The sequence below is a fragment of the Thermobacillus sp. ZCTH02-B1 genome, from assembly GCF_002159085.1.
Taxonomy (GTDB): Bacteria; Bacillota; Bacilli; order Paenibacillales; family Paenibacillaceae; genus Thermobacillus.
The window spans coordinates 1-57671 of sequence record NZ_LZRU01000012.1; the positions used below are offsets into that span (position 1 = coordinate 1).

The following is a 57671-nucleotide window of genomic DNA, read 5'->3' on the forward strand; positions in this document are numbered from 1 at the left end:
GCGGGACGCAACCCGCCTTCCAGCAGAATGCGGCGGACCGAAGAGACGCTTAAATGGATGTTTTCGTGTTCGGCCAACAGCTCGGCAAAGTGGGTGGCATTGCTTCCGAAGTAGCGCTCCTGATACAGGAGCATAACGCGTTGTTTAAGCGAATCGGCCAAGGTATGAGCGGGCTTACGGCCCCGATTCCCATGAGCGATGGCTTGTGCACCTCCGAGGCGATATTTGGCCTTAAGCCGATACGCTTGCCGAATACTGATGCCAAGAATGCGCGCGACATCCTGTTCCGCGAGATGGCCATCGATCCATTTTTCAAGAACCATAGCGCGTTTCAGTTCGCTCTTCGTCAAGGTGATCTGCTCCTTACCCATACTGACATTTTCTCGGATCAGTTACACCCTGACAATATCACAGAACAACGACAAATTTTTTTCGAATGGGGTTGACTCGCGGTGTAAAACCTGATATATTGTAGATCGTCACTGCGATGCAAACGAATCGATGACAACGTGATCTGTTAGCTCAGCTGGGAGAGCACCATCTTGACAGGGTGGGGGTCAGTGGTTCGAATCCACTACAGATCACCATTATCGAATGACCGGGAGCCCTTGGGAAATCAAGGGCTCTTTTTCTTTTTCATTGCGTTTCTTGATGGAAGTCCGGATGCGCCACGCCCGTGGCTCACCCTCCGTCGCATCGGCTTGCCGTCCTTCGGCACATCGTGACGGATGCACGCAGCCGGAATGCGGGTTCAGGCCCCGTGGGTCGGACGCGGGCGACATCGCCGTTTCGCCCGATCCGTCCTCCGTTCGAAACTTTTCGACGGGATCGGGCGTCCAATGGTTAGCGATGTTGTCAGATCGCATCAATTGTTTCGGAGGTGATCGGCATGAGCGGGACGCGCAGGCGCCCGGCCGGACGGATCACGGCGGCGCTGCTGGCGGTGTGGCTGGCGTTCGTTGCCGCCGGAACGGCCGCGGCGTTTCCGGATATCGCGGGCGATCCGAACGAGGAACGCATCCTGAAGCTCAAGGAAGAAGGCATTCTGAAGGGTGACGCGCAGGGACGTTTCCGGCCGGGGGACAAGCTGACCTATGCGGAAGGCATCACGATGATCGTCACGGGGCTCGGGCTGGATCGAAAATCGCTCGCGCTCGTAAAGGAACCGAAGGCAAGCGATTTCTACGATTTCGTTACGGAAGGCAGATGGTACACCGACGCCTTTCTTACCGCAGGATTCCATCTGGACCTGCCCCGCAGCGTGAAACCGGATCTGTCGATGACGCGCGAGCGCTTCGCCCATCACCTCTATCGGGGGCTTGTCTCGAAAGCCGGATTCGCGCTTCCCGCGCCGACTCCGGCAATGGAAGACCTGGACGCCGTCGCGCCGGAATTTCGGGGAAGCGTGCAATCGCTGATCTACGCCGGGATCGCGGAGACGGACGCAAGCGGCCGCTTCGAACCGAAGCGGGCCGTAACGCGCGGTGAAGCGGCCGGCATGTTGTACGAGGCCATCAGGTTCCTCCGCCGCCTGGAGGCGGCGGACAAGCCCGTCCAAGCGGCCGATCCTTCGCCGCTGGCGAATCTGCGGCTGGAATCCGAGCCGCTCACCGGTGAAGTGAACGCGGTGACCGTGCGGGCGACCGTGCCGCATGCCGGCTACGGCATCCGGGTCAAGTCCGTCGTCTTCGACGAAGACAAGGCGTTCATCCATGTCGAACCGGTGCGACCCGATCCCGATCGCGTCCATTTGCCGGTGCTGACCGAGGTATCGGCGACGGTGTACATCGGATCGGCCTACACGCCGGTGCTGGCGCTTCCGAAATGATCCGGCGCGTCCCGGCCTTTCACGGCGGCAGAAACCCTTCCCGGCTCCACAGCACGGTGCTGCCGTGCGGTTCGGCGCGGAGGCGCAGCTCGCGGAAAAACCGGCGCGCGGTCTCCGGATGGTACAGCTCCCCTTCGCCGGCCTGCTCGTACATCGCGCGGATGCCCAACGCTTCCGTCCGCTTGCCGCACGCGCCGTCGCCGTGGAAAAAATCGTCCACGACGATGCGGGGCGCCGCCCGCACCAGCTCGACGGCGAACGATTCGCTGTGCGGCAGAAGCGGCGATACGGCGATCTGCACGTCGATGCCGGCATCAAGCAACGTCCGCAGCGCCCGCCATCTCGCCGCAACGGGCGGCGCCTTCGGCGTGAATCGCCTGCGCACGGACTCCAGGTCCGTCTCGATCGTCAGGCTGACGCGCAATCGGCCGCCGAAGCGCCGCAGCAGTTCCCTGTCCCTCACGACCAGCGGACTTCTGGTCTGCAGCAGCAGGAAATCCGGCGGCATCTCCGCCATCGCCTCCAGCAGCGCGCGCGTGATGCCGTACCGTGCTTCGACCGGCTGGTAGGGATCGGTCGCGGAGCCCATGAAGACGGTCATGACGGTCCGTTCCCTGCTCCGCCGCCATTCCTTGCGGAACGCCTCCAGGTTCACCCGCTTTACGTCGATCCATTCTCCCCAATTCCTGCCGCGGAACAACCCGACGGGCATTCGGCGGACGTAGCAATAGGAACAGCCGAACGCGCAGCCCGCATACGGATTGAGCGTATGGGTGTAGCCTTCGAGAAAACCGCCGGCCGGATTCAGCAGCCGGCCGGGCGTGACAAACCGGATTTCCGTGCCTGACATGGTCGGAGCGGCGCCTCCCGTTCGTTCAGGTCGAAGGCCGGCCGATCGATTCGGCCGGCCTTTCGCATTCATCCCCGCCCGCGGTTTTACGAAGCATCCTTGCAGTCCTTTCTCAGCAGCTCGTACAGGAGGACGGGCAGCGTGACGAAAAACACGAAGTATGAGACGACGAAATAACTGCCGAATCTGTCGCGGAACAGACAGGCCGCGATGGCGGCAAGCGAGACGCACAGCACGATGGCCGACAGCAGAACCGCGTTCGCGCCGCCGAACCGAACATCCGCGCGGCGCGACGTCGGGACGAAGTCGAAGTTCCAGTTCATGACATGGAGCAGCCGGCACAGGGCGATTTCAAGGACGGCCGTCAGAACTTGAACGGACAGCGCCTTCCAGGGGTTGTCCCGGATATCGGCCCAGGTCAGATCCGGCAGAAACATCAAGCCGGCTATGATGATTCCCTGGAGCACAAACCCCGCCAGAAAACTCGAGAAATTCATGATGACCGAATAGGACGGCGGCACCCTGAACAGCAGGCAGCACCAGACGACGAGCAGCGCAAGCTGGATATAGGACGACAGTTCGTTCAAGTCCTCCTCAAGCCGCGTGACGTAGGAGATCTGGCTCATCAGGAGCGCGACGAGCAGCGTCATCGCGATCATTCCGGGCTTGATGCGGAAACGAAACAGCGTGAACATGAAGATGAAGTACGCGAAATACTCGAACAGGGATCCGATTACGAAAAGCAAGTATGCCATTTTCGGCCGTGCTCCTTCAATTTCCGGGGTTGTCCGGCAACATTTGGATAATTTGATTATATTGCCTTTATCCCGGTGCATCAATCATGGCCGTTCCGCAGGCCGAAATGTCCGGCCAAATCAAAAACGCCGGATGCATCGATCCGGCGTTTCGGACGATCACGGATTCCGTGTGGCGGCACCAACCGGCTGCAAATCAAAAATCCCTTGTGGATCAAGGGATCACGGACATTCGATGGTGCCGAGGACGGGAATCGAACCCGTACGGGTGTTACCACCCGCAGGATTTTAAGTCCTGTGCGTCTGCCAGTTCCGCCACCCCGGCGCGATTCCGACCCATCAAGGTGGGCCCTGAGGGACTCGAACCCCCGACCAATCGGTTATGAGCCGACCGCTCTAACCAACTGAGCTAAGGGCCCCGATGGTGCTTCCGCAAAGGTGAGACTGGTTGCGGGGGCAGGATTTGAACCTGCGGCCTTCGGGTTATGAGCCCGACGAGCTACCGGACTGCTCCACCCCGCGACAATCCGTAAACATGAAATGCCATACACGGGTGACGAACTTAACTATACAATAGCCGATCCGCGCACGTCAAGTATCAGGGCGGGCGGATCCCGGACCGCCGCGGGCGGCGGTTCCGGGATCCTACGGCAGGTAGCGGACGCCGTAACGGCCTTTGCGCGAGCGGAACACTTCGATTTCGCGCGGCAGCCGGCAACCGTAAAGCCACCAGTCGTTCTCCATCCGCTTCACCAGACAACCCGCCTGAAATTTCGTATCATACAGCCGGCTCCAGTAGACCCAGCCCATGCCGATCCTCCCCGCAAATGAAGATTCGCTTCTTAGAATGCCCGCATCCGCGGCAAACCAAGCGCATGCGGACGCGGGGAATAGGTGCACGGGCCGGAGGGCCGCCGCCCGGCGCACGGCGCGCTTTTCGGCGGGTGCGGCGGCCTGTTCGGCGTCAATCGACGACAATCACTTCGCTTTCCAGACGGCCCCCGTACGGAATGACCGGTCCGATGCCGATCTCGCCGCCCGATTCGCCCTTGTTCTGCAGCACGGCGTTGCCTTCGGTCTCCCATTCGGCGAGCGCTTCCTTGACCGACTTCTTGTTCTCGATCACTTCCTGGAACTTGTTCCGCCCGATGTTTTCCACTTGCCAGAGGTTCGGATGTTCCCGATACAGCTTCTCGTAGTCGACGTTCGCGGGCGGAACCGGTCTGAGCAGCGTGAACGCGCCGATGTTGAAATCGAGGCCGGCCGGCGGCTTCAGGAATTCCTTGCGGGCCGACAGTTCGTGCATCGAGCGCGATTTCAGCTTCGCCCAATCCCGGCCGTTGATGAACTTGACGTACCTCCAGGCGTCGTCCGGGTTCTGCGCCTTGGCGTTGATCGTCGTGATCGAGTTCAGGTACGTGTTGCTGCCGATGCCGGGCGCTTCCTCATGCTGCGGCAGCGTGACGACATCCCAATCCGGGGCCTCGAAATCGGAACGCGTGCTCGCGTATTCCGCCGCGGCCTGCAGTTCGTTGATGTAGCCGTAATCGGCGGTCATCATGGCCACCCTGCCCATGATGAACAGATCGCCGGCAAACGGATTCGGCGTCTCCCCTTCCTTCACTTCCCAGACGTTGCCGACATCCTCGTAGGTCGGCACGATATCGTTCATGTAGAGATCCGCCATCGTCGTCCAGACGCGCTCCCACACCGGCGTGTTGACCGTCATGTGCTCGCCGTTGTTGTCGTACATCCGCAGCTGGAGCGGCGGGGTATAGGTAGATTGCATTTCGTAGTACGGATCGCCGAACCAGCGGTTGAACTGGATGCCGAATACCCGCTCGGAACCTTCACCGCGCGCGATGAGCTTCGCAAGGTTGAGGACATCGCTCCAGTACATGTTGTCGGTCGGCGGCGTCACGCCGTATTGCTCGAACAGCCGCTTGTTGTAGAAGAGCGCGTTCGAGCTGAACGTCGGCGCCAGCGCGTACAGGTTGTTGTCTCCGAGCGCGCGGATGCCTTCCAGCACCGCCGGGACAAAATCTTCAAGATCGAAATTGTCCTTCTGGATGAGGGGATCGAGCTGTTGCAGCAGATTGTCCTCGATCAGACGGCGAAGATAGGCGTAATCGATGATCAGCACGTCGACCGGATTGTCACCGGTCAGCATTTTCTTGAGCTCTTCGTACGGATCGGGTTGCTGCTGCTCCTCCCCCGTGGCGAACCGTTGCTTGTTCCAGTCAATGGCCGACACGATCTGGATCTCGATGTCCGGGTTCAGCAGCTCGAACGAATCGGTGTACTGCTGGCGGAACCAGGATTCATCGCTCGCCGAACCGTACAGCGTGCCGATGCGGAGCACCCGGTTCCGCGGTTCCCCGTTGCCGTCGGAGCCGCCGGAGCCGCCGCTGCTGCACGCCGCCAGCAGCGAAGCCATCATCAGCGCCGCCAGCGCAGCCGGCAGCCATCTTCTCCATCCGCCGGCTTGGCCGGCCCGTGTTCCCTGTCGATTCATGTTCCTCATCCCTCCAATGATTTCGGCGCCGTGATGATAATCCGCTCGCCGTCAAATTCCATCGAGGCCTTGTCGCGGATGCCGAGGGCGGCCAGATATTCCTTCGGTACCTGGAGCCTTCCCGCGCGATCGATCACGACGTACTCCTCGTGCGCCTCCCGGAGTCCGCCGAATCCGCCTTCCGCCCGGTCGAGATTCTCGTTGCGCTTTACGAATTCGGTGCTGGTCAGCCCGTCGCGGATCGCGACGACCCGGTCCACCTTGCCCGCCAGCGCCAGATCGTGCGTGACGATGACGATCGTGACGCCGAACTCCCGGTTCATCCGCCGGAAAATGTCCATGATCATGTCGGACGTCTTCGTGTCGACCGACCCGGTCGGCTCATCCGCCAGAAGCAGCTGCGGACGGTTCGCAAGCGCGATCGCGATCGCGACCCGCTGCTGCTCGCCGCCGGAGAGCTGGTGCAGCTTGCTCTTCATCCGGTCCTTGAGGCCGACCATTTCGAGAAGCTGTTTCGCGTAGGCGCGGTCCAGCTTGCCGGACAGCATCATCGGCATTTCGACGTTCTCTAGCGCGGACAGGTAGGGCAACAGGTTGCGCGCGTTGTTCTGCCAGATGAATCCCACCGTGTCCCGCTTGTACTCGACGAGCTGCTCGTCCGTGATCTTGAGCAGATCCCATTGGCCGACCCTCACCCGTCCGGCCGACGGACGGTCCAGTCCGCCGAGGATATTGAGCAGCGTCGACTTGCCGCTGCCGCTGTTGCCGATGATCGCCATCATTTCGCCCTTGCGGACCGTCAGATTGAGCCCCTGCAGCGCGACGACCTCCAGATCGTCGGTCTTGTAAATCTTGACCAGACCTTCGCATTCGATCATCGTCTCCGACGTGGACTCCATCGGTTACCGCTCCTCTCCCATCTTCACGGCCTGATGCACGCGCAGCCTGCGGATGTGCAGGAACAGGAACGCGGCGCCGGTCAGCATCATGACGCCGACGACGACGTACAGTTGAACCGTATCCTGCTGTTCGAACACGACGCGGAACGGCGGAACGGCGCTCGTGACGTTCTCCGCCGTCTGCAGGAACGGCAGGAACAGCCGGCTCGCGATCTTGCCGATCACGAATCCGAGGCCGATCGCGAGGCCCCCCGTGAAGAGCTGCTCGAGCAGCAGCATGCCGGTCAGCTGCTTCCGCGACAGCCCCATCGCGCGCAGCACGCCGAACTGGACGATCCGTCCGGTCAGGTTGAAGAACCAGTACAGCAGGTAGCCCGCCAGCGATATGATGACCGACACGAGGAAGCCGAGGCTGAGGATGCCGAAGACGCCGCCGCGGGTCGGATGCTTCGACTGGGTGATCAGCTCGGAGCGGACGTCCGTGACCGAAGCCAGCTCGATGCCGCGGTCCATGAGCGTCGTCATGATCGGCGCCACCTTCGCTTCGGGCTCCATCTTGAGCCAGACCTCGTACGGTATGAGCGGCACCTGGTCGTAAATGTAATCGATGTTGGCGATCACGAACGGCGACTGATCGGGATAGAGCGACGGCCAGTACGGCAAAATGCCGACGATCACGAATTCGATCATGCCGTCCGTCAGCCCCACCGAGATCAGATCGCCCGGCTTCAGTTGATACCGCTCCGCCACGTTGGACGGGATGATCGCCGCCTGCTCGTACTCGCCCATGAAGCTCAGATAATAATACGGATGGACCGGGAACAGGTCGTTCCGGAACCAGGCCACCTTGGCGAATTTGTCGTTCTCGATGCCCATCAGGATGCCCTGGCCGATCGAACGGCCGGAGACGACGATGTTGCCCTTCGTCTTGAGCACGCGCGAAGCCTCTTCCACGCCTTCCAGCGTGCGGAAGATTTCGAACGGCGGCTCGATATAGTTGATGCGGGTCGGCGTGCCCGCTCCGCCTCCCGGTCCGCCACCGGGGCCGCCGCCCGGATCGCCCGGACCCCCGCCCGGATTGCCGCCGGTTTCCCCGCCCGATCCGCCGCCGGATCCGCCGCTCTGCGGCGTCCGGAATTCGGCGCGGCCTTCCCACACGGTCTGGATGACGACGTCCGTTCCGTGGCGGTACAGGATGCGTTCGGTCGAATTGAGATCGATCGTGCGCGCCGCGGCGGCGTTGTAGACGCCGAGCCCGAGCGTCAGGATAAGCAGGATCATGAGCGGATAATAGGCGGTTGACGACCGCGACAATTGCGTAAGCGTCAGGTACAGCGGCAGCGGCATGATCTTCCGCCCGAGCCATCCGACCAGCTTCAGAAGCAGCGGGAACAGCCGCAGGCAGAAGAGGCCGATCGAGAAGATCGCGATGGCCGGAACGAAGAACAGGAACGGGTTGACGTTGAGCTGATCCGTCGTCATGCCGGTCCGGAACGTCAGCATCTGCCGCTGGTCGAACAGGTACCAGCCGTAGGCGGAGATGCCGATCAGCGCCGCGTCGAGGAACCATCGCTGCCAGAGCGGCTTGCGGTCGCTGCGGGCCTGCCGCCGCTTGTAGTCGACGATCGAAGAGCGCGCGTACAGGATGGCCGGGATCACCATCGACAGGATGGCGAGCACGACCGCCGCGGCGCCCGCGATCATCGCCTCGGTCGAGAACCCGACGGGAATCGATTTGCGCTCGACGAACGTCAGGAATCCGTTCGCCGAGCCGATGCTCTTCGCCATGAACCAGCCGATGAACGGCCCGACCGCCAGGGCAACCGCGCCGAGCAGCAGGCCCTCGAGCAGGTAGATCCCGATGATCTGCCGGGTCCCGGCGCCGCGGCTGCGCAGCACCGCGATGTCGGCCTTCTGCTTCTCGAGCGATTGCCTTGCGTTCATCGCGATGAAATAGAAGACCATCGCGATCATCGGCGCGGCAAGGGTGAAGAGCAGCGTCTGCAGCTGCAATCCCTGGCGGCGGAATTCGCTCAGCGTGTCGGCGAACGAAATCTCCACCCGCGTGTCCTTCAGGATCTGGTACAGCTCGATGTCGAGCCGGTCCAGCGTCCGCCGGAGCGGCGCAAGCTGGCTCGTCTTGATCTCGCGCAGGTCGAACGCGTAATACCAGTAGGCGTTGTGAATCGGCACGCCCCTGGCCCGGAGCTCCCGCTCGAAGGCGTCTTCGCCGACGAGCAGATAGTTCATGATCGACTCGAACCCCTGGAACCAGTAGGGGTCGGTCTGGTCGAGCGGCATGTAGGCGCCGACGATCTTCACCTTCAGGACCCGGTTCTGTCCGCCGGGCACCGGATAATACAGTTCGTCGCCGACGTGCAGATCGTTGCGGTACAGCGCTTCTTCCATCATGACGGCTTCGATGACGCCGTCTTCCGCCGCCCCGTCCCCGAACATGCGTCCCTGCGTAATCTCCGCATTCTCTCCGAGGCCGGTCATCACGGCGATCGTCAATTGCCGGACGCGGCTGGCGTCGACCTTCGTCGGGTCGACCGGCGCCGTTTCCGCGCCGCGGATCGTCCGCACGGACACGAACGTGTCGTACGGAAATCCGATCCGCCCGGGAATCTTGTCGCGGATGAAGGCGTCCACCTCCGGAAAGCCGGCCTGTTCGGACGCCGGCGTCCCGCCGCTCGCCTGATAGCGGATGAGGAGCGAGCCGGCCGGCATGCCGGTGCTCGCCTCGCGCAGCGAATCGGCGACGACCCGCTTCAGCGCGCCGTCCGCGTACATCGGAATGCTGACGGTGAACGCGACGGCCGCGATGAGCCCTGCCGCCGTGCTGAGCGTGAGCCACCGGGTATTCCACATTTTGCGGAACAGAAACCGCAGCATCGGAACGCCCATCGCCTATCGACCTACGACTTTCTGTCCCGGTTCGAGACCTTCGAGAATTTCCACCATCGTCGACGTCTGCAGACCGACCGCGACGTCGACCTCGCGCTTGCTGCCGTCCGGCTCGACGACCTGGACGTAGGTCCGGGAACCGATCGTCCGGAGCGCGGACGGCGGAATGACGACCGCGTTCTCGATCCGCTTGATGATGACGCTGGCCGACAGCGGCGTTCCGCGGACCGCGCCCTCCGGCATCTCGCCGATGTCGATCTGCACGTAATCCTCCGGACGCTCGGACCGCCGCTGCTGCGGATTGCCGCTCTCGTCATCCCGTGGCACCGGCAGCATCGATACCTTGCCCTCGAACTTGCCCACCCCGTTGATGTCGACGATCGCCGGCATCCCGACCGCGATTTTCTCGCGGTCCGTCTTCGAGAAGTCGGCCGTGACCACGAGATTGCCCGTGTCGGCGATCGTGACGATCGGGTCGTACGCCTTGACGAGCTCCCCCTTCTCGACGTGCACCTGGACGACGGTGCCCGAGATCGGCGCGCGGAGCACCGCCTTCGCGATCTCGTTCTCGAGATCGACGATCGCCTGGCGCTGCTCCTCGAAGGTGAGGACCATCTGTTCGTAATCGACCGGGTCCATTTCGTCGCGGTTGCGAATCGCATCCTTCATGTTGCGTTCAACGGAGCGGAATTGCAGCTTCCGCTGGCGCAGATCCCGCTCCATGTCGTCGACGTCCAGCACGGCGATGACCTGGCCGGCCTCCACCCGGTCGCCGACCTTCACGTCGAGCGTCCGGAGCCGCTTGCCGTCCAGTTCGAAGAACAGCGTCTCTTCCCGGCTGCTCATGATCTTGCCGATCGCCTGCACCTTCGTCTCGATCGTGGCGGTGGTCACCTCGTACTCGGGCTTTTTCGAAATCGTCGGCGGCTTGATCTCGGGCAGCACCTCTTCCTCCGCTTCGTCCGGAAGCAGCGCGCAACCGCCGGCCGCAAGCGCCACGGCGAGGAAAAGCGAAGCCAGGGCCGAAAGCCTGCGGTGCATGGTACGTCTAGGTGATGAATCTTCCGTCAACCATTTCGTGGACATGGTCCGCAACCTCCAGAATCGTAGGGTCGTGCGTCGTCATGCAGATCGTCACGTGCTCCGTCTCGATGATCGTGCGGAATACCTTCATGATTTGGGCGGCCATCTGGGAATCGAGCTCGGCCGTCGGCTCGTCCGCGAGCAGCAGCCGGGGCCGGTGGGCGATCGCCTTCGCGATGGCGACCCGCTGCTGCTCGCCGCCCGAAAGCTCAAAGGGTCGGTGGTGCATCCGCTTGCCCAATCCGACCAGCTCCAGGCACCGGGTCACCCGATCTTTCCATTCCGCCTTGGGCACGCCGGCCATCCGGAGCGACAGCTCCACATTCTCGTAGGCAGAGAGCAGCGGCAGCAACGCGTAGGCCTGAAAGACGAACCCGATCTCCTTCCGCCTGACGATCGTCCGCTCATCGTCGCTCATCCTGTGAAACGCATGCGGCCCGAACCAGATCTCGCCGCGGGTCGGCGTATCCAGCCCGCCGATCAGATTGAGCAGCGTCGTCTTGCCGGAGCCCGAGCGGCCGCGCAGCATGACAAGCCGACGCGGATGCAGTTCGAGATTGATGCCCTTCAGGACGTGCAACTTCTCGCCCCCGACGTCGAACGTGCGTTCGACGCCCCTGGCCACGAGCAGCGGACCCTCTTCCCGGTCCGGGCCGCGCTCGCCGGCGACCGCGGCGGCTGCGGCATCCCGCCGCGCCCTGTCCCTGAGCCGAAGCATGCCATCCATCCACCCCTTCCGGATACCGTTGGCAGGCGTCGATTACCAACCTAATTTTTAGACGGCCGAACCCGGGAAAAAGTTACGAAAATTTCAAGAGGAAATCAAAAGAAATGTTTGTTTGTACCCGATCATGGCGAAAAAGCAAGGGCGGCACTTGCGTGCCGCCCGCTTTCTTCCGTGACTCCCGAACCGTTCACGGTCTCGCGTCCCCGTCCCTTCCTCCCGTTCTCCGGGAAGCGGATCACGCTTGAGGCCGGCAGCTCGTCCCGCGTCCCGAGCAACCGCCTTCATCCCGTTCCCCGCCTCCCCCGGAACAAATGCAGAGCGGCCCGGACGCGGCCGGAGCCGCGCGCCGGGCCGCGGTCCGGTCATCCGACGATGCCGGTGCGCTCGACGCTCTCGACGAAATAGCGCTGCACGAACAGATAGAGGATGATGAGCGGCGCGATCGACAGCAGGACGCCGGTGTCGACGATCATCGCGACATGGTTCGGATCCGCCCTTACCTCCGTTCCCTCGATGCCGAGCAGCCGCGGCAATTGCTGGTTCACATTCGCCGGCAGGGCGGCGACGGAGTTCGCCATCAGCTCGCTGTTGGTCATGAACAGCGAAGCGTAGAACGTGTCGTTGTATTGCCAGACGAACGCGAACAGCAGAACGGTGATGATCGGCGGAATCGCGTTCGGCAGCATGATCATCAGGAATGTGCGGATGCCGCCCGCCCCGTCGATCAGCGCCGCCTCCTCGATCTCCTTCGGCAGCCCGCGGAAGAACTGCCGGAAGATATAGATGTAGAGACCCGATTTCAGGCCGACGCCGAACGCCGCCATGATGATGGACGGCCAATAGGTGTTCAACAGGTTGAGGCCTTCCCGGCCGGTAAACAACGTGACGAGATTGAAAACGTCGAAATTCCGGAAATGCAGGTACATCGGCACCATGAGCGTGCTCGCCGGAATCAGGATCGTCAGGATGACGCACGCAAACAGGATGTTTCGGCCCGGAAATTCGAATCGCGCGAATCCGTACCCGGCAAGCGCGCACGAGGCCGTCGCCATCAAGGTCGTCGAGACGACGAACAACAGCGTATTCCGGAGCAGCGGCCAATAATTGAGAATGTCCAGCGCGTTCTTGATGTTTTCGAGCGTGAAGTGGACCGGAATCATGTAAATCGTCGGATTGTAGATGTCCTCCGGACTCTTGAACGCCACCGAGATCTGCTGGAGGATCGGACGAATGATGATAAAACCGATGCCGAGGATGAGCACGAACCGGAACAGCGACCAGAGCCAGGACATCGATCGGTTGCGGATGCGCTGGTACCGGATCACGTACCCTTCGTTCTCGAGCCTTTTCCCTCGAACATCGAGCAATTTCGGAGCAGCCACGGACCCGTTCCTCCCTTCCATGTCAGTTGTGATAGAAGACCCTGCGCGAAATCAGGAAGCCCACGATGATCAGCAGCAGGCTGACGGAAAGCGTGTAAAGCCACGCCATGGCTGCGCTGAGACCGAAGTTCTGGGTCTGGAACGCGGTCTGGTAGATCCGCTCCGTCACCGGGCTGTCGCCGAACGAGTCGATGATCGTATAGATGACGTTCGTCAGGATGAGCGGGCTGACCATCGGAAACGTGATCTTCCAGAACATTTCATAGGCCGTCGCGCCGTCGATTTTCGCCACTTCGTACATCGAAGACGGAATCGACTGCAGCGCGGCGAGGAAAATCAGAATCTGCACGCCGGAGCTGCTGATGATCTCGTAGATCCGGGTGATCGCCGACGAAATATAATCGACATACCATTCCGGAATGCCGGCGTTGCCCAGCATCCGGACGACCATCATCGGGTCGAAGCCCGTTTGCTGCTGAGCCAGATCCTCGGCTGCCTGGACGCTGCCGGTCATCTGGATCAGGCCGGATTGCTGCGCCGCTTCCACGGCGCCGGACGCCAGGATGACCGGCAGGAAGAAGATGGCCCGGGCGACCGAGCGGCCGCGGAACTTCTGGTTGAGCAGCGTTGCCATGAACAGGCTGAAGAACAGAATCATCGGCACGTCGTACAACATCTCCAGCACCGACTGCGTCAGCACCCGGTTGAATTCGGGGTCGACCGCCAGTGCCTCCCTGAAGTTCGCGATACCGATGAACTGCAGCGTAAATCCGTCCGGCGCAACGATCAGCTTGCTGAAGCTGAAGCGGATCGACTCGATCAGCGGCGCAAGGAACAGGAAGACGAAACCGATCAACCACGGCAGGATGAAGAAGATTCCGAGGATCGCCCGTCTCTGCGACAAGGTCAGCCGCATCCGGATCATCTGGAATCACCTCCCACCGTGAAATTCCGCGCTTCGATCCTCACGCCGCCCACCGTCACCGTCTCATCGGTATAGTTGACGAAGATGGAAGTTCCGTCCGAATAGCGGACTTCGACGACGCCGTCCAAGTGGCGGACATGCTCTTCGATCGTCTTCGTCCTCAAGCCCGCCAACGCGTCGTTCAGCCTTGCATACAGCTCGGCCGCCTCGTCGATCCAATCGGTGTACCGGGTCGAGAACAGGTAATCGTAACGCGTGAACTTCAGCTCCGATGACGACTCGTAAGACCACAGGAAATGCGGCGCCGCGCCATACTCGAGCAGGCGGAGCAGATGATAACGCATGTCCTGCTCGTCATGCAGATTGATCGGCGAACCGGCGTAGTCGACGGAACCGTGGATGACCATCTGATAGAACGGCACCGTCTCGTCCACGATGTTGAAGCGGCTCGACTCCATCGGCGCATTGACAATCTGGTCCGCATAGGGCAGCGCGTAAGCGTTGCCGCCCGTGATCAGCACATCGGAATAGCGTTCGCTCAGCTTTGCAAGCTGCTCCACCGCGATGTTCTTCGCGTTTTCGCGGAACACGACCCGCCTCACCCGGTAGTCCGCGTGCAGCAGATCGCCGAGATCCCGCAGCGACACCGCGTCGATGCCGTACTTGTCGTATCCTTTCATGAATCGGTCGACGAAGTAGGGCAACTTGGCCGGCGACAGCAGCCAGTAACCGCCCAGAAGGGAATTCATTCGATTCAGGGCGCGGTCGTATTGATGCCTGAGCGACTGTTCCCGCGTTACGAATCGCGCCGAATCGGACGCCGGCTTGAACGTGAAGCTGTCCCGCAGCACATGCTGCAGCGCGACGTCCGGATACAGCCCGCCGCCCATCGCTTCAAGCCGCTCCGCGAGCCGCTTCAGCTCCTTCCGGCTGCCGAGCTTGTTCACCATGTCCACCTTGGACGGCAGCGAATGGCTGTACCCGCCGTTGAACCAGCCGAGATACCGCATCCGGATGTTGCGGATGCCGCGGGATTCGAGCATGTCGACGATCTCGCCGGCCTCCTCCACCGTCGTCATCGCCGTGATGCCCTTGTAGGGCACGCCGAGGAACGACTTGCGCTTGTCAATCGCACCGAGCACGTCGACGTAGAAGGGCAGATCGCTTTCCTTTTCCATCGGTTTCAATTTGCCGGCTGCCCGCAGTCGCTCGCGGTACAGCTTCGCCATGCCGGAATAGGTGGCGTCTTCTCCCGCGAGGAAGCTGAACCGGATCTGCATGTCTCCGGTATAGCGGGCATCCGTCAGCAGCTGGATCTCTTCGACGCCCCGCGAGCCCCGGTACAGCTCGAGCTCGTCTTCACCGCGGATCTGGAAGCTGGCGTAAATGTAGTTGTAGCTGTTCTGACGGCCGCTGATATCCGCGGTGATGCTCGCGATCGCTTCGCCGAGTTCGATTTCCGCAAACCAGGCGTGGTTGCCGGACTTCAAGCCGAACACCGGAAGCCGCGCGGATTCCGCGATCTGTTTCCTCCGGCGCGTGTTGTCGTTCAGATCGTCGCCGTACACGCGCTGGCTGTAGATTTCGGCGTTCTTCTTGCCGTTGTTCAGGTAGATCAAACCGCCGGATCCGTCCGGAACGAACATGTAGCCCTGCTCGTCCGTGCCGGCCGCGCCGAAAAATTTGAGCAGCTCGATGTTCCGGATTTTGAATCCTTCCGATTCTTCGATCTTGCTTCCGGGCACGTACACGACCAGCGTGTCACCCTCGAGCCGGTACTCGACGACCACCGTGAAGCTCGGCTTCTCGGTCAAGGCGCCGCCGATGCCGTTCTCCTCGTTGTCGTACGCGAGGTCCTCCGCGGTGTATCCGGCCTGCTCGAACGCCGCCAGCACACGGGCCAGAACGAGCGGACGCTCGACATACGTATCGAGCCGTTCCAGCACGTCGGGGTTGTCCTTCAGCGCCACATATGCCCTGCGGAGCGTCGCCTGAGCCGATTCGTCGACCTTGCTCATGATTCTTTCTTCGAAGCGCGCCTTGCTGATCCGCTTCGGCAGCGCGTCGATGCCGAGCTCGGTATCGCCCAGCACGTAGGTGATCCGGATGCCGTTCTCGATCGATTCCGCCGTAAATTGGCCGTTCATGATGCTCATCGCGTAGTTCGTGAACGTACCGAGCGTTCCGATGTCATTACGGAAGTTCACCGTCACCTGCGAAGCGAGCGCTTCCTTCTCGTAGGGCGAAGCGATCGGATCGCTCTCGAGATCCTCCGGATTGCTGCGCCATACTTTGCCGCTCCGTTTGTCCAGCACCGCGATCGCGGTCGTCTCTTCGGAATAGTAAAGCGCGAGCGCATCCGTCTCCGCGACCGGCTTCATGCCGGGAACGGCGTTCCGGCCGTCCGCGAGGAACTTCAGTTCGGACGCCGGCAGTTCCTCCGCGGCCGCCGTCGTGTAGCGGGCCGCGTCGACCGCCGGAGCGCCCTTTGTCGCCATGTAGTACGACGCGGCTGCGATGCCGGCGACCAGCAGGAAGGCCAGCACCGCGTACCATTTTCTCCGTCTCATCCCTGGTGCGGCCCCCTTCTAGCGGAAAATGAGTTCGCGATAGATGTCATAGACGAACCAGTACATATCCATGCAGATGACCAGCGCAAGCGCGCCGAGGAAGACGATGATGCCCATCGCGGCGACGGTCAGGAGGAGCGTGACCACCGCCTTCGTGACCGTGTACTGGTGGATCGTCATGTTGCCGACGAACAGCAGCCAGAGGAACCAGAGCGCGCCGAAGCTGTTCAGCATCCAGTAAAACGCGGTTTCCTCGTTCGTCAGGAACCGGCTGATGAACGTCAGCGGGATGTTGATCAAAATCATCGGCAAGAGCGCGTAGGCCGTCGCGATGACGATCTCCCGGAACTTGCCCTCCCCTTCCATCAGCGTCGTCACCGACCAGTTGGCAACACAGAAGAGGAAGAACGGCAGCACCGTAAACATCAGATCGTCCAGCGTGTTCAGATAGCGGGGATCGTAATAGTTGACAAGAAAGCCGGAGAACTGCTTCATCAGCGACGTCGCGACGACCAACAGGAGCAGAATCACCATCGCGACGCGCATTCTGCCCCGGTTCTCGTATTTCAGATCCCAGAACCCGTCAAACGGATGGAACAGGATATGGAACGGGAATTTCCACTCATGCCTCATGTCCCGCACTCCTTCCCGGCCGGACTCTCCTTGCGATGCGGAAGGCGGCGAACGCGGCGATCAGGACGACGACCGTCGTCATGAACGCGCCGAAATGCTCCTGCATCACTTCCCGGCGATACCGTTTGAAAGCGAGGGAATAATACTTGCGCGACATGCCCAGCTTGAAATATTCCATCGCTTCCTTGTTCTTCTTCTCCATGAGCAGCGACTTGCCGATGCCGAGATAGGCGAGGTCGTAGTTCGCGTTGAGGCGCAGCACTTCTTTCCACAGCACGACGGCTTCCGAGGTATTGCCGTTGTATTGGAGCGAAGTCGCCTCGTGGACGAGGCGTCCGAACCGGGTCGGCTTGAAGATGACGATGTTGTTCTTGCCCCGGTCGAGCACAACCAGCTTGCCGTTCTGCCATTCCACCGCCACCGGCGTGTTGAACAGGCCGAGCTGGGTGCCCCGGCCGCCGAACGCGTACAGCAGTTCGCCCTCGTCATTGTAGGCGAAGATGCGCGCCCGGTTCGAGTCCAGCACGACGTACATGCCGTCGCCGATATACTTGATGTCGGTCAGTTTCGACGGACCCGAATCGCTGCCGACGGTTCGGTAGCGGATGTCGCCGACGTTCGGATAGTGGCCGAACCGTTTGATGACGTCCTGGCCGAGCGGATTGATCCGCTTGATCGTCTCCGACGAACCGGTGTCGATGTTCGTCGCGTACACGAATCCCTTGTGGTCGATGTCCACGCTGGAAAACTCGGTCGGAATGAACAGCACCATCTGCGACTTCTGTTCGTCCGTCGCGAGCCAGCGCCATATCCGGTCGGCCAGGCTGGGCTGCACCTTGATCGTGCCGACGTAACCGAGGAATTCGCCGGTGTCGTTGAACTGCATGATGCCTTCGTACACGCCGCGCGCGACGACGAAGATCCGTTCCGCGGGGTCCGCCGTCACCTTGAGCGGCACGAACTCGAAATTGTCGGGCAGCACTTCGGACTGCGGGTTCTCGACGATTTTCACGAGGCTGCCGTCCCCGTCCAGCACGACGACGCGGCGCCGGTCCGTGTCCGCGATGTAGATCTTGCCGTTGTCCGACACGAAAATGCCGTTCGGATTGCCGAAAGCGTCCCGGGTGCCGTTGTTGTCGAACCCTTCGATGATGCGGACGAGATTCCAATTCGCGTCCGTCACGATGATGCGGTTGTTGCCGCCGTCCAGAATGTAAACGGTTCCGTCCTTCGCGATGTAAAGGTCGTTCGGCAGCTTGAAATCGCCGACCCCGAGGCTCGCGCCGTTCACGATCCGCTCCGGCAGGAAAGGCGCGGGCAGTGCCACCGCATCCGCATAATAGTTGTAGGTATACGCCTCGTACGGCGTCGCCGCCTGGGCGGCCGGCGCGGCGGTCAAGACCAGAAGGGACATGATCGCCGCAAGCACAAGCGATTTCTTCGTTCTCACGCGTCGATCCCCCCTCAGTCCTTCATCCCCGAAGTCGCCATCGTCTCGATGATGCGGCTCTGCGAGAAGATGAAGATCGTGATCGGCACGCTCATCAGAATGAGCGCGACCGCGGCCCCGACGCCCGCGCGCGCGATGCCGCCCTGGATGATCTGGTTCGACGCGAAGTGGAGCGTCTTCAGCTGCTCGCTGTAGATGAAGCCGTTTCCGTCCGTTCCCCACAGAATCTGGAAGACGAGGATGATGAGCGTCAGCCAGGCCGGTTTCACGTTCGGCATGACGACCGACCAGAAGATCCGGTATTCGCTCGCGCCGTCGATCTTCGCCGCCTCGAGCAGCGCGTCCGGAATCTGCTCCATGAACTGCTTCATGAGATACAGCCCGAGCGAATAGGCAAACGCCGGCAGGATGACCGCCCAGTACGTGTCGACGAACCCGAGCCACGACATGACCATGTAGTTCGGGATCGAGGTGACCGCGGGCGAGAACATGAGCGACAGGACGACGATCTGGAACAACACGTTCCGCCCCGGGAACTTGTGCTTCGCCAGCGGATAGGCGGCCGCCGACGCGAAGATGACATGACCGACGACGCCCACGCCCGTGATGAACACGGTGTTGAAAATGTACCGCGTGAACGGCACCCACGAGTTGCCGAGCAGTTCGACGAGATCGATGAAGTTGTCCAGCGTCGGATTGCGCACGAACAGCCGCGGCGGGAACAGGAAAATCTCGTCGAGCGGCTTGAACGCCGCGTTGATCGCGAACACCAGCGGCAGCGCCATGAACGCGCCGAATACCGCGAGGAACAGGAACAAAGCGAACGTTCCCAGGAAGGAGCGATTGACGCGTCTTCCGCGGCGCAAGGACAGGATCATGTTCATGCTTACTGCCCCACCTTCCTGAGAAGTCGTTGCACGATCAGGTTGGTGCCGACCATCAGGATGAACAGCACGGTCGCGATCGCGGACGCGTAGCCCATCTCGAACCGGATCGTGCCGAAGTCGATGAGGTGCGTGACGATCGTCTGGGCCGCGTAGTTGACGCTCGGGAACCCGGCCAGGTTGATCGACACGTCGGCGACGGCGAGCGACGTCGTGAGCTGGATGACGGCGCCGAACATGAGCTGCGGACGCATGGACGGCAGCGTGATGTACCACAGCTCCTGCCAGCGGTTCCGGATGCCGTCCACGGCTCCCGCTTCATAGAGCGTCTTGTCGATCGTCTGCAGGCCGGCGATGAACGCGAGGAAGCCCGTGCCGAGGCTGAGCCACAATTGGACGAGAATGATGATCGCGAGGATGTATTTCTCGGTCTTGAGCCAGAGGATCGGCTCCAGAATGATGCCCAACTTGATCAGCCAGGCGTTCGCAAGGCCGTACCGGTCTCCGGAGAAGATGATCTGCCAGATGAAATAGACGTTCCCGGAGATCGACGGCGCGTAGAAGACGAGCGTCATGAACGCCCGGAGCTTCGGTCCGAGCTCGTTGATGATCCAGGCGAAAATGAAGCAGGCCAGGTAGCTGACCGGACCGGTGATCGCGGCGAACAGCAGCGTATTCTTGACCGCGATGAGGAACACGTCGTCCTCGAGGAACATCCGCGCGTAATTCCGCCAGCCGATGAACCGCGGAAACTCGAGCATGTTGAAATAGGTGAAGCTGATCAGCAGCGACATGAAGACCGGCAGCACGGTGAAGGTGAAGAACAGCGTCATGTAGGGCGCCATCAGGATGTACGAATGCTTGTGCAACTTGATTTCCCGCTTCTTGACCGCCCACCATGCGCGCAGGCGCGGCTGCCTGCCGGTGCCTGCCGGCGTTTGCGGTTCAATCGCGATATTCGACACGTTCCGTCCCTCCCTTTACTCCGGCAGGCCGAATTCCTTGCGTTTCGTGCGGATCTCGTCGTTGATGTATTCCACGTATTCGGTGATCGTCTCCCGCGGCTCGTTGTTGCCGTTGACGACGACGCGGTAGAACGCGTTGATCAGGTGGCGTCCGGTGAAATAGCCGCCGGGCACTTCCGGAACGCCCTGCACCCACTCGAATTGCGCTTTCAGGTTCATGTAGTCCTGAACCGGCCACGGCAGGCTGTCGAGCGCCTCGATGTTGGCCGTCGGATACCGCGCCGCGGCGCCCATGAGCGCTTCCATTTCCCGCCCGAACTTCGTCTGCGTGTCGGCGGAGGTCCACCATTTCATGAATTCCCATGCCGCTTCCTTGTCCTTCGCGTTTTTCAGCATGATCGTGCCGACGCCGGTGCTCGTCACGTCGCGCCGCACCGTGCCGTCCTCCTGCACCGTGCCGGGGATCGGCGCGAATCCCCACATGCCCCGGATCTCCGGCGCGAAGACGGTGAGCTGGTTATAGATCGTATAGTCCCAGATGCCGATCGGCATTTCGCCCGTCCGGAACCGGTTCGCAAAGTCGAACTCCCGCTCCAGCCCGTAGTCCGTGTAGAATTCGGTCCACATCTTGAACGTCTCGACGGCGACCGGCGAATCGAGCCCGGACGCCCGGCCCCCGTCGCGGTAGAATTCGCCGCCGTTCTGCATGAGCAGCGCCGAAAACAGCGGGTTCGGCGGCAGGTTCTCGCCGGGATACGACGGCGTGATGACAAGCGGCAGCCCGAACTGCATGTTGTTCTTGTTCAGCACGGCGAGCATATCGGCGACATCTTCCCAGGTTTCGGGAACTTTGAGGCCCAGCTCTTTCAGGACGTCCTTCCGGTAGAACAGCATCGGGAACGTCTGCGTCTCCGGAAGCGCATACACGCCGCCTTCATAGGTATACGGCACGAGCGCGCTGGGGCGGAAGCGCTTCGCCACTTCCCCGAAGTCCGGAAACCGGGTCAGATCGACCGCCGCGTTGCGCATCGCGTAGTTGACCGGAATATCGTTCGCGATCTGCATCGCGACGTCCGGTCCCTGTCCGGCCAGCGTGGCCGGCAGCAGGTTCTGCATCTGCACGAGCTGCAGGTTGACGTTGATGCCCGTCTGCGGCGTGAACGTCTCGTCGATCATCTGCTTCAGCGTGTTCGCCTGGTCGCGGCCGCTGCCGATCCAGACGGTAATGGTCCGCTGCGATTTCTCGTCGACGACGTTGCCGATCGTGTTGTAGTCGATGACGAAGGAATACGCGAACGTCAGAATCTGGTGCTTGAGCTCGTTGAACCATCCCGCGCCCGCCTTCGGGAACTTGACGTCGGGTGAGGCGATATAGATCTCGTCGATTTCAAGCGGCATCTCCCGCGCGGTCAGCAGCCAGGTGCCGAGGCCGCCGGTGTTGACCTTGAAAGCGTTCAGCCGCCGCGGGATCGTGTCGGGATCCTCGATCAGTTCCTCGAGCTGGTGGTACATCGTCTTCAGCATCGCCTCGGCGTTGCCGCTTCCCCCGGACAGCCGGCGCAGCTCGTCGCTGATCCGCTTCAGCCGGTCGCGCTCGAACCGGAAGGTATCGAGCAGGTTCGGAATCTGGATGTGGACCCGGTAATCCCGGAACGGGTCGGGTGACGCGCCGGTGATCATCAGAATTTTCCGGTACATGTTGTTCAGGTTGAACAGGCTCTCCTCGACCTCGCGGATGTGCGTCGCGAACACGCCGAGCGTATTTTCCAGCCGGATCTTGTTCTTGCCCTTGTTCAGCTTGACCAGGTACGCTTCCTCACCGTCGCCGACGACATCGAGACGATAGCCGCTCTTGAATTTGAACGCGAGGCGCTCCGCTTCCTTGAACGGAATCTCGCCGTTCACATAGAGCCGGCGCGTCGAATAGATGCCGCGGACGAAATTCTGCTGCGCCTTGAATGCGATCTTGTATAGCCCGGTCTCGGGCACCTCAACTTCCCATTCGATCCATTGTCCGGGAATGCGCCAGTTGTAACCGCCGATCGTGTTGATCCGGACCTTCGACGGGCTGTACGGCGTGACCGCCGCCGTCGAGCGCTCGGTCTGCGGATAGAGCGTCGGCGACGACTTGGCGACCGCGTCCTCGCCCTGGACGGTCACCAGGATGCCGGAGGTTTCGCGGAGCCCTTCCGCCCGGTATCGCTCGAGCACCTCGGCGTAGGGAGCCGGCTCCTCGTACCGAAACAGCTTCAGGCGGCGGATCACCATCGGTTCGCGCGACGAGACGAGCGAGATCGTGTGCCGCCCGGCCGTGAAGTAGAACTGGAACGGCTGCTCGTAATAGCCCTCGTAATCCCTGAACATCGCCTCGCGCCACTCGGGCTTTTCGGCCTGCTGGGGACGCAGGTCGTTGCCGCGGTTGTCACGCTTCACTTCGTCGTGCTGATTGTCCCAGATCCGGTCGAACTGCAGGTAGGCGGCTTCCCGGAACGGCACTTCGCCGTCGATCAGCAGCATCCGTTCGATGCTGGAGCTCTTCCCCTCGATCGGATAATACAGGATCGAGATATGATAAAGTCCGGTTTCCGGAATGTCGATGGTCCAGTCCACCTGACCCTGCTCGCCGGTTACGAGCGATGCTCCCTCCTGGCCTTCGAAGTCCTCGACCACGAAGAAGCCGTCGCCGTGGACGGCCTCGTATTGCGCGGCTTCGACCACGATCTCCCGCTCCGGATGTGTGGCGCTTTCATATCGGGCCAGATAATCGTCGTACTTGACCCGGCCGTCGACCAGGTCGTACAAATCGTCGACTTCAAGCGCCGACAGCAAGGGCTGCGTGCCGGCATCCGAATCGCTTTCCGCCAGGGCGCGCGGTCCGGCCGGCAAGAGCAATCCGAACGCCGTCACGGCGCACAGAGCGGATATGGCGATGTTTCTGAGCCGTGGAATCCCCTTCAAGGTCAGCCCTCCCGATTCAGTCAAACGGCTTGCGCCGATTCCAGGCCGGCCGCCTCCCGTTTTTCGCCGAAAGATAAACCCGCATGGCCGGACCCTCCATACATGCTGATCTTCCGGGAAAACGGTCACGCATGCCGCGCGGACGGGCGACAGCGAAACGCCAGCCTTCCGACGACGGTTGTTGTACATAACAATCGTATCATTGGACAAAACAACAGTCAATTGCAAATCCGCTTTCACGTTATGTCTTGTTTGGTTTTGTTTTGGTCCGGAAAGAGACCGGAACGGCCCCGGCCGCTTGCCGGATCCGGACCCATGCCATCAACCGGCATCTCCACGGAGGGAACAATCTGTACGGCGGGTTTACCGGCAGGACCATGGGGGCGGGACGCTGCGGATTCCATCGATCATTATCCTAATAACCAAACAACCCCTAACAAGAAAGGGTATGCCGTATGACCCGGCATACCCTTTCCCGTTGAAAGGCCGTTTGTGACCTCAGCTTCTCAGCTTCTCAGGAGCAGCTTCGGCCTGTTGCACGTATTTCTCGATCGTTGCGGACACCGATTGGTTTTGCACGAAGATTTCGTCCATGATCGCGTAGAACGGGAAGTCCTGAATGTATTCTTCGATCGTGATGCGGCCCGTGCCGTTGATGTGGTTGAGCGCGATCTGGATGTCCTTCTCCGTCTTGAAGCGGGACTCCAGCCAGTCTTGACCGAGATATTCGGCCGTCCTCGGGTAGTCGAAGCTTTGTTCAAAGATCGAGTACACGATTTGCGGATCCTTGACTCCCTTCAGCATGAACCAGCCGTTTTGGGTCGCGTTGGCGTACGTGTGCTTGCCGTCGGATTGCGGACCGGGCGGGTTCGGCACGACGCCGACTTCGAAGCTCAGATCGCCCATGTTCCAGTCGTAGTTGATCGACATCAGGACGTCGCCGTCCTTGAACGTGTCGCCTTCGGTCCAGTCTCCCGTCTTGACCTTGACGACGTTCTCGACGTTGTACAGACGGTTGACGAATTCGAGCGCTTCGATCATCCGCGGGTCGTTCATGCCGAGCGTCAGGTCTTCGTTGACGAACATCGCGCCGTTTGCCACGGCGAAATGGCGGGCGGCGTCAGCGTGCCAGCCGGCATAGCCGAACGTGTCGATCACGCCGTCATTGTCCGTGTCGCGGGTTGCCTGCTTTGCGAGATCCAGGAACGATTCCCAGTTCCACTGGCCGGCTTCAAACAGTTCTTGCGGATCCTTCACGCCGAGACGCTTCACGAGGTCACGGTTGTAGAACACGCCGACGACCGAAACCCCGGGCTCGGCGAACGCGTACTCGTCGCCGCCGATGGCCGGCAGTTTCCTGAGCAGACGCTGTTCGTTGTTGATATCGTCCGTCGCGGAGGTGAACTCGCTGATCGGAAGCACGAGGCCCTGCTTGATGAGCGGCAGCACCTGACGGTACTCGATGATCGCGATGTCGGCGAACGGCTCGCCCGCGAGCGTGGACGTCGTCAGTTTGTCCAGGTATTCTTCATAGGGAATGTTGATCCACTCGAACGTGAAGTTGTACTTTTGCTCCAGCTCGGCGATCTTGTCGAGACGAGCCTGCTCGTCGACCGTGTTGCCCGCCGGCTTCGGATCCCACCATGCGGCTACGCGGATCGTGCGGCCGCCGAGGTCGATCGGCGCCGGTTCTTCCGACGGCTCCGAACCGCCGTCTGCGCCGGTGTTGGAGCTGCCGCTGTTTTCGGTCTGTGCTCCGCTGTCGGAGCCGGTGCTGCTGCCGGAGTTGTTGGTGGTTTTGCTGCCGCCGCCGCAGGCTGCCAGCACCAGCATGACCGCAAGGAGCAGCAGCGAAAGCACTTTCAATCTTTTCATCGCCAAACCTCCCATTTCATGATCAACCGTTCCGCATGCGCCGATGGACGGCGTCAAACGGCCGTCAACATCGGCCGATCCCCCAAGGAAACGTTTACAACACCGCCATCAAAAAATACGGTCGTGCATCACCACCGCAATCCCTTTTTCGGATGGTTTGCAAAACAATCATAGCATCGCCTGCAGTTTCCGTCAATCGAATTTTTGGTTTGTTGCGCCGTTTTGTTTTGTTTGTTATTTTATTTGTTTTTTTGTTCACGTCCGCTTGTTATTTACAGAAAATTCAGGCGGACCTCCGGTCGTCGATTGTCCGGAAAAGCCGCCTGATCCCATCCCTGCAACGAGCTATCGGAAAAAGATAACGCCTACGACTGGTGTCCGGCGTAGGCATAGGCATCGCGGATGATCACATCGCCGTAGAGCAGCTTGCGCTCGATGGCCGAATCCGGATTCAGGATGCGCCACAGCATCTGGTCGACGGCTCGCATGCCGAGGAGCTCCTTGTTGACATTCACGGTACCGTAGATCGGATGCGTCGTATTCGTGTTGTCGAAGCCCGTGACCGCGCAGTCGCGCGGCACGTCGAAGCCGCGCTTGCGCAGCTCCTCGATCAGGAACTCCGCGATCCTGTCGTTGACGCAGACGAACACCTCCGGCCATTCGTCGAGCGCGAGCTCGGGAATCAGCTTGTACAGCCGGTCGTTCGCGTCGGGACCGATCAGCGCGGGATCCTGCTTCAGCTCGATGCCGTAGCTTTCGAGCGTCGCGCGGAACGCGATCCAACGCTCGAAGTAGCTCTGCGCGTCGCGGATCGTGCCGACGAACTGGAATTTGCGGTACCCTTTGCCGATCAGCTTGATCGTCAAATCCTTCATGCAGTTGTAGTTGTCCGTAAAAACGGTGTCGCAGTGGAACGCCGGGTCCGCGTGGTCGACCATCACGACGGGAATGTTCAGCCTGCCGATTTCGAGCAGAATCTGCGTCGATATCGTGCCGATCGTGATGATGCCCCGGATCGCCTCCGGCTTGACCAGCGAGAAGATGTTGTCCCGCGACGGTTCGGTCAGCGTCAGGATATCGATGCCCTTCTGGTTGAGGCGGGTCGAGATCCCCTCGAACACCGGGCCCCAGTAGACGGAATCCTTGTTCTGATGCCGGATGTTCGGGAACAGGATGACGATCGTCCCCGTCCATTTGCGTTCGACTTCGTCCCTGAGTTCGCCGGAGAACCGCTTCGGTTCGTTGTTCCGGAAATACCCGAGTTCGCCCGCAGCCTTCAGAATGAGCTCCCGGGTTGCCGCGCTGACGCCGCTCTTGCCCGTCAGCGCCCGGGACACGGCGAATTTCGAAACCCCGGCGTAATCGGCGATCTCCTGGATGGTCACTCTCCGCTTCATGATTCCCTCATCCATTCCGCGCATGTTCTTGTCGAACCAGGACTGCGATTTATCATTATACCAGTTTTCCGCTTCAATGTTCCCTTTTTTCCGCTTTCGCGGGAAGCAGCACGATCCGCCCGTCCTCGAGCCGGAGCAGCACCTTGTCCGCGTCCTTCGCGCCGACCGCTTCGAGGTAATGTTCGGGGATCTGGATGCGCCCCGACCGGTCCATGACGGCGTACTCGATGTGGGTGTCGAAGGCGCCGTCCGGCCCGCCTTCCGCTTCCGTCTCCCCTTCCTCGCGCAGGATCAGCTCGGAAGACGTCCGGCCGTCGCGGATCGAGACGACCCGCTTCACCTGCTTCGCGAGATTCAGGTCGTGGGTGACGATCACGATCGTGACGCCCAGCTCGGCGTTCAACCTTCCGAGCAGCTCCATGATCTGCGCGGACGTCTTCGTGTCCAGCGCGCCGGTCGGCTCGTCCGCGAGCAGCAGCTTCGGACGGTTCGCGAGCGCGATCGCGATCGCGACGCGCTGCTGCTCGCCGCCCGAGAGCTGCTCCAGCCGGCTGTTCACGCGGTGTCCGAGGCCGACGGCTTCGAGCAGCTCGATCGCGCGCATCCGCTTTTTCCTCGGATCGTGCAGCAGCATCGGAATCTCGACATTTTCCCGCGCCGTGAGATAGGGAATCAGGTTGCGCGCCTTGTTCTGCCAGATGAAGCCGACCGTCTCCCTTTTGTATCGGGTCAGCTCCCTGTCCGTCATCTTCAGCAGATCCTTGCCGTCCACGTACAATTTGCCCGCGGACGGGCGGTCCAGGCCGCCGAGCATGTTCAGCAGCGTCGTCTTGCCGCTCCCGGAATTGCCGATGATCGCCATCATCTCGCCCTGTTCGACCTGCAGGTTCAGTCCCTGGAGCGCGACGACCTCGATGTCCGCCGCCTTGTAGATTTTCACGAGATTCTCGCACAGGATCATGCGGATCAATCCTCCCCGAGCTTGACCGCCTGATGGATGTTCATCCGCTTCAGCAGCCACGCGAGGATGACCAGGGCCAGGGCCAGCATGAACCCCGTCGCGGCGGCAAGCCGCACGATGTCCGTATGGTCCGAGACGATCTCGAACGGCGGCACGATTTTGCCCGGATCGAACGACAGCTTGAGCAGCGGCACGAAGATCCGGCCGGCCGCCAGGCCCGTGGCGATTCCGATCAGGAAGCCCGCGCCGGTCGTGAGCAGCTGCTCGACGACCAGCATGCCGAGCAGCTGCCGGAACGAGATGCCCATCGCGCGGTAGATGCCGAGCTGCAGCATCCGTCCCTGCAGCGACAGCAGCCAGAACAGCATGAATCCGATGAAGCTGACGGCCAGCGAGACGAGAAATTCCAGGCTCATGACGCCGTTGACCGCCATCCGGAACGGATCGAGCCGGCTCCGCCCGATCTCGCCGATCGTATCCTCGAATGTCTCGAGGCGGATGTTCCGCTCGGTGATCGCCTCGAGCAGCTTCCCGCGGTCCGCCCCTTCGGCGAGCTTCACCCAGACGTCGTAAGGTTCCAGCCCGATCGATTGCTGGATCGTATCCAGGTGCGCGACGACGAGCATCGGCGGCACGTTCGGGCGGCGGCCCTCCTCGTCGGCCGTCGGATTCGGGTTGAACGACGGGAAATATTCCACGATTCCGTACACCATGAACCGGGTCGGCCGCCGTCCTTCCCAGCCGACGTCGATCTCGTCCCCGGGCTTCAGGCCGAAGTATTCCGCGGTCGTTTTCGAGACGAGCACCGCCCGCGGCTCCGGCGCGATGAGATTGAGATATTCATGGAAATGATGGGGCAGAAGGCCTTCCTTCATCCACGCCGTCATGCCGAACTCGTCCGTCACGATCCCCATCAGCGTCACCTTGCCGCTCTTCGTGCCGAACCAGGCGTCCGCCCCCTCCTTCCGGAACACCGGCGTCGCGAGTTCGACGCCGGGCAGCGTCGCAATCAGTTCGAGCGGCGGCTCGAGCCAGTTGATGCGGGACGAGACGACCCGCGGCGCGGACGGTTCCCCCGGCTGGGAGACGGGCGCGTCATTCGCCCAATGCTGCCGCAGCACGATGTCCGCGCCGCCTGCATACCAGATCTGTTCCTCCATGTTGACGTTGATCGTCCGGGCCGCGTTCGCGTTGTACATCCCCGTACCGATGGTCAGCACAAGAAACAGCATCAGCCCGTGGTACACGCGGTTGCGCCGGCTGACGAGGAGCAGCGTCGAATACAGAGGCGGCGTCCAGATTTTGCGGCCGATCCGGTAAACGAGCGCGACCAGCAGCGGATACACCCGGATCAGCAGCAGCCCGGCGCCGAGCACGAACAGCGTCGGCGTCGTGTACAGCAGCGGGTCGGCCGACAGCGACTTGCCGTCGAGGCCGAGCTTCACGAGATCCTTCATCCGCTGCGTGTACAGCCAATAGCCGTAGAACGACAGGCCGAGCAGGATGAAATCGAGCCCGATCGTCTCCCAGAGCGGCCGCTTGCCGATGCGCGCCCTCGCCCGCTTCTGGTCGACGATCGTCACGCGGGTCGCAAGAACGACCGGCACCAGGTTGACGATCCACGCAAAGACGGCGGCCAGCGCGGCGTACAGCCAGCCCTCGGCGGTCATCTCGACGGGCAGCGCGCCGCGGTCGACGAAGTTCAGGAACGTGCTGGTCGATCCGAGCACCCGCGTGAACAGCACGCCGAGCCACGGGCCGGCTGCCAGCGCGGCGGCGGTCAGCAGCCCGTACTCCATCGCGTAGATCGCGATGATATGGAGCCGCGAAGCACCACGGCTGCGGAGCACCGCGATTTCCGCCTGCTGGCGTTCGATGAGCATGCCGGACACCATGTAGAGATAGAAGCCGATCAGGATCATCATCGGCACGTTCAGCGACCAGAGCAGGTTGCGCAGCGTGAGCTCCCGGTTGGCGTACGCCGTCATCGCGTCGCTCCCCGGAATCCAGACGGACGTGCTGACGGAATAATTGTAGTTGCCCATCATGCGGGCCGCCAGGTTCTCCTTCAGGTTCAGCACGTAGTTCGCGGTGCCGGTGTCGTAGACCGTATAATCGGTGACGGCCATCGCGCCGATTTTGCCGTAGATGAACATGCCCCCCGGCGGGAAATTCGCGCGGAACGCCTCTTCCGGCAGGAACAGCGTGTTGCGCTCCTGCCGGAGATTCCACCGGCTCCAGTACGGATCGCCCAGATTCTCCTCCTCGATCACGGCAACGGGCCGGATCACGAGGTCGTCCCGGCCCACCCGCGGATCCTCGATCCGGAACTCCTGGCCGAGCAGCATATCCAGTTCGGAAAGCGCACCGTCGGTCACCATGACCTCGTAGACGCCGTCAACAGGCTGGTTCCGGGACGGCAGGCGGCCGTCGACGATCCGCACCTTCTCCTCGAGGCCGGTGCGCGCCGCAAATTTCGCCGAGCGTTCCGGCTCCGGATCGACGCGCGTCGGATCAACCGGCGTCAGCTTGAACCGGACGGTCTCCATGACCCGCTGGTCGAGCTGGACGCTCAGGATGCCGCTTGAGACGATGCGCTCTTCCCAGTAGGATGCGTACCGATCGACGATCGCCTTCTGCGTGCCGCGGTTGTCGGTCCGCATGCCGATCTCGATCGAGATGACGCCGGGATGGTTCCCGGTATATTCGTAGCTGCGTTCCAAATCCTGGATCAGCATGTAGCGGAGTACCGCATTCTTGTAGAGCGGCATGCTGGACGTGAGCGCGATGCAGCACAACATCCCCACCAGCAGACTGCCGACCAGCCATCGGTTGCGCGCCATCTTGCGCAGCAGCATGATCAGTACGGACATGTCGGGACTCCCCCGTTTCTTCCTGCAGATCGCGCCATCCGCGCGGCTTTACTGGAGGATGAGCAGCATGCCCGGCTCCACGCCCGACACGATCTCGTATTCCGTCGGATTCTCGAGGCCGATCTCGACGTCGATCTCCCGCCGCCGTTCGCCGTCCAGCACCACCACGAAGGTCCGGCCGAAGTAGGTCCGCACGGCTCCCTTCGGCACGACGACGACGTTCTCGCGCCGCGCGGCGACGATCTTCACATCGGCCGTATTGCCGAACTTCGCGTCTTCCGGCAGTTCGTCCAGTTCGATGTACAGATTGCGCGTGTATTCCTCGCGCAGCCGCGGGTCATCGGTCGGCGGCGCCGAAGCCGGCGTCTGCGTCACGGTGCCCTTGTAGCTTCTGCCCTTGAAGGTGACCTCCGCCTCCATCCCGATGCGGATGTCGTTCAGCACCGGATTGGACTGGACGCCGAGCGCAAGCCGCATGCCGGACGGATCGGCGACCGCCGCGAGCACGCGTCCGCCTTCCACGAAATCGCCGGGCTCGAGATCCGTCGCATAGGAGACGATGCCGTCGCGACCGGCCCGAAGCACCGAATGCTCCGCCGTCTCCTTCGTCCGCTCGAACTGTTTCTTCGCGATCTCGAACTCGATCCGCGCGATGTTCGCAAGGCGCTCGTCGCCGCTTTTCACCGCATCCTCGAATGCCAGCTTCTTCTTCTCGTACTCGAGCTCGCGCTGCAGCAGCTCGATGTCCAGCCCGTCGTTCCGCAAGGTGACGAGGATGTCGCCGCGCTTCACCTCCATTCCCGCCCGGACACGGACGTCGCCGATGACGCCGTCTTCGCTGAAAGCGTAATATTCCACGTCGGTCGGCACGAACGTTCCGGCTCCCTGCACCTGCCGCACGATCGTGCCGAGCTTCGCCTCCACGGTCGCGATCTGGGCCTGCGCCGGCTTGACGAGCGGGGGCTTGAGCGGCTCGGGATCCTTCGGCAGCAGACTGCATCCGGAGAGCGCCGCGCCCGCCGACAGCAGGACCGCGAGCGCCACCGGGCGGAATTTACCCCGCGCTTGAGCGTTCCAATTCAACCTGACCATCCTCCAGTGCGTAGACATCGTCGACCAGTTCCATGATGCCCGGGTCGTGGGTGGTGAGCACGATCGTGACTCCCTCGCTCCTGACCAGCTCGCGGAAGACGCCGATGACCTGCCGGCCCATGCGGGAATCCAGCTCGGCGGTCGGCTCGTCGGCCAGAATCAGCTTCGGCTTGTGCGCGATCGCGCGGGCGATCGCCGTCCGCTGCTGCTCGCCGCCCGAAAGTTCCTGCGGCATGTGGTGCATCCGGCCGGACAGGCCGACGAACTGGAGCGCTTCCTCCGCCCGCTTCCGCCGCTCGGATGCCGGAAACCCCGCGATGCGCAGGCCGAATTCGACGTTCTCGTACGCCGTCATGTACGGCACGAGCGCGAAAGACTGGAAGATGAGGCCGATTTCGCGCCTCCTCAGCTCGTTCTTCTCGCGTTCCGACATGCGGCCGGCGTCTCTTCCGCCGTAGAGCACGGTCCCTTCCGTCGGCGTATCCAGCGCGGCGAGAATGTTGAGCAGCGTCGTCTTGCCCGATCCGGAACGGCCCTTCAGCGCGACGAGCCGGCCTTCCCCCACCGCGAGCGACGCGCCGCGCAGCGCGTACACCCGATGGTCGCCCCTGCCGAACACCCGCGTGACGTTTCGCGCTTCGATGAGCGGCGGCTTCGCTTGCTGCGCTTCCTTCAATCCGATCCACTCCCTCAACCTTCGTCCGCGATGCCGGGTATCCGTCTTCCCCGGTACGGGCACACAAGCCTGCACACGCTTTCAAAATAATCATAACAAATTGCGTTAGGTACGCAAATAAAAACTTCGAAAAACAAAAAAATTGTTATGATCGCGTTATGTTGTTTGCTTGTCATCGCCGCCTTCGGCCCGGCCGTACGCGGCCTTGTTGCCCGGCCGGATGCGGATCCGGCTGCGGAATCATGCGCTCCCGTCCCGTCTGCGGGCAGGGGCCGGATTTCGAAGGCGGCCGGCCGATCGGCGGCCATGCAGCAAAACAAAAAAGCCTGCCGAACCGTCACCGGTTCGGCAGGCTGCCCACGGAATCTCCCGGGACGAGCCGGACGTATATGCGCTCATGCTCCACGCTTTGGCCGTGCAACATTTTGATGAGCTGCTCGGATGCGAGGGCTCCCCATTTCCGCTTCGAATAATCGATGGTCGCGAGCCTCGGACTCACATATTCCGCAAGCTCGATGTTGTCGAATCCGATGATGTGGATGTGTCGTCCGACCACCAAATCCGTCTTGCGGAAAAAATTGTACATCCCGATGGCCATTTCGTCATTGAGGCAAAACACGGCCGCCGTCTCGCCGCATTCCGGAAAAATCCGCTCGGCGGCCAGCTCGCCGGATTCCTTCGTGAACAACCCGTCGACTTGCGTCACTTCCAGGTTGTGCCGCTCGGCGAATTGCCGGACGGCCTTCAAACGCTGGTTCGAGTCGTAGGAATCCGAAGGGCCGGTGACGACGAAGATCCGGCGGTGGCCCATCTCCCACAGATATTCCATCGCGAGCGTCGCACCCGCCTTGTTGTCCAGGAGCACGTGATTGATGTTCGGATGATCCAGCTCCCGGTCCAATACGACAATCTTCTTCCCCATTTCCGCGTATTTCAGCAGCTCTTTGTCCGAAAACGTCGCATCGAGCACGATCGCGCCGTCGATCGTCCGCTCGGGCAGAAACCGGTGGGACCGCTTGCCGCTGCAGACGATCAGATCGTAGCCCTTCTGGTTGAGCACCTCTTTCACGCCCTGGAGCAAATCCCCGTAAAACGCACCGCCGAAATCGGTCAGATAGAGGCCGATCACCTTCGTCTCCCGTTTTTTGAGCGTCCGCGCGGCGGCATTGGGCACATATTTCAGCTCTTCGGCGACGGCGAGAATCCGGCGCCGGGTTTCCTCCGTCACCTTCGGGCTGCCGTTGAGCGCGTAGGATACGGTCGAGATGGATACGCCCGCCTTTTTGGCAATGTCCTTGATGCTTACCAAGACCGATTCCGCTCCTTGTCGTATTGCCTCCGGGACAAGTGAAAATCAGGCAAAAACCTCGATGATATTCCATTGATTCGTCCGGAGTCCGGCCAAATCCTCCTTCGCGACGCGGAGGCCGCCCCGGCGGTACATCCCGGGCAGCGGACACGCGGGAACTTCGCGGCCGTTGACGACCACCCTTCTGTCCGCGGCGTTCAGCCGATAGACGAACCGGACCGGCGCCCCGTTCCACATGAATTCGAACTCGAGGCCGTCCAGCCGGCCGGGAAGGACCGGATCGATCACGAGATCGCCCCCGAGCTGCCGGATGCCGAGACAATTGGCAATCAACTGGTTGAGATAAATGCCGGGACCGCTGGAGTAGATCCGCCATCCGCCCTTCACCGCCGCCCGTCCCGTGCGCAGCTCATCGAAGCGCCGCTCGGCCTCGTAGCGGGTGTTGAATTTCCCGTCGGAGCTGCTGAAATAGACGTTGCTCTGCCTGGGCTCCGCGTTCGGCACGACGCTGCGGAGACCGACCGGATTGACCTTCAGCAGCCCGTTCCAGGCCTCCTCCGCGTTGCCGAGCTTCGCCATGGCCTCGACGAACCGGATATGCGCATGCACGTATTGCAGCCCGATCTCCCGGCCGAAGTTCGCCGCCTGTTCGGCCCGCCTGAAATGGACGCTGTTGCCCCCGTCATAGTGCGCCGGACGGTCCATGAGACGCACGCCGTCCGGATGATACAGCTTCTCCCGAATGACCGCGCAGTGGTATTCCGCCTGTTCGCGGGTGAAGACCTCGGAGATGATGCTCTGCTGCATCGGCAGCAGGCGGTACCGGATGCCGGTCTTCCGGTCGTCCGGATGCAGCATCGGCTCCGCTTCGCCCGGCTTCTCCATGTAGATGAATCCCGGCACCACATCCGTCCGCATGATCAGGCGCTGGAAATCTTCGTATATGCCGTCGGCCAGCGCGGCCAGCTCGCGGGCCCATTCCCCGTCTTCCGCGGGCAACCCTTCGGACAGCTGGCGGATCGCCTGATAGGTGAGCGCCACCGTCCAGCTCGAGACCATGAACCGCTTGAGCTGCCGGTTCGCCGGCTGCAGCGTGTCGTCCCAGTCGCCGTCGCCGTAGGCGGACAGCCGCGTTCCGTGGAGGAAATGCCGCTCGATGTAGGATACCGCCTTGCGGACGTGGTCCCGGATCGCCTGATGCGCTTCGGTAAACGCGAAGGTTCCCCGCACCGTGTACGGCACCCGCTCGTCGAGAATCGACGCGTCGCCGGTGGCGAGCAGATAGTCGCCGAGCACCTTCAGCGGCCAGACGATGATGTCACCGTGGCTTTCCTCCTGCTGGATCGCGGCGTACCGGTCGAACATGAACCACTGCGGCCAGTTGCCGTCGTCCTCATACTGGTGGGAGAATACGATCTTCAGGATGTCCCGCACCACGCCGAAATGCTGCGTGGCCGCGAAATATTCCGCCGGCCCCTGGCACACGTCCCGCGTTCCCCAGGCGGCGCCGCCGTACTGCTCGAGGCCGTGCGGAACCGAGAAGTGCACCAGCATGTTGTGGGTGAACCACCAGGCGGCGGCGTTCATTTTCTCCAGCTCCGGCGTCTCTTCGCCGCGCAGGGTGAGGCGGAATCCCCGCATGACGGACGCGAGGAACTCCCTGTACCGCTCCGCTTCCCGCTCCGGGCTGCGCTTCGCAACCGGCAGCTCTCCTCCGTGCAGCAGCCCCTGCATCGTCAAGGTCCAGCAGGCGGAATCCCGGATGGTCAGCACGACCAGCGAAGCGGCGCCGGCCGCCGCGTCGGACACCTCCAGATCCGCGCCGTCCAGGAACAGCCGGAACGCCAGGTCCGGATAATGCTTCGCGCTGAGCGCCCGCGGGTCGGCGCGGAACACCAGGCATTGCCCGTCCCGCTCCATCCGGAACGGAAGATCGTATTCGTGATCGTTCATGACCACCTGATGCGTCACGAGATAGCGATATTTTTTCCCTTTCAGCGATTCCACCCGCAGCACCGCTTCCGGCGCGTCGGCCGCCGTGAAATTCGTCACGACGAGGGTGTCCGTATCGAGCTTGTACGTCCAGCGGGCGACATTGAATCCCATCTCGAACATCGACGGCATGGCGAGCAGGCGGAAGACGCCGCCGATCTCCACGTAAATCCTCTGCCCCGACAGTTTCGGCACGTTCAGCGCGTTGCGCGTGTTCGAGAGGAACTTGTGGTACGTCGTGTTGCCGACCGTCATCTGCGAGTTGAAAACGCCGTACATGTACGAGGTCGTCGACAGCACCTGCTCGGTGACCCGGTCGTTTCCGCCGCTCATCAGAATGATGCCGTGGGGCCGTTCGACGAGAAGCTCCTTCTCCTTCAGCACGACATGCTCGTACCGGTCCGTGAAGAACGACAGCAGCCGTCCGTTCTCCCGCTCTTCCTGCAGGCGCCGCGGGAAAAGCGACGCGATCTCTTCCTCCGTCATCGGAAGCGGCCGCAGCGGCTCGCCGAACGGGAACGGCGGCGGAACCTGACAGATTCGCGTCCAGGGTCCCCCGTCCCCGGCCTCGCAACGCTTCCACGCGGCTTCCACCGCATCGCCGTATTCCGGCTCCCGGACCGTATCCGGATGATCTTCCCGGAACAGGCCGTAAAACACGACGCGCGCCTCGCCGTCGAGCTTGACCCGCTCCGATTGCAGCGCGATGTAGGCAAATTCGTACTGGTAAACCTCGTTCGCCAGATTTTCCCGCCCGAGCGCCTCCGGTTCATTCGTCTCCTTGTAGGACAGCCCGTAAAATTGGAAGCCGTCCGTCGTGAATCCGCGGCAGCCCGTCAGGCAACCCTGTTGTACGTACGGCCGTTTTCCGTCCTGCGGCAGGTTCTGCCGCGAGCAGACGACATATCCCCTTCGCCCGTCGCGGAACGCCTTGTGGTCAATGTACTGGGACACGTACGCCTCGTTGCTGCGGACCGCCCCCTTCGCCGCCAGACCGAGATCCTGGCCATAGATGACGTCGACCTCTTCATCCCGGCCGCGGAGCCGGACGTCCCAGAACCAGACGCCCGCTTCGTCGGCGGTAAAGACGACCCGGTAGTCAACGGTGCCGAATGCTTTTCCTTCGAATGCGATTCCCCGGCTCCCGAAGCTGACCCGGCTTCCCGACCGCGCGCCGACCAGCGGCTGCGCGAGGATGCCCCCGGGGCGATGGACGCGAAGATACAGATTGTTCAGCGATCCGTCCAGCGGCGAAGACAACAACTGATTGATCATGAGGTTTCCGCAGGCGATTTCATGGAGATCGCCGCTGGTCCAGAAGGTGAAGCGGATATCGCCGGCATTCACCGTATGTTTGGCGTGTGCTGCCTTCAAGCGTGCATCTCTCCTTGCGATGGGGTGATACTGGGGATGAAGTCCGACGGCGCAAGCGGAACGCAAGTGAAACGTTTCGTATTCATCCCTTGTTTCGGTAAAAGTTCGAACATTGTCCATCACATTATAGAAACGTTTCACCGGCCATTATACTTGAATTTTTTCGCGAAATAAAGTGTTGAATGTGATGCCTTCCTGCGCTATAATGTGAGTCGAAACGTTTCGATGAAACCGTTTCACTTTTCCGGAAGCCGATGGGACAAAAAGGGGGGAGCGGGGACGCGGGAGCGTAACCACCCGCGACTGCGATTGGTACGGTGACGCAGCCACAACTCGGACGAATGACATCATGCTGAATCGGGGAGGATCTATTTGAGGATGAGAAGAAACAAGCGCTTCGCATGGATGGCCGGTATGCTCGCCCTGATTCTGGTCCTGGCCGGATGCGGCGGATCGAAAAACTCCGGAAGCAACGGCGGCGGGACGTCCGGCGATGCGGCATCTTCCGGCAAAAAAGTGAAAATCAGCGTATGGGCCATGGGCGATGAAGCGAAACAGCTCCCGTCCATCGCCGAGGAATTCATGAAAGAAAATCCGGACATCATCGTCGAAGTGCAGGCGCTGCCTTGGGCGAACGCCCACGACAAGCTGCTGACCGCCGTCGCGTCCAAGAGCGGTCCCGACGTCATTCAGATGGGCACCACCTGGATGGCGGAATTCGTCAATGCCGGCGCGCTGAAGGATCTGACGCCCTACATCGACCAATACCCGGAACTCGCGCCGGAGCAATTCTATGAAGGCGCCGTAGGCACGACGAAGTTCGGCGACAAAATCTACGGCATTCCGTGGTACACCGAGACCCGCTTTCTCTACTATCGTTCGGACCTGCTCGCGGAAGTCGGTTATGCCGAGCCGCCGAAGACGTGGGACGAGCTCCGCGACGCCGCGAAAAAGCTGGCTGAACGCGGCGAAGGCAAATATGGTCTCAGCATCGACATGAACGAACAGTCCCTGACGTTCATGTTTGCACGGCAGAACGGATCCAGACTGCTGGACGAGAACGGCAAGCCGCTGTTCAACGAGCCCGAATTCCGGGAAGCCGTTGAATTCCTGAAGGGCTTCTTCGATGACGGTTCCGCGCCGCTGGATCTCGGCCTCGATGCGGTGCAGGCGTTCGCCGGCGACGGCATCGTGCCGATGTTCATCAGCGGTCCCTGGATGATCAACATTATCCAGACGCAGGCGCCGGATCTGGAAGGCAAATGGTCGGTCGCTCCGCTGCCGGCGAAGAAGAACAATCTGTCCGTCCTCGGCGGATCGAACCTGACGGTGTTCGAATATTCGAAGCATCCGGAAGAGGCGCTGGCCTTCATCCGCTATATGAGCAAGAAGGAAACGCAGGTGAAATGGAACGAACTGACCAAGTCGCTGCCGGCCAACATCGCGGCCTGGGACGAGGTTCCGGCCCTGCACGAAGATCCGAAATACCAGGCGATCCGGGAGCAACTGGAACATTCCGAGCACCTGCCGATGATCGTCCAATGGGAGAAAATCGCGCAAACGTACCTTGAATCGTTCGAACGGATCGTCCGCGCCGATGCCGACATCCAGGCGGAGCTGGACGCGTTCAACGCGGAAGCCGAACGGATCCTGAGCAAGTAATCGCGGAATCCGGCCTGCCGGTACCCTTCACCAGCCGGCAGGCTTCTCTTGTATCCCGTTCCGTCAAAGGAGCAGCTACGCATGAAAATCTTTACGCCCCGAAGTGCACCCTATCTTTTCATCGCTCCGGCCCTGATCCTGCTCTTTCTTTTCTCGCTGCTTCCGATCGTGATTGCGCTCGTCATCAGCTTCACGGACATGGATCTGGCCGGACTGACGGACTACTCGAACATCCGCTTTGTCGGATTCGACAACTATGCCGACATCCTGCGGGACGCCTCGTTTGTGAAGGCGATCGGCAACACGCTCTTCTACGTCGTGTTCGGCGTGCCCTTCGTCATCCTGTTTTCGCTTTCCGTCGCGCTGCTCATCAATTTCGGCAAGTCGCGCGTGTTCGACGTCTTCCGGGCGGCGTTCTACATGCCGTCCGTCACGAACGTGGTGGCGGTGGCGGTCGTCTGGAGCTACCTGTACAACCCGTCGCTCGGGCTGTTCAACACGATCCTGAACGCCGTCGGCCTGCCCGGCGTCCGCTGGCTGCAGGATCCGGTCATCGCCAAAATCTCGCTGATCATCCTGGCGCTCTGGCGGGCGATCGGCCTGAACATGCTCATTTTCCTCGCCGCGATCAAGGGCATTCCGAAAACGTATTACGAAGCCGCCCAATTGGACGGCGCCGGCACGTGGAAACAGATCCGGTACATCACCGTTCCGCTGCTCAAATTCGCGATTTTCTTCGTCACGGTCACGACGCTGATCGGCTGGCTGCAGTTCTTCGAAGAGCCGTTCGTCATGACCGACGGCGGCCCGCTCGAAGGCACGATGTCCGTCGCGCTGTTCGTCTACAAGAACGGCTTCCAGTTCAGCGAATTCGGTTATGCGGCGGCCGGATCGTTCATTCTGTTCTTCGCGATCATCGTGCTCACGCTGCTGCAATTCAAGTTGCAGCGCCATGAAGATTGAAACCGGAGGGAAGGCAGGTTGGGCGTCATGACGACGAGACAGAAAGCGATGCAGTGGCTGGCGGGCATATTGCTGGCCGTCGGGGGATTCCTGATGGTGCTGCCGTTCCTCTGGATGATCCTGTCCTCCTTCAAGCCGGAGACGGAATTCGCCCGCTTTCCCCCGACGCTGTGGCCGGAGACGTTCACCCTCGGAAACTTTGTCGAACTGTTCGGGCGGATGAACTTCGGCGTGTATCTGCGGAACACGCTCATCATCGTGTTTTTCTCGTTCATCGGCATGTTCTTCAACGCGATGGCCGGTTTCGGATTCGCGAAGTACCGGTTCAGGGGCCGGGACCCCTTGTTCTATCTGGTGCTCGCCACGCTCATGATTCCGGGACAGGTGACGATGATTCCGGTCTATCTCATCCTGAACAAGATGGGGTTGACGAACACGATGACCGGCATCATCCTCCCCTCGCTGGTCGGCGCATTCGCGATCTTCCTGTTCCGGCAATTCATGTCGACGATTCCCGACGAGCTGCTGGAGGCGATGCGGCTGGACGGAGCCGGCGAGTTCCGCATTTTCCTGCAAATCGCCCTTCCGGTATCCGCCTCCGTGCTGGCCGTGCAGGGCATCCTGACGTTCATCGCCGGGTGGAACAGCTTCATCTGGCCCCTGATCATCGCCAACGACGAGAACCTGTACACGCTCTCCGTCGGCCTGCAGCTGCTCAAGGGGCAATACGGCAGCAACTACGGTCTGCAGATGGCCGGCTCTTCCTTCATGGTCGTGCCGATCCTGATCGTGTTCCTGATCTTCCAGCGTTATATCATGGACAACTACACCATATCGGGCATCAAATGATCCCCGCCAGTGCCCGCACGTCTGGCTCCCTGAAAAAAAACCCCGGCGCCGATGGCGCCGGGGTTTCAATTTGCGGGACGGCTTTCCAACCCGAACGAATCTTCCATCCCGAACGAACCGTCCGGATTCAGGAGGGCGGTGTGAACCGTGCGGCGTAGCCTTCCGGATCGATCCGCCAGTTCCGCAACATCTCCGCGTCTTCTTCCGTGACGGCGCCCGTCTTCAACGCCTCCTCCAACAGCACGCTGTAAGATGAAAGCGTCCGGAGCGGGATGCCCTGCTCGGCGAACGCCCGCGCCGCCCGCGGAAATTCGTACGTGAAGATCGCGACCGTGCCGAGCACCTCGCATCCCGCCTCGCGCACGGCCAGGGCCGCCCGCAACGAGCTGCCGCCGGTCGATACCAGGTCTTCGATCAGCACGACCTTCAGGCCGGGCCTCACGACGCCCTCGATCTGATTCGTCTTGCCGTGGCCCTTCGGTTTCTCGCGCACATAGAGCATCGGCAGCCCGAGCCGCTCCGCCGTCCAGGCCGCGTGCGGAATGCCGCCCGTCGCGATGCCGGCCACCGCCTCGCAGTCCGGATGGCATTCGCGGATGACCGACGCGAATCCGTCCGCGATGAGGCTCCGCACCTCGGGCCAGGACATCGTCAGCCGGTTGTCGCAATAAATCGGCGATTTCAGCCCGGACGACCAGGTAAACGGCTCGTTCGGACGCAGCTCGACCGCCCCGATGCGGAGCAGCTCGCGGGCGACGGCGCGGGCCAGCTGCCCGCCGTCCGACGGTTGTGCCTGGATCACGCTCCGATCAACTCCTTCAAGATGGATTCGAACGCCGCGCGCGGATCGGGCGCGGCCGTGATCGGACGGCCGATCACGAGATAGTCCGCTCCCGCCTCCAGCGCCTCGCGCGGCGTCGTGATCCGCGCCTGGTCATCCGCCGGAGCGGAAGCCGGACGGATGCCCGGCGTGACGGCGAGAAAGCCGGCGCCGCAGGCCGCCTTCACCGCGCGCGCTTCCCGCGCCGACGCGACGACGCCGTCGAGGCCGGCCCGCTTCGCCAGCAACGCGTAGCGGACGACCGCCTCCTCCGGCGTGCCCGGGATGCCGATTTCCCCGTTCAGCACTTCCCGGCTCGTGCTGGTGAGCTGCGTCACCGCGATGACCCGCGGCCGCGGCCGCCCGCCGGACGCGGCTTCGGCGCCTTCCAGCGCCGCCTCCATCATCCGGACGCCGCCCGCCGCGTGGACGTTGAACAGGTCGACGCCGAGCCGGGTCAGGCTCATCGCGCCGCCCTTCACCGTATTCGGAATGTCGTGCATCTTCACGTCGAGGAAGACGCGATAGCCCCGTTCCTTCAGCCCGGCGACGAACGCCGGGCCGGCCGCGTAGAACAGCTCCATGCCGACCTTCAGCCAGCAGGGGATGCCGTCGAGCGCCCGGATCAGCGACTCCGCGGCGGCCGCGTCCGGCCGGTCCAGCGCGACCATGATGCGCGCCGCCGCTTCATCCCGCGTCAGCGTCAAGTCCATCGCCCCCGTCTGTCCGTCATGGCCGCTGAAGCGCCGGCATCGGCCGGGACGAGAAGCTGATCGCCTGCAGCATCTCGAGGAGCGCCCGCACCGTGTCGAGCGACGTCAGGCAGACGACGCCGTTCTCGACCGCCTCGCGCCGGATGCGGAACCCGTCGCGCTCCGGCGTCCGACCCTTCGTCAGCGTGTTCACGACGAACTGCGCCTTGCCGCTGCGGATGAGGTCGAGGATGTTCGGCGAGCCTTCGCTCAGCTTGTTCACCCGCGTCACGTGCATGCCGGCGCGCTCGAGCGCGTCGGCGGTGCCGCCCGTCGCGTAGATGCTGTAGCCGAGCTCGTAGAAGCCGCGAAGAATTTCCACCGCTTCCGCCTTGTCCTTGTCGGCAACCGTCGCGATGATCGATCCGGTCGACGGAATGCGCATGCCCGCGCCGATCAGCCCCTTGTAGAGCGCCTTCGCGTACAGCTCGTCGCGGCCCATCACTTCGCCCGTCGATTTCATCTCCGGCGTCAGCGTCGGGTCGACGCGCCTGAGCTTCGCGAAGGAGAAGACCGGCACCTTCACCGAGACATGCTTGTCCTCGGGCCACAGCCCTTCCTTGTAACCGAGATCGGCCAGCTTCCGGCCGAGGATCGCCTGCGTCGCGAGGTTCGCCATCGGCACGTTCGTCACCTTGCTGAGGAACGGCACCGTGCGCGACGCGCGCGGGTTCACCTCGATGACGTACACCTGCTCCTGGTGGATGACGAACTGGATGTTGATCATGCCGATGACCCTGAGTTCCTTCGCGATGCGGATCGTGTAGTCGACGATCTGTCGCTTGACGTTCTCCGACAGCGACTGGGGCGGGTACACCGCGATCGAGTCGCCCGAGTGGACGCCGGCCCGCTCGACGTGCTCCATGATGCCGGGAATGAACACCGTCTCGCCGTCGCTGATCGCGTCGACCTCCGCTTCCTTGCCCAGCATGTAGCGGTCGATCAGCACCGGATGCTCCGGATTGATCCTGACGGCCTGCTCCATGTACTCGAGCAGCTCCTGGTCGGAGTAGACGATCTCCATCGCCCGGCCGCCGAGCACGTAGGACGGGCGCACGAGCACCGGATAGCCGAGGCTTCGGGCGAGCCCGACCGCCTCGTCGACCGACGTGACCGTGCCGCCCTTCGGCTGCGGGATGTCCAGCCGGCGGAGCAGCGCTTCGAACCGCTTGCGGTCCTCCGCCTGGTCGATGCTGTCGAGATCCGAACCGAGGATGCGCACGCCGGCCTTCGCCAGCGGCTCGGCCAGGTTGATCGCGGTCTGGCCGCCGAACTGGACGATGACGCCGACCGGCTGCTCCTGCTCGATGACGTTCATGACGTCCTCGAAGAACAGCGGCTCGAAGTAGAGCCGGTCGGACGTCGAGAAGTCGGTCGACACCGTCTCCGGATTGTTGTTGATGATGACCGCTTCATAGCCGGCCTTGCGGATCGCCCAGACCGCGTGGACGGTCGAGTAGTCGAACTCGATGCCCTGCCCGATCCGGATCGGGCCGGAGCCGAGCACGACGACCTTCGGCTTGTCCGTCCGGACGGCTTCGTTCTCGGTTTCGTAGGTCGAATAATAGTACGGCGTCGTCGCCTCGAATTCGGCCGCGCACGTGTCGACCATCTTGTAGACCGGCTGGATGCCGAGTTCGAGCCGGTACGCCCGGACCGCCGCCTCGTCGGCGTGCGGGTCCGACGGATTCGCCTCGCGCCGGAGCTCCGCGATCGACCGGTCGGCGAAGCCGAGCCGCTTCGCCTCGTACAGCGTCTCCTTCGTGAGGCCCGGCTCCGACTTGATCCGCTCTTCGAACCGGACGATGCCCTCGATCTTGTCGAGGAACCACCAGTCGATCTTCGTCATGTCCTGGATGTCCTGCAGCTTCCAGCCGCGGCGGAACGCTTCGGCCACGAGGAAGATGCGCTCGTCGTCCGGCGTGACGAGCCGCTTGCGCAGCGTCTCGTCGTCGAGGCCCTCGACTCCCCTCAGATGGAGGCGATGCGCGCCGATTTCGAGCGAGCGGACCGCTTTCAGCAGCGATTCCTCGAACGTGCGCCCGATCGCCATCACTTCGCCGGTCGCCTTCATCTGCGTGCCGAGCTTGCGGTTCGCGGTCGTGAATTTGTCGAACGGCCAGCGCGGAACCTTCGTCACGACGTAGTCGATCGCCGGCTCAAACATCGCGTAGGTCCGGCCCGTCACGGGATTGACGATTTCGTCGAGCGTGTAGCCGACCGCGATCTTCGCCGCCATCTTGGCGATCGGGTACCCGGTCGCCTTCGACGCGAGCGCCGACGAGCGGCTGACCCGCGGGTTCACCTCGATGACATAATATTGATAGCTGTACGGGTCGAGCGCGAACTGGACGTTGCAGCCGCCTTCGATTTTGAGCGCGCGGATGATGCTCAGCGCCGCCGAGCGCAGCATCTGGTACTCGCGGTCGGACAGCGTCTGGCTCGGCGCGACGACGATGCTGTCGCCGGTATGGACGCCGACCGGGTCGATGTTCTCCATGTTGCAGACGACGATGCAGTTGTCGTTCGAATCGCGCATGACCTCGTATTCGATCTCTTTCATGCCGGCGATGCTCTTCTCGATGAGGCACTGGCCGATCGGGCTGTAGCGCAGGCCCGCCGCGACGATCTCGCGCAGCTCCTCCTCGTCGCGGCAGATGCCGCCGCCGGTGCCGCCGAGCGTGTAGGCCGGGCGGACGATGATCGGATAGCCGATGCGGTCCGCGAATTCCACCGCCTCCGCGACGCTCGTCACGATCGTGCTCTCCGGAATCGGCTGCCCGAGCTCGCGCATCAGCTCACGGAACTTGTCGCGGTCCTCCGCCCGCTCGATCGACTCGAGCTGCGTGCCGAGCAGCTTCACGCCCTCGCGTTCGAGGATGCCCGCGCGCGCCAGCTCCACCGCCATGTTGAGCCCGGTCTGCCCGCCGAGCGTCGGCAGGAGGCCGTCCGGCCGCTCCCGGCGGATGACCTGCGTCACGAAGTCGAGCGTGATCGGCTCGATGTAGACCTTGTCGGCCATGTTCGTGTCCGTCATGATCGTCGCCGGGTTGCTGTTGATCAGGATGACCTCGTAGCCTTCCTCGCGGAGCGCCTGGCAAGCCTGCGTGCCGGCATAGTCGAACTCCGCCGCCTGGCCGATCACGATCGGTCCGGAACCGATGACGAGGATTTTCTTCAGGTCGTTATTTCTGGGCATGCATCAGTTCCCCTTTCAGCGTCTCCGCAAGAATGACCTGGCGCGGCCTGCGCGGATTGCGGCGCTTGTGCTCGCGGATCATCGCGAGAAATTCGTCGAACAGGTAGCTCGTATCGTGCGGTCCCGGTGACGCCTCCGGATGGTACTGGACGGAAAACGCCGGATATTTCGTGTGCCGGAGCCCCTCGATCGTCTTGTCGTTGTTGTTGATCTGCGTGATTTCGAGTCCGGTGCCGGGAATCGAGTCCTCGCGCACCGCGTAGCCGTGGTTCTGCGACGTGATGAAGCAGCGGCCGGTCACGAGATCCTTCACCGGATGGTTGCCGCCGCGATGGCCGAACTTCAGCTTCTCCGTATCGGCGCCGCAGGCGAGCGCGAGCAGCTGATGGCCGAGGCAGATGCCGAAGATCGGATATTCGCCGAGCAGCTCGCGGATCGTCTGCACCGCGACGCCCACATCCTTCGGGTCGCCCGGCCCGTTCGAGAGCTGGATGCCGTCCGGATTGAGACGGCGGATCTGATCGGCCGGCGTGTCGTACGGCACGATCATGACGTCGCAGCCGCGCCGGGTCAGTTCGCGCAGGATCCCGCTCTTCGCGCCGAAATCGATCAGCACGATCCGCTCGCCGCCGCCCGGTACATTGATGAAGCTCTTCGTCGACGTGCGCGCCACCTGGTCGCGCAGAAGCGGCGTCGCGTTCAGCCGCTCCATCAGCTCCTCGACGGGCTCGTTCCCGGTCGTGATGATGCCCTTCATCGTGCCGTGATGACGGATGATGCGCGTCAGCATCCGGGTGTCGATCTCGCAGATGCCCGGGATGCCCGCTTCCTTCAGCAAGACGTCGAGCGGAATCTCGGCGCGCCAGTTGCTCGGCACCGGCTCATGGCGCCGCACGACGAAGCCGTGGACGTAAGGGATGATGCTTTCGAAATCGTCGCGAGTGACGCCGTAGTTGCCGATGAGCGGATAGGTCATCGTCACGATTTGCCCGCAGTAGGACGGGTCGGACAACACTTCCTGATAGCCGGTGATGCCGGTGTTGAACACCACTTCGCCGACGACGGACCCTTCCGCGCCGAACGAGCGTCCGGTGAACAGCGTGCCGTCTTCCAGCAGCAATCTTGCCTGCATCCGTATCACTCCCTGATTGACGATATCGGTATTCCGTCTTCGCGTCCGTCAGTCCGCCCGCCATACCGTGCGTCCGGCGACGATCGTGCGCACCGGCCAGCCCGCAAGGCGCCGGCCGGCAAACGGCGTGTTGCGGCTCTTCGAGAGGAATTTCGCCGGATCGACCGTCTGCTCGAGCCCGAGGTCGACCAGCACGAGATCGGCGGGCGCGCCGGGTTCGAGACGTCCGGCCTTCAGGCCGAACACCCGGGCCGGTTCGCTCGTCATCTTGCGCAGCAGGAAGCCGAGGCACCATCGGCCGGTCCTGACGAACGTCGTGTAGAGCAACGGGAACGCCGTCTCGAAGCCGACGATGCCGAACGGCGCGAGCTCGACGCCCTTCGCCTTCTCTTCCTCCGCGTGCGGCGCGTGGTCGGTCGCAATGATGTCGATCGTGCCGTCCTCGAGCGCCTCGACGACCGCCTGCACGTCGCGGGGCGTCCGAAGCGGCGGATTCATTTTCCAATTCGGATCCATGCCGGGGATGTCCTCGTCCGACAGCACGAGATGGTGCGGGCAGACTTCCGCCGTCACGCGAACGCCGAGTGATTTCGCGAGCCGGATGAGCCGCACCGACTGCTCCGTGCTGACGTGGCAGACGTGATAGTGGACGCCGGTCGCCTCCGCGAGCAGCACGTCCCGGCCGACGTGGATCGCCTCGGACTCGTTCGGGATGCCCTTCAGCCCGTGCCGGCGGCTGAACGCGCCTTCGGTCGCCCAGGCGCCCTCGACGAGCGAAGCGTCCTCGCAGTGCGCGATGATCGGCAGCCCCAGCTCGCGGGCGCGGATCATCGCTTCTTTCATCACCCGGGCGCTCTGCACGCCGACGCCGTCATCCGAGAACCCGATCGCACCCGCCGCTCTGAGCGCCGCAAAATCGGTCAGCTCGCGGCCGAGCTGTCCCTTCGTGATCGCCGCGATCGGCAGCACGTTGACGACGCCTTCGCGGGCCGCCTTGTCGAGGATGTATCGCACCGTCTCCGGCGTGTCCGTCACGGGGCGGGTGTTCGGCATGCAGGCGATCGTCGTAAAGCCCCCCCGCGCCGCCGAGCGCGTGCCGCTCGCGATGTCTTCCTTGTGCGTAAAGCCCGGATCGCGCAGATGGGCGTGCATGTCGATGAATCCGGCCGACACGAGCAGTCCGGATGCGTCGATCGTCTCGGCGCCGGAGGTGTCCGGCTCGCCGTCCCGCACGATCCCGGCGATCGTCCCGCCTTCGATGCGGATGTGGGCCGTCCGGAGTCCGCCGGCCTCTTCGTCCCAGATGTTGCCGTTCACAATCCACAAGGTCATGGCTTGCAATCGATCTCCCTTCGCCGCGGCCCGGCCGGCATCATCCGCGCAGCGCCCGCTCGATGACGGCCATGCGGACCGGCACGCCGTTCGCCATCTGCTGGAAGATGCGCGACTGCGGATGCTCGACCAACTCGTCGTCGATTTCGACGCCTCGGTTGACCGGCGCCGGATGCATGATGATTGCGTGCTTCGCGATCTTCGCCGCGCGCTCGACCGTCAGGCCGTATTGCTTCCGGTATTCCTCCGCCGACCGGATCATGCCGGTCTCGTGCCGCTCGAGCTGGATGCGCAGCATCATGATGACGTCCGCGCCCAGCGCCTCGTCCATCGTCACGTAGGGCGCGTCGAGCTCCGGCGCCTTCAGGTTCGGCGGCGCGCAGAACCAGACCTCGGCGCCGAATTTCCTGAGCGCCCACAGGTTGGAGCGGGCGACCCGGCTGTGCAGGATGTCGCCGATGATCGCGACGCGCAAACCCTGCAGCGTACCGAAGTGCTTGCGCATCGTGTACAGATCGAGCAGCGCCTGCGTCGGGTGCTCGTTGTTGCCGTCGCCGGCGTTGATCAGCGGCACGCTGACGCGGGCGGCGATCTCCGGCAATACGCCGACCGGCCGGAGCCTGATGATCCCGACGTCGATGCCGATCGACTCGAGCGTCCGCACCGTGTCGTAAATCGACTCGCCTTTGTTCACGCTCGAGACGGCCGCCGAGAAATTGAGCACCTGCGCGCCGAGCCGCTTCGCCGCCATCTCGAACGAGAACCGCGTCCGCGTGCTGTTCTCGAAGAACAGATTCGCCACGACCGCATCGGACGCCACGTTGTGGATCTTCTTGCCGCTCGCTTCCCAATACTGCGCCCGGTCGAGGATCGATTCGATCTCTTCCCTGGACAGTTCCTTCACGCCGAGCAGGCTCCGCTGCCTCAGTTTCGCCGCCGTCGTCATCGCGCGCGCCCTCCTGTACCGTATATCGCCACCATGTCCGTTCCGTCCACTTCCTTCAGCGACACGCCGATCGATTCGGAGCGGGAGGTCGGCACGTTCTTGCCGACGTAGTCCGGGCGAATCGGCAGTTCGCGGTGGCCCCGGTCGACGAGCACCGCGAGCTGGATCGTGCGCGGCCGTCCGACGTCCATGATCGCGTCCATCGCCGCCCGGATCGTCCGTCCCGTGTAGAGGACGTCGTCGAACAGGATGACGTGCCGGTCGTGGATCTCCGCAGGATCGAGCCCGGACTGCGCCCGCGCCCGGCCCGGCTCCGCGATGTTCCGCTCGCCGCGGTCGTCACGGTACGGCGTGATGTCGAGATCGAACGCGGGCACCGGCTTGCCCTCGATCTCTTCGATCCGTTCCGCCACGCGCCGCGCAAGATAGACGCCGCGGGTGCGGATGCCGGCGAACACGCAGCCGTCTATGCCTTTGTTTTTCTCCAGAATCTCGTGCGCGATGCGCGTGAGCGCCCGACGAATCGCGTTCTCGTCCATGATGACGTGTCGAATGTCGTCCAATGCCGTCACCTCCGCCCGAGTCGGGGCATGAAAAAACTCCCTGCGGGAAGCCGCAAGGAGTCAGATCGCACCACACATTGACCCGAAGCGCACGACGGCGCCGCCGGATCCATGCCTGTCCGATATGCCGAAACCTTGTCAGCCTCACGGGACTGAATTAAAGGTTCATTTTGTTCATTGTCCGTATTATGCCACTTCGACATGCCGAAGTCAATATCCCGCGGCCCGCACGTCCCCGAAACGGCGAAAATCCGCGGCGGTACGGGGACAGCGCTGCCGCCCGAAGGGACCGGAATCGTCCTGCACCCGGACGAACATCCCGGATGCCGGACCTGCGCCCGCCATCCCGCCGGAATGCGGGAAGAAACGGACCCGGCCGCAGGACCCGCTTCCCCGCATGAATCCGTGATCGCTACCATTTGAGCTTCGCGATCCGTTCGACCGCCCGCTCCGTGTTCTCGCGGCTGCCGAAGGCCGACAGCCGGAAATAGCCTTCACCGGCCTGTCCGAAACCGACGCCCGGCGTGCCGACGATGTGCGCTTCCCGCAGCAGCTTGTCGAAGAACGCCCAGGAGTCGTAGCCGTCCGGCGTCTTCAGCCAGATGTACGGCGCGTTGACGCCGCCGCAAGCCTCGATGCCGGCTGCCCGGAGCCCCTCGCGGATCAGTTGCGCGTTCGCCATGTAGTAGTCGACGAGCGCGGCGATCTGCGCTTTCCCCTCCGGCGTGTAGAGCGCCGCCGCGCCGCGCTGCGTCACGTAGGAGACGCCGTTGAACTTCGTCGTGTGGCGCCGGTTCCACAGATCCGCGACGACGACGTCGCCGCCCTCGTCGTCCTTCGCCTTGAGGTCCCGCGGCACGACCGTATAGGCGCAGCGCACGCCGGTGAAGCCGGCCGTCTTCGAGAAGCTGCGGAACTCGATCGCCACTTCCCGCGCACCCTCGATCTCGTAGATGCTGTGCGGCACCCCGTCCTCGCGGATGAACGCCTCGTACGCGGAATCGTACAGGATGATGCTGCCGTTCTCCTTCGCGTAGTCGACCCACCGCTTCAGTTCGTCCCGCGTCAGCGTCACGCCCGTGGGATTGTTCGGATAGCAGAGATAGATGAGGTCGACCTTCCGCCCGGGCAGCGACGGCTTGAAGCCGTTCTCCCGGCTGCAGGTCAGGTACACGATGTTCCGGTACCGGTTCGTCTCCCGGTCGTACGCGCCCGCCCGGCCCGCCATGACGTTTGAGTCCACATAGACCGGATAGACCGGGTCCTGCACCGCGACGACGGCGTCCTGGCTGAAAATCTCCTGGATGTTGCCCACGTCGCATTTCGAACCGTCGCTGACGAACACTTCCTCCGGCCGGACGTCGATGCCCCGATCCCGATAGTCGTGGCGGGCGATCGCCTCCCGCAGGAAATCGTATCCCTGCTCGGGACCGTAGCCGCGGAACGTCTCCTCCCTCGTCAGCTCGTCGACCGCGGCGCGCATCGCGGCGGCCGCCGCTTCGGGAAGCGGCCTCGTCACGTCCCCGATGCCGAGGCTGATGATGTCCGCCTCCGGATGTTCCTTCTGGAATGCCGCCCGCCGTCGCGCGATTTCCGAGAACAGATAGCTGCCCCGCAATTCCTTGTAGTGCGGATTGATCCTGGCCACCGGGTTCATCACCTTTCGTCGGGCCGCATCCTGGCGCGGTCCCCGGCCCGTGCTGTCTTCCAGCATACCGTCCGGCAGCGCGGATCGTAATGGAATAATCCCTCGAAAATTTGTACTCTTGCGGCATTCCACCCGGTCCTTTACCGGCTTCGCAGCATCTCCAGAATGCGCCGGAAATCTCCGGGGATCGGCGATTCGAAGCGCAGCCGCTCGCCCGTCCGGGGATGGACGAATCCGAGCACGGCGGCGTGCAGCGCCTGCCCGTCCAGCGGCACGGTCTTCGCCCGTCCGTAGACGGGATCGCCGGCCAGCGGATGGCCGATGTATTTCATGTGGACCCGGATCTGGTGCGTGCGTCCCGTCTCGAGCTCCAGCCGCACCAGCGTGTAGTCGCCGAACCGCTCCATGACCGCGAAATGCGTCACGGACGGCTTGCCGCCGGCCGTCACGGCAAACTTCTTCCGGTCGTGCGGATCGCGTCCGATCGGCGCGTCGATCGTGCCCCGGTCGTGCGGAAGGTTGCCGTGCACGAGCGCGATGTAGACCCGCTCGACCGTGTGCGCGCGAAGCTGTTCCGAGAGCGAAAGATGCGCGAGATCGTTCTTTGCGGCCATCAGCAGTCCGGACGTGTCCTTGTCGATCCGGTGGACGATGCCCGGCCGGAGCCGCCCGTTGATGCCGGACAGATCCCGGCAGTGATGGAGCAGCGCGTTGACCAGCGTTCCCGACGTGTGGCCGTGCGCCGGATGAACGACCATCCCGCGCGGCTTGTCGACGACGATCACGTCGCCGTCTTCGTAGACGATGTTCAGCGGTATCGGCTCCGGCCGGATGTCGGCGTCCTCGGGCTCCGGCGGCGTCACCGCGACGACGTCGCCCGGCGCGAGCCGGTAGTTCGGCTTGACGGGCTGCCCGTTCACGGTGACGGCGCCCGCGCGGATCCATTCCTGAACCTGCGTGCGCGAGACGCCTTCCTCGGCGGATTCCGCCACGAATTTGTCGATCCGCCCGCCCGCCTCCGCCTCCGTCACGACCCACTCCTGGGTCCACTCATCGTGCGGGCTCGTCGGCTTTCTGTCCGCTTGCGAAGTCATGGGAATGTCCTTCTCCGTCTCCTTCCGACGCGCTGTGCGCCTTGCGCTGTTCCCGGCGGATGTCCAGCACCGCGTCGAGCAGAATCAGGGCGACGCCGGTCGTGATGCCCACATCCGCCACGTTGAAGATCGGGAACGTGTAGCTGCCGAAATTGAACTGCAGAAAATCGATCACATGGCCGTACAGCACCCGGTCGACGAAGTTGCCGAGCGCCCCGCCGAGCACCAGCCCGAAGGCCGTGAGCAGCAAGGGCCTCCCGGTCCGCCGGTTTCTCTCCGTGTACCAGATGATGCCGATGACGACGAAGATCGTGATCACGATGAACAGCGTCCGGGCGCCGGGCAGCATGCTGAAGGCCGCCCCGTCGTTCAGCACGTGCGTGATGAGGAAAAAGTCTCCGATGACGCTGATCGTCTCTTTCAAGGGCACATTCGCGTCAATGATTTTCTTCGTCAGCTGGTCCAGAAAAAACACGACCGCCGCAACGGCATAATAGCGCAAATGCTTCACTTCGCGTCCCTCCGCCCCGTGATCGAATCGGCTTTCCGCCGAATCGCTCCGCAATGCCGCATGTCCCAATCATTGTATCACAAGTGCGCAGTCCCGCTCCACACCCGGACAAGGAATATTTTTCCTTTCCTTCAACCCGATACCTTGCCGACTGCCAGATAAAAATAGACCGCCGCGCGCAACCTACTGACCGACTGCAACGGTTGAAGGGAGCTGACCGCATGATGGCGTTCGAGGGCACGTTTGTGGCGGAGATGAGACGGAGGCTCGAGGCGGAAGCCGCCGAACTGGAGAGGCGGCTGAAGGAAAGCGAAAGCCGCGGCCTCGAAGCGGAGGCGCGGAGCGGCACGGGCGAGCTGTCCGTGCTGGACAACCATCCGGCCGACATCGCGTCCGAGACGTTCGAGCGGGGGAAGGACCTCGCGCTGCTCGAAGGCGACGAGCTCAAGCTGCGGCGCATCCGGGAGGCGCTCCAGGCGATGGACGAGGGCGTTTACGGCGTCTGCCGGACCTGCGGCGAGCCGATTCCGCGGGAGCGCCTCGAGGCCGTGCCCGAGACGCTGTACTGCGTCCGACATGCGCCGCAGCGGAACGAACCGGAGCGGCGGCCGGTCGAGGAAGAAGTTCTCATGCCCCCGTTCGGCCGGACCAGCCTCGACGGTCACGGCTCATGGAGCGGGTTCGACGGCGAGGACGCCTGGCAAATCGTCGAATCGTACGGTACGTCGGACTCGCCGGCGCTGGCGGAGAATCCCGGGGCGGATGACGAGCAGCTTGCGATCGAAGCGGAGGAGCACGAAGGATTCGTCGAGCCGATCGAAAGCTTCCTCGCGACCGACATCACGGGGCGGCACCGGACGGTCGTCCGCGGCCGGGCGTATGACGAGTATCTGGAGAAGGGCGAGGGCGAGCCGCTGCTCGAGCCCGATCCGGTGGTCGACATCCGGTTGGACGGAGAGTCCTAGACAAGGCGGGATCCGCCCGTTCGCGGTACGCCATACCGTTCATCGGTTCCAACCGGGGGGCGCGACCCGCGCCGCACGACACCCCATGTCGCGCCAAGCAGCAACAAGCCCGCGGCCAGCCCGGCCCAACCGTTCCCGGGCCGGGCGACGAACGCGCTGCGCGCCCAGCAGCACGATCGCCGGATGGCCGCGCCCGGTGCGCCTCGCGACCTCCCGAATAAGCAGCGCACCGCCTCTCGTACAGCGGCAACAACAGCACAAGCGCCGCGGCCAAATGCTGGATCGGGCTGCACCCCAGCAGGAACTCTCCCACCCACGGCGCCGGCCGGCAAGATCGGCCTCCGCTTCCCACGCTCCTCGACCGCTCCCTCCGCAAGGACTGTTCCTTCATCAGCAACATTTGCCGCCGACACCCGTCAATACGTCCGCCCCTCCAGCTGCCGCTGCACGATGCGCACGATGTCGGCGATATAGTCGCCGATGATCGGCAGGTTCAGCTTGCCGAGCATTTGCAGCACGTACAGGATCGTCGCGGCGAAGAACGTGAAGCCGATCGCGATGCCGACGCCCCGCGCCATGCCGGCGACGAGATTGCGCCAGATCAGCGACATCGGCCGGTTGAGCAGATCGACGTACTCCGATATTTTCGCCCGCTCGAGGCCGACCGACAGCCGGTCCAATTCCCTTGCCAGCCAATCCATCCGGTCGTTTCGGCCGCGGTCTTCCTCCCGCCGGGACGGTCCGTCGGCCTGTCCGAACCGGCTATCCGGCTGCGCGGACCGGCCGTCCGGCTTCCCGGACGGTTCCCCGTCCGCCCTCCCGAACCGATCCGCCGCCGCCCTTGCGGTCGGTGCGTCCTCCCGGCCCGACCGTTCTTCCGTCCGTTCGTCCACGCCGTCCGCCTCCTTGCGGGCTTCGCGCGCCGGCCGCGGATTCCGCCGCGCCGCCCGCCTTCTGCTCGCAACGAAAAACGAGCCCCGGTCCGTCCCCGGCGGGACGGAGCCGCGAAGGCCCGTTATCCTCGCTTGTCTTCTATCCAGTATGTCCTCAGAGATCGATCCGGATTCCGATCGTATCGTCGCCCGCCTGCGCCGTCTCCATGCCGTCCGCGCGACCGAACGCGATCTCCCGCACGAGCACGTTCGCGCGGAACAGCTCGTCGAATTCCTCGAGCGCCGCCCGGAGTTCGGCCGGCACGTCAAGCTGCAGCCGGACCCGCGCCTCGATCGGCAGATCGAGCTTCTTGCGCATGTCCTGCACGGCGCGGATCACTTCCCGCACCCGGCCCTCGCGCTCGAGCTCGGGCGTGATGTCCGTGTTGAGCGCAACCGTGATCCCGTCACCCGATGCCGCGCGGAAGCCCGTCCTGGCGCGTTTCTCGACGAGCAGTTCGTCGAGCGGGATCCGCATCGTCTCGCCCTCCGGCGACGTCCAGTCGAGCCCGCCGTCCTCCAGCACCGCGCGGCGCGCCGCCTCCGCGGGCAGCGACCGGAGGTACGCCTGGATCGGCGCGACGTGGCGGCCGTATTTCTTGCCGGCGAGCTTCAGGTTCAGCTTCAGCTCGAACTCGACGAACCCGCTGTCGCTCTCCTCGACGACGATCCGCTTCACGTTGATCTCGTCGCGGATGATTGCCTCGTACTCCGCCAGCGGGAACGGACGGCTGAGCGACACGATCAGCTCGGAGAGCGGTTGACGCGTCTTGATGCCGGCCTCGTTGCGCACGCTGCGCGCAAGTTCGACGATCCGGCGCGTCGTCTCCATGTCGCGCTCCAGCTCCTCGTCGATCAGCGACTCGTCGGCCTGCGGATAATCCGCGAGGTGCACGCTTTCGCCGCCGCCCAGGTTCACGTAGACATCCTCCGCAACGAACGGCGTGAACGGCGCGATGAGGCGCGCGAGATCGAGCAGCACCCGGTGCAGCGTCTGATACGCCTCGATCTTGTCTTCGGTCAGCCCGCTGCCCCAGAACCGGTCGCGCGAGCGGCGGATATACCAGTTGCTCATCTCGTCGACGAACGCTTCGATCCGCTTCGCCGGATTCAGGAAATCGTACGCCTCGAGCCCCTTGTTCACGTCGCGGATCAGGCTGTTCAGCCGCGAGAGAATCCAGCGGTCCAGCCTGTTCTTCGGCCGCCGGTACGGATGATCCTCGGGCCGGAACCCGTCGATCGACGCATACAGCGCGTAGAAGGCATGCGCGTTGACGATCGTGTCGATGACCTTCGACTTCGCCTCGGCGACGATGCCGCGCGAGAACCGCTTGCTGTTCCACGGCGCGCTGTCCGCGAGCAGCGCCCAACGGGTCGCATCCGCGCCGTACGCCTCGATGAGCTCCCACGGGTCGATCACGTTGCCCTTCGACTTCGACATCTTCTGGCCGTTCTCGTCGAGGACGTGGCCGGTCGAGATGACCCGCTTGTACGGCGCCTTTCCGGTATAGAGCGTCGAGACGGCCAGCAGGCTGAAGAACCAGCCGCGCGTCTGGTCGATCCCCTCGACGATCATGTCCGCCGGGAACTGGTCCTCGAACGTCGCACGGTCGCCGAACGGATAGTGGTATTGGGCGAACGGCATCGAACCGCTGTCGAACCAGACGTCGATCACCTCGGGCGTGCGCGTCATCACGCCGCCTTCGCAATGCGGGCAGGCGAGCTTCACCTCGTCCACATACGGTTTGTGGAGATCGAGATCCTCCGGCACCGGATGAGCGGCCCGCGCGCGCAGATCCGCGATGCTCTCCGGCGCGTACTCGCCCCGGCAGCTCCCGCACACCCAGACGTTGAGCGGCGTGCCCCAGTAGCGGTTCCGGCTGATGTTCCAGTCGACCAGCTCTTCGAGGAAGTTCCCGAACCGTCCGTCGCGGAGATGGGCCGGATACCACTCGATCCCGCGGTTGTTCGCGATCATCTGATCCTTGACGGCCGTCGTCCGGATGAACCAGCTCTCCGTCGCGTAGTAGAGCAGCGGCGTCTTGCACCGCCAGCAGAACGGATAGCTGTGCTCGTAGCGCTCCTTCGCGAACAGGAGGCCGCGCTCGGCCAGCATCTTCACGATGTCGACGTCGCAGTCCTTCACGAACCGGCCGGCGAAATCGGTCACCGCGTCGACGTACCGCCCCGCGGCATCGACGACGGTGAGCATGTCGATGCCGTTCGCCTGGGCCGCCTTGTAGTCCTCCTCGCCGTGCGCCGGCGCGATGTGCACGATGCCCGTACCGCTCGAAGCGCTGACGAAATCCGCCCCGATCACGACATGCCCGTTCTTGACCGGTACATAGCGGAACGGCGGCTCGTAGGCCAGGCCGATCAGCTCCGAACCCTTCACCTTCGAGACGATCTCGTAGTCTTCCTTCATGACCGACTCGACGAGCGCTTCGGCGACGATGTAGACCTCCCCGTCCTTGCGGACGCGGACGTAGGTCAGGTCGGGATGGACGGCCAGCGCCGTGTTGGCCGGCAGCGTCCACGGCGTCGTCGTCCAGGCGAGGATCGACGCGTCCTCGTCCCTGAGCCGGAACTTGACCGTGGCGGACAGATCCTTCACGTCCTCATACCCTTGCGCCACCTCATGCGAGCTGAGCGTCGTCTGGCAGCTCGGACAGTAGGGGCTCACACGGTGGCCGCGGTAGAGCAGGCCCTTCCTGTGGATCGTCGCCAGGATGTGCCAGACGCTCTCGATGTACGAGTTGTCCAGCGTGATGTACGGATGGTCCAGATCGATCCAGTAGGCGATCGCCTCGGTCATCTCGCGCCATTGCCGCTCGTACATGAAGACGCTGTCCTTGCACTTCTTCACGAACGCCTCGACGCCGTACTTCTCGATCTCCTGCTTGCCGGAGATGCCGAGCTCCTTCTCGACGCCGAGCTCGACCGGCAGGCCGTGGGTATCCCAGCCCGCCTTGCGCACGACGCGATAGCCGGACATCGTCTTGTAGCGGCCGATGAAGTCCTTGATCACGCGGCCGAGCACGTGGCCGATGTGCGGCAAGCCGTTTGCGGTCGGCGGCCCCTCGTAGAACACGTAGTTGGGCCTTCCGGCGCGGTTTTCGATCGACCGCCTGAACGTGTTCTCACGTCTCCATTTCTCGAGAATGCGCTGTTCACGGGCCCGCGCCCGCTCCTTGACGTCTACGCGTTGCAACCTTCACCACTCCCGTCGTCTTTCGTCTGCCTTCATGAAAAAAAGCCCGCCCCGAAAGGGACGAGCTTCTGGCTCGCGTTACCACCCTCATTCCGCCCGCGCCATGCCCGCATCACCCGAAGGACGGGGCGCGCGCCGACGGCACTTCGCCGCAGACCGCGGTCTGCGCGTCCGGATAACGGCGGACGGCCGTCGCGGCTTACTGCCGTGAA

41 protein-coding genes, 4 tRNA genes, 1 pseudogene and 1 other annotated feature (1 of these 47 running past the window's edge) are annotated in these 57671 nt (G+C 62.9%); of the genes and pseudogenes, 6 read left to right on the forward strand and 40 right to left on the reverse strand.

Annotation, left to right across the window (positions count from 1 at the left end):
- A partial coding sequence (locus A9Z00_RS04925; RefSeq protein ID WP_296974762.1) for a helix-turn-helix domain-containing protein occupies nucleotides 1-350 on the reverse strand: 350 nt, incomplete at its 3' end.
- 161 nt (nucleotides 351-511) lie between these two features.
- Here A9Z00_RS04925 and A9Z00_RS04930 point away from each other — a divergent pair.
- A tRNA-Val gene (locus tag A9Z00_RS04930) sits at nucleotides 512-587 on the forward strand.
- Nucleotides 588-889: 302 nt separating this feature from the next.
- Complete coding sequence (locus A9Z00_RS04935) at nucleotides 890-1828, forward strand: S-layer homology domain-containing protein (protein WP_296975061.1); 939 nt, start codon at nucleotides 890-892, stop codon at nucleotides 1826-1828.
- A gap of 19 nt (nucleotides 1829-1847) precedes the next feature.
- On the opposite strand, the gene A9Z00_RS04940 is transcribed toward A9Z00_RS04935, so the two are convergent.
- The 27 genes from A9Z00_RS04940 to A9Z00_RS05070 form a co-directional block, all read right to left on the reverse strand.
- Nucleotides 1848-2678, reverse strand: coding sequence for an SPL family radical SAM protein (locus tag A9Z00_RS04940; RefSeq protein WP_296975062.1), 831 nt, complete (start codon nucleotides 2676-2678; stop codon nucleotides 1848-1850).
- Nucleotides 2679-2764: 86 nt separating this feature from the next.
- On the reverse strand, nucleotides 2765-3433 hold the full coding sequence (locus A9Z00_RS04945) for a hypothetical protein (protein WP_296975063.1): 669 nt from the start codon (nucleotides 3431-3433) through the stop codon (nucleotides 2765-2767).
- A 236-nt stretch (nucleotides 3434-3669) separates the two neighbouring features.
- Nucleotides 3670-3758: transfer RNA gene (locus tag A9Z00_RS04950), tRNA-Leu, on the reverse strand.
- A gap of 20 nt (nucleotides 3759-3778) precedes the next feature.
- A tRNA-Ile gene (locus A9Z00_RS04955) sits at nucleotides 3779-3852 on the reverse strand.
- Between the two features lie 26 nt (nucleotides 3853-3878).
- Nucleotides 3879-3955, reverse strand: a tRNA-Met gene (locus tag A9Z00_RS04960).
- Nucleotides 3956-4078: 123 nt separating this feature from the next.
- Nucleotides 4079-4243, reverse strand: coding sequence for a hypothetical protein (locus A9Z00_RS04965; RefSeq protein WP_296975064.1), 165 nt, complete (start codon nucleotides 4241-4243; stop codon nucleotides 4079-4081).
- Between the two features lie 154 nt (nucleotides 4244-4397).
- Nucleotides 4398-5948 (reverse strand): ABC transporter substrate-binding protein, encoded by a 1551-nt coding sequence (locus tag A9Z00_RS04970; protein WP_296975065.1) that lies wholly within the window; start codon nucleotides 5946-5948, stop codon nucleotides 4398-4400.
- A gap of 5 nt (nucleotides 5949-5953) precedes the next feature.
- A complete protein-coding gene (locus A9Z00_RS04975; RefSeq protein WP_296975435.1) occupies nucleotides 5954-6826 on the reverse strand; it encodes an ABC transporter ATP-binding protein in 873 nt (290 codons plus the stop codon).
- Between the two features lie 24 nt (nucleotides 6827-6850).
- Complete coding sequence (locus A9Z00_RS04980; protein WP_296975066.1) at nucleotides 6851-9754, reverse strand: ABC transporter permease; 2904 nt, start codon at nucleotides 9752-9754, stop codon at nucleotides 6851-6853.
- 3 nt (nucleotides 9755-9757) lie between these two features.
- Nucleotides 9758-10840 carry an efflux RND transporter periplasmic adaptor subunit gene (locus A9Z00_RS04985; protein WP_296975067.1) on the reverse strand — a complete coding sequence of 361 codons (1083 nt, stop codon included), beginning with the start codon at nucleotides 10838-10840 and terminating at the stop codon, nucleotides 9758-9760.
- Nucleotides 10803-11555: an ABC transporter ATP-binding protein gene (locus A9Z00_RS04990; protein ID WP_296975436.1), complete on the reverse strand. Its 753-nt coding sequence runs from the start codon at nucleotides 11553-11555 to the stop codon at nucleotides 10803-10805. Before A9Z00_RS04990 ends, A9Z00_RS04985 begins: the two co-directional genes overlap by 38 nt.
- Before the next feature lie 371 nt (nucleotides 11556-11926).
- Nucleotides 11927-12856 carry a carbohydrate ABC transporter permease gene (locus tag A9Z00_RS04995; RefSeq protein WP_296975437.1) on the reverse strand — a complete coding sequence of 310 codons (930 nt, stop codon included), beginning with the start codon at nucleotides 12854-12856 and terminating at the stop codon, nucleotides 11927-11929.
- A gap of 112 nt (nucleotides 12857-12968) precedes the next feature.
- Nucleotides 12969-13871: a carbohydrate ABC transporter permease gene (locus tag A9Z00_RS05000; protein ID WP_296975068.1), complete on the reverse strand. Its 903-nt coding sequence runs from the start codon at nucleotides 13869-13871 to the stop codon at nucleotides 12969-12971.
- Nucleotides 13868-16441, reverse strand: coding sequence for a DUF5696 domain-containing protein (locus A9Z00_RS05005; protein WP_296975069.1), 2574 nt, complete (start codon nucleotides 16439-16441; stop codon nucleotides 13868-13870). The genes A9Z00_RS05000 and A9Z00_RS05005 overlap by 4 nt, the downstream gene beginning before the upstream one ends.
- An 18-nt stretch (nucleotides 16442-16459) precedes the next feature.
- Complete coding sequence (locus A9Z00_RS05010) at nucleotides 16460-17074, reverse strand: Yip1 family protein (protein WP_296975070.1); 615 nt, start codon at nucleotides 17072-17074, stop codon at nucleotides 16460-16462.
- Nucleotides 17064-18524 (reverse strand): NHL repeat-containing protein, encoded by a 1461-nt coding sequence (locus tag A9Z00_RS05015; RefSeq protein ID WP_296975071.1) that lies wholly within the window; start codon nucleotides 18522-18524, stop codon nucleotides 17064-17066. Before A9Z00_RS05015 ends, A9Z00_RS05010 begins: the two co-directional genes overlap by 11 nt.
- Before the next feature lie 14 nt (nucleotides 18525-18538).
- Nucleotides 18539-19408 carry a carbohydrate ABC transporter permease gene (locus A9Z00_RS05020; RefSeq protein WP_296975072.1) on the reverse strand — a complete coding sequence of 290 codons (870 nt, stop codon included), beginning with the start codon at nucleotides 19406-19408 and terminating at the stop codon, nucleotides 18539-18541.
- Between the two features lie 2 nt (nucleotides 19409-19410).
- Nucleotides 19411-20316, reverse strand: coding sequence for a carbohydrate ABC transporter permease (locus A9Z00_RS05025; RefSeq protein WP_296975438.1), 906 nt, complete (start codon nucleotides 20314-20316; stop codon nucleotides 19411-19413).
- Nucleotides 20317-20388: 72 nt separating this feature from the next.
- Nucleotides 20389-23331: an extracellular solute-binding protein gene (locus tag A9Z00_RS05030; protein WP_296975073.1), complete on the reverse strand. Its 2943-nt coding sequence runs from the start codon at nucleotides 23329-23331 to the stop codon at nucleotides 20389-20391.
- 498 nt (nucleotides 23332-23829) lie between these two features.
- Nucleotides 23830-25206 (reverse strand): ABC transporter substrate-binding protein, encoded by a 1377-nt coding sequence (locus A9Z00_RS05035; RefSeq protein ID WP_296975074.1) that lies wholly within the window; start codon nucleotides 25204-25206, stop codon nucleotides 23830-23832.
- 365 nt (nucleotides 25207-25571) lie between these two features.
- A complete protein-coding gene (locus tag A9Z00_RS05040; RefSeq protein WP_296975075.1) occupies nucleotides 25572-26603 on the reverse strand; it encodes a substrate-binding domain-containing protein in 1032 nt (343 codons plus the stop codon).
- 73 nt (nucleotides 26604-26676) lie between these two features.
- Nucleotides 26677-27564, reverse strand: coding sequence for an ATP-binding cassette domain-containing protein (locus A9Z00_RS05045; RefSeq protein WP_296975076.1), 888 nt, complete (start codon nucleotides 27562-27564; stop codon nucleotides 26677-26679).
- Nucleotides 27565-27569: 5 nt separating this feature from the next.
- Complete coding sequence (locus tag A9Z00_RS05050) at nucleotides 27570-30437, reverse strand: ABC transporter permease (protein WP_296975077.1); 2868 nt, start codon at nucleotides 30435-30437, stop codon at nucleotides 27570-27572.
- 48 nt (nucleotides 30438-30485) lie between these two features.
- Nucleotides 30486-31481: an efflux RND transporter periplasmic adaptor subunit gene (locus A9Z00_RS05055; RefSeq protein WP_296975078.1), complete on the reverse strand. Its 996-nt coding sequence runs from the start codon at nucleotides 31479-31481 to the stop codon at nucleotides 30486-30488.
- 10 nt (nucleotides 31482-31491) lie between these two features.
- A complete protein-coding gene (locus tag A9Z00_RS05060; RefSeq protein WP_296975079.1) occupies nucleotides 31492-32205 on the reverse strand; it encodes an ABC transporter ATP-binding protein in 714 nt (237 codons plus the stop codon).
- A gap of 337 nt (nucleotides 32206-32542) precedes the next feature.
- Nucleotides 32543-33514, reverse strand: coding sequence for a LacI family DNA-binding transcriptional regulator (locus tag A9Z00_RS05065; RefSeq protein WP_296975080.1), 972 nt, complete (start codon nucleotides 33512-33514; stop codon nucleotides 32543-32545).
- Nucleotides 33515-33559: 45 nt separating this feature from the next.
- Nucleotides 33560-36880 (reverse strand): GH36-type glycosyl hydrolase domain-containing protein, encoded by a 3321-nt coding sequence (locus A9Z00_RS05070; protein WP_296975081.1) that lies wholly within the window; start codon nucleotides 36878-36880, stop codon nucleotides 33560-33562.
- A 378-nt stretch (nucleotides 36881-37258) separates the two neighbouring features.
- Here A9Z00_RS05070 and A9Z00_RS05075 point away from each other — a divergent pair, with 378 nt between their 5' ends.
- The 3 genes from A9Z00_RS05075 to A9Z00_RS05085 all read left to right on the forward strand — a co-directional run bounded on the left by A9Z00_RS05075 (nucleotide 37259) and on the right by A9Z00_RS05085 (nucleotide 40354).
- Nucleotides 37259-38542 (forward strand): sugar ABC transporter substrate-binding protein, encoded by a 1284-nt coding sequence (locus tag A9Z00_RS05075; RefSeq protein WP_296975082.1) that lies wholly within the window; start codon nucleotides 37259-37261, stop codon nucleotides 38540-38542.
- Nucleotides 38543-38623: 81 nt separating this feature from the next.
- On the forward strand, nucleotides 38624-39505 hold the full coding sequence (locus A9Z00_RS05080) for a carbohydrate ABC transporter permease (protein ID WP_296975083.1): 882 nt from the start codon (nucleotides 38624-38626) through the stop codon (nucleotides 39503-39505).
- Between the two features lie 27 nt (nucleotides 39506-39532).
- Nucleotides 39533-40354: a carbohydrate ABC transporter permease gene (locus tag A9Z00_RS05085; RefSeq protein ID WP_296975084.1), complete on the forward strand. Its 822-nt coding sequence runs from the start codon at nucleotides 39533-39535 to the stop codon at nucleotides 40352-40354.
- A gap of 127 nt (nucleotides 40355-40481) precedes the next feature.
- Here A9Z00_RS05085 and pyrE read toward each other — a convergent pair whose 3' ends face one another.
- The 10 genes from pyrE to lspA form a co-directional block, all read right to left on the reverse strand.
- Complete coding sequence (gene pyrE / locus A9Z00_RS05090) at nucleotides 40482-41156, reverse strand: orotate phosphoribosyltransferase (protein ID WP_483316269.1); 675 nt, start codon at nucleotides 41154-41156, stop codon at nucleotides 40482-40484.
- Nucleotides 41153-41887 carry an orotidine-5'-phosphate decarboxylase gene (gene pyrF / locus A9Z00_RS05095; protein ID WP_483316270.1) on the reverse strand — a complete coding sequence of 245 codons (735 nt, stop codon included), beginning with the start codon at nucleotides 41885-41887 and terminating at the stop codon, nucleotides 41153-41155. Before pyrF ends, pyrE begins: the two co-directional genes overlap by 4 nt.
- Nucleotides 41888-41903: 16 nt before the next feature.
- Nucleotides 41904-45125, reverse strand: coding sequence for a carbamoyl-phosphate synthase large subunit (carB, locus tag A9Z00_RS05100; protein ID WP_296975086.1), 3222 nt, complete (start codon nucleotides 45123-45125; stop codon nucleotides 41904-41906).
- On the reverse strand, nucleotides 45112-46257 hold the full coding sequence (carA, locus tag A9Z00_RS05105) for a glutamine-hydrolyzing carbamoyl-phosphate synthase small subunit (protein ID WP_296975087.1): 1146 nt from the start codon (nucleotides 46255-46257) through the stop codon (nucleotides 45112-45114). The genes carB and carA overlap by 14 nt, the downstream gene beginning before the upstream one ends.
- A 48-nt stretch (nucleotides 46258-46305) precedes the next feature.
- A complete protein-coding gene (locus tag A9Z00_RS05110; protein WP_296975088.1) occupies nucleotides 46306-47589 on the reverse strand; it encodes a dihydroorotase in 1284 nt (427 codons plus the stop codon).
- A gap of 40 nt (nucleotides 47590-47629) precedes the next feature.
- Nucleotides 47630-48535 (reverse strand): aspartate carbamoyltransferase catalytic subunit, encoded by a 906-nt coding sequence (locus A9Z00_RS05115; RefSeq protein ID WP_296975089.1) that lies wholly within the window; start codon nucleotides 48533-48535, stop codon nucleotides 47630-47632.
- Nucleotides 48532-49074: a bifunctional pyr operon transcriptional regulator/uracil phosphoribosyltransferase PyrR gene (gene pyrR, locus A9Z00_RS05120; protein ID WP_483316278.1), complete on the reverse strand. Its 543-nt coding sequence runs from the start codon at nucleotides 49072-49074 to the stop codon at nucleotides 48532-48534. Before pyrR ends, A9Z00_RS05115 begins: the two co-directional genes overlap by 4 nt.
- A 436-nt stretch (nucleotides 49075-49510) precedes the next feature.
- A complete protein-coding gene (locus A9Z00_RS05125; protein WP_296975091.1) occupies nucleotides 49511-50746 on the reverse strand; it encodes an LL-diaminopimelate aminotransferase in 1236 nt (411 codons plus the stop codon).
- A gap of 140 nt (nucleotides 50747-50886) precedes the next feature.
- Nucleotides 50887-51840 (reverse strand): RluA family pseudouridine synthase, encoded by a 954-nt coding sequence (locus A9Z00_RS05130; protein WP_296975092.1) that lies wholly within the window; start codon nucleotides 51838-51840, stop codon nucleotides 50887-50889.
- Nucleotides 51797-52342 carry a signal peptidase II gene (lspA, locus tag A9Z00_RS05135; RefSeq protein ID WP_296975440.1) on the reverse strand — a complete coding sequence of 182 codons (546 nt, stop codon included), beginning with the start codon at nucleotides 52340-52342 and terminating at the stop codon, nucleotides 51797-51799. The genes A9Z00_RS05130 and lspA overlap by 44 nt, the downstream gene beginning before the upstream one ends.
- A 230-nt stretch (nucleotides 52343-52572) precedes the next feature.
- Between lspA and A9Z00_RS05140 the strand changes: the two genes are divergently transcribed.
- A complete protein-coding gene (locus tag A9Z00_RS05140; protein WP_296975093.1) occupies nucleotides 52573-53316 on the forward strand; it encodes a TraR/DksA C4-type zinc finger protein in 744 nt (247 codons plus the stop codon).
- 416 nt (nucleotides 53317-53732) lie between these two features.
- Here A9Z00_RS05140 and A9Z00_RS05145 read toward each other — a convergent pair.
- Nucleotides 53733-53975, reverse strand: a pseudogene (locus A9Z00_RS05145) (DUF5665 domain-containing protein); the annotation flags it as partial.
- Nucleotides 53976-54363: 388 nt separating this feature from the next.
- Complete coding sequence (gene ileS, locus A9Z00_RS05150) at nucleotides 54364-57459, reverse strand: isoleucine--tRNA ligase (RefSeq protein WP_296975094.1); 3096 nt, start codon at nucleotides 57457-57459, stop codon at nucleotides 54364-54366.
- A 53-nt stretch (nucleotides 57460-57512) separates the two neighbouring features.
- Nucleotides 57513-57671: a binding site (T-box leader), on the reverse strand (it continues 138 nt past the right edge of the window).

Excerpts from the sequence above, each read along its gene's own strand:
- A9Z00_RS05000 (WP_296975068.1), bottom strand. The coding sequence starts at position 13,871 with ATGATCCGGATGCGGCTGACCTTGTCGCAGAGACGGGCGATCCTCGGA.
- A9Z00_RS04985 (WP_296975067.1), bottom strand. The coding sequence starts at position 10,840 with ATGTCCACGAAATGGTTGACGGAAGATTCATCACCTAGACGTACCATG.
- A9Z00_RS05080 (WP_296975083.1), top strand. The coding sequence starts at position 38,624 with ATGAAAATCTTTACGCCCCGAAGTGCACCCTATCTTTTCATCGCTCCG.
- carB (WP_296975086.1), bottom strand. The coding sequence starts at position 45,125 with ATGCCCAGAAATAACGACCTGAAGAAAATCCTCGTCATCGGTTCCGGA.
- A9Z00_RS05130 (WP_296975092.1), bottom strand. The coding sequence starts at position 51,840 with ATGACTTCGCAAGCGGACAGAAAGCCGACGAGCCCGCACGATGAGTGG.
- carA (WP_296975087.1), bottom strand. The coding sequence starts at position 46,257 with ATGCAGGCAAGATTGCTGCTGGAAGACGGCACGCTGTTCACCGGACGC.
- A9Z00_RS04935 (WP_296975061.1), top strand. The coding sequence starts at position 890 with ATGAGCGGGACGCGCAGGCGCCCGGCCGGACGGATCACGGCGGCGCTG.
- A9Z00_RS04980 (WP_296975066.1), bottom strand. The coding sequence starts at position 9,754 with ATGGGCGTTCCGATGCTGCGGTTTCTGTTCCGCAAAATGTGGAATACC.
- A9Z00_RS04975 (WP_296975435.1), bottom strand. The coding sequence starts at position 6,826 with ATGATCGAATGCGAAGGTCTGGTCAAGATTTACAAGACCGACGATCTG.
- A9Z00_RS04945 (WP_296975063.1), bottom strand. The coding sequence starts at position 3,433 with ATGGCATACTTGCTTTTCGTAATCGGATCCCTGTTCGAGTATTTCGCG.
- pyrR (WP_483316278.1), bottom strand. The coding sequence starts at position 49,074 with ATGGACGAGAACGCGATTCGTCGGGCGCTCACGCGCATCGCGCACGAG.
- A9Z00_RS04940 (WP_296975062.1), bottom strand. The coding sequence starts at position 2,678 with ATGTCAGGCACGGAAATCCGGTTTGTCACGCCCGGCCGGCTGCTGAAT.
- A9Z00_RS05140 (WP_296975093.1), top strand. The coding sequence starts at position 52,573 with ATGATGGCGTTCGAGGGCACGTTTGTGGCGGAGATGAGACGGAGGCTC.
- A9Z00_RS05035 (WP_296975074.1), bottom strand. The coding sequence starts at position 25,206 with ATGAAAAGATTGAAAGTGCTTTCGCTGCTGCTCCTTGCGGTCATGCTG.
- A9Z00_RS05050 (WP_296975077.1), bottom strand. The coding sequence starts at position 30,437 with ATGTCCGTACTGATCATGCTGCTGCGCAAGATGGCGCGCAACCGATGG.
- A9Z00_RS05085 (WP_296975084.1), top strand. The coding sequence starts at position 39,533 with ATGACGACGAGACAGAAAGCGATGCAGTGGCTGGCGGGCATATTGCTG.
- A9Z00_RS04995 (WP_296975437.1), bottom strand. The coding sequence starts at position 12,856 with ATGTCCTGGCTCTGGTCGCTGTTCCGGTTCGTGCTCATCCTCGGCATC.
- A9Z00_RS05045 (WP_296975076.1), bottom strand. The coding sequence starts at position 27,564 with ATGATCCTGTGCGAGAATCTCGTGAAAATCTACAAGGCGGCGGACATC.
- A9Z00_RS04970 (WP_296975065.1), bottom strand. The coding sequence starts at position 5,948 with ATGAATCGACAGGGAACACGGGCCGGCCAAGCCGGCGGATGGAGAAGA.
- A9Z00_RS04965 (WP_296975064.1), bottom strand. The coding sequence starts at position 4,243 with ATGGGCTGGGTCTACTGGAGCCGGCTGTATGATACGAAATTTCAGGCG.
- A9Z00_RS04990 (WP_296975436.1), bottom strand. The coding sequence starts at position 11,555 with ATGCTTCGGCTCAGGGACAGGGCGCGGCGGGATGCCGCAGCCGCCGCG.
- A9Z00_RS05005 (WP_296975069.1), bottom strand. The coding sequence starts at position 16,441 with ATGAGACGGAGAAAATGGTACGCGGTGCTGGCCTTCCTGCTGGTCGCC.
- A9Z00_RS05115 (WP_296975089.1), bottom strand. The coding sequence starts at position 48,535 with ATGACGACGGCGGCGAAACTGAGGCAGCGGAGCCTGCTCGGCGTGAAG.
- A9Z00_RS05110 (WP_296975088.1), bottom strand. The coding sequence starts at position 47,589 with ATGACCTTGTGGATTGTGAACGGCAACATCTGGGACGAAGAGGCCGGC.
- pyrF (WP_483316270.1), bottom strand. The coding sequence starts at position 41,887 with ATGGACTTGACGCTGACGCGGGATGAAGCGGCGGCGCGCATCATGGTC.
- A9Z00_RS05020 (WP_296975072.1), bottom strand. The coding sequence starts at position 19,408 with ATGAACATGATCCTGTCCTTGCGCCGCGGAAGACGCGTCAATCGCTCC.
- A9Z00_RS05010 (WP_296975070.1), bottom strand. The coding sequence starts at position 17,074 with ATGAGGCATGAGTGGAAATTCCCGTTCCATATCCTGTTCCATCCGTTT.
- A9Z00_RS05040 (WP_296975075.1), bottom strand. The coding sequence starts at position 26,603 with ATGAAGCGGAGAGTGACCATCCAGGAGATCGCCGATTACGCCGGGGTT.
- A9Z00_RS05075 (WP_296975082.1), top strand. The coding sequence starts at position 37,259 with ATGAGAAGAAACAAGCGCTTCGCATGGATGGCCGGTATGCTCGCCCTG.